The sequence below is a fragment of the Streptomyces sp. T39 genome (assembly GCF_008042045.1).
Taxonomy (GTDB): domain Bacteria; phylum Actinomycetota; class Actinomycetes; order Streptomycetales; family Streptomycetaceae; genus Streptomyces.
Genome location: NZ_RDBP01000054.1, coordinates 71,395 through 118,861, shown reverse-complemented (window position 1 = coordinate 118,861; position 47,467 = coordinate 71,395). Strand labels below are relative to the sequence as shown.

General features: G+C 73.7%; 44 protein-coding genes, 1 tRNA gene and 1 pseudogene. 28 read left to right on the top strand and 18 right to left on the bottom strand.

Going from position 1 to position 47,467, the window contains the following annotated elements:
• Positions 1-217: 217 nt before the first annotated feature.
• Positions 218-976 (bottom strand): DeoR/GlpR family DNA-binding transcription regulator, encoded by a 759-nt coding sequence (locus tag EAO77_RS32800; protein WP_147991962.1) that lies wholly within the window; start codon positions 974-976, stop codon positions 218-220.
• 48 nt (positions 977-1,024) lie between these two features.
• On the opposite strand from EAO77_RS32800, the gene EAO77_RS32795 reads away from it, so the two are divergent.
• The 7 genes from EAO77_RS32795 (at position 1,025) to EAO77_RS32765 (ending at position 6,095) form a co-directional block, all read left to right on the top strand.
• Complete coding sequence (locus tag EAO77_RS32795) at positions 1,025-1,171, top strand: hypothetical protein (RefSeq protein ID WP_187283518.1); 147 nt, start codon at positions 1,025-1,027, stop codon at positions 1,169-1,171.
• Entirely contained in the window at positions 1,168-1,875 is a 708-nt protein-coding gene (locus tag EAO77_RS32790) for an NUDIX domain-containing protein (protein WP_147991961.1), read from the top strand. The genes EAO77_RS32795 and EAO77_RS32790 overlap by 4 nt, the downstream gene beginning before the upstream one ends.
• A 442-nt stretch (positions 1,876-2,317) precedes the next feature.
• Positions 2,318-3,991: a sensor histidine kinase gene (locus tag EAO77_RS41555; protein ID WP_410088743.1), complete on the top strand. Its 1,674-nt coding sequence runs from the start codon at positions 2,318-2,320 to the stop codon at positions 3,989-3,991.
• A 119-nt stretch (positions 3,992-4,110) separates the two neighbouring features.
• Complete coding sequence (locus EAO77_RS32780) at positions 4,111-4,545, top strand: roadblock/LC7 domain-containing protein (protein ID WP_147991960.1); 435 nt, start codon at positions 4,111-4,113, stop codon at positions 4,543-4,545.
• Between the two features lie 2 nt (positions 4,546-4,547).
• Entirely contained in the window at positions 4,548-4,919 is a 372-nt protein-coding gene (locus EAO77_RS32775; RefSeq protein WP_147992069.1) for a DUF742 domain-containing protein, read from the top strand.
• Positions 4,897-5,532 carry a GTP-binding protein gene (locus EAO77_RS32770; protein ID WP_147991959.1) on the top strand — a complete coding sequence of 212 codons (636 nt, stop codon included), beginning with the start codon at positions 4,897-4,899 and terminating at the stop codon, positions 5,530-5,532. The genes EAO77_RS32775 and EAO77_RS32770 overlap by 23 nt, the downstream gene beginning before the upstream one ends.
• On the top strand, positions 5,529-6,095 hold the full coding sequence (locus tag EAO77_RS32765) for a GAF domain-containing protein (RefSeq protein WP_147991958.1): 567 nt from the start codon (positions 5,529-5,531) through the stop codon (positions 6,093-6,095). Before EAO77_RS32770 ends, EAO77_RS32765 begins: the two co-directional genes overlap by 4 nt.
• Positions 6,096-6,135: 40 nt before the next feature.
• On the opposite strand, the gene EAO77_RS32760 is transcribed toward EAO77_RS32765, so the two are convergent.
• Complete coding sequence (locus EAO77_RS32760) at positions 6,136-7,332, bottom strand: acyl-CoA dehydrogenase family protein (protein WP_147991957.1); 1,197 nt, start codon at positions 7,330-7,332, stop codon at positions 6,136-6,138.
• Positions 7,333-7,936: 604 nt separating this feature from the next.
• On the opposite strand from EAO77_RS32760, the gene EAO77_RS32755 reads away from it, so the two are divergent.
• The 8 genes from EAO77_RS32755 (at position 7,937) to EAO77_RS32720 (ending at position 15,168) form a co-directional block, all read left to right on the top strand.
• Positions 7,937-8,305 carry an MmcQ/YjbR family DNA-binding protein gene (locus EAO77_RS32755; RefSeq protein ID WP_147991956.1) on the top strand — a complete coding sequence of 123 codons (369 nt, stop codon included), beginning with the start codon at positions 7,937-7,939 and terminating at the stop codon, positions 8,303-8,305.
• A gap of 457 nt (positions 8,306-8,762) precedes the next feature.
• Positions 8,763-8,836, top strand: a tRNA-Pro gene (locus EAO77_RS32750).
• Positions 8,837-9,203: 367 nt separating this feature from the next.
• On the top strand, positions 9,204-10,301 hold the full coding sequence (locus EAO77_RS32745) for a Re/Si-specific NAD(P)(+) transhydrogenase subunit alpha (RefSeq protein WP_315986124.1): 1,098 nt from the start codon (positions 9,204-9,206) through the stop codon (positions 10,299-10,301).
• The gene (locus tag EAO77_RS32740) at positions 10,291-10,944 is read left to right on the top strand and encodes a GTP-binding protein (protein WP_261994249.1); all 654 of its coding nucleotides are present in this window, start codon (positions 10,291-10,293) and stop codon (positions 10,942-10,944) included. Before EAO77_RS32745 ends, EAO77_RS32740 begins: the two co-directional genes overlap by 11 nt.
• A gap of 238 nt (positions 10,945-11,182) precedes the next feature.
• The gene (locus EAO77_RS32735; RefSeq protein ID WP_147991955.1) at positions 11,183-11,587 is read left to right on the top strand and encodes a roadblock/LC7 domain-containing protein; all 405 of its coding nucleotides are present in this window, start codon (positions 11,183-11,185) and stop codon (positions 11,585-11,587) included.
• A 248-nt stretch (positions 11,588-11,835) separates the two neighbouring features.
• Complete coding sequence (gene tdh, locus EAO77_RS32730) at positions 11,836-12,864, top strand: L-threonine 3-dehydrogenase (protein WP_147991954.1); 1,029 nt, start codon at positions 11,836-11,838, stop codon at positions 12,862-12,864.
• A 66-nt stretch (positions 12,865-12,930) separates the two neighbouring features.
• Entirely contained in the window at positions 12,931-14,136 is a 1,206-nt protein-coding gene (locus EAO77_RS32725; protein ID WP_147991953.1) for a glycine C-acetyltransferase, read from the top strand.
• A 102-nt stretch (positions 14,137-14,238) separates the two neighbouring features.
• Complete coding sequence (locus EAO77_RS32720; RefSeq protein WP_147991952.1) at positions 14,239-15,168, top strand: LysR family transcriptional regulator; 930 nt, start codon at positions 14,239-14,241, stop codon at positions 15,166-15,168.
• A gap of 115 nt (positions 15,169-15,283) precedes the next feature.
• Here EAO77_RS32720 and EAO77_RS32715 read toward each other — a convergent pair whose 3' ends face one another.
• Both EAO77_RS32715 and EAO77_RS32710 read right to left on the bottom strand, forming a co-directional pair.
• Positions 15,284-15,793 (bottom strand): SRPBCC family protein, encoded by a 510-nt coding sequence (locus EAO77_RS32715; RefSeq protein ID WP_147991951.1) that lies wholly within the window; start codon positions 15,791-15,793, stop codon positions 15,284-15,286.
• Positions 15,794-15,887: 94 nt separating this feature from the next.
• Positions 15,888-16,712, bottom strand: a pseudogene (locus EAO77_RS32710) (DMT family transporter); the annotation flags it as partial.
• 127 nt (positions 16,713-16,839) lie between these two features.
• Between EAO77_RS32710 and EAO77_RS32705 the strand changes: the two are divergent.
• The gene (locus EAO77_RS32705) at positions 16,840-17,736 is read left to right on the top strand and encodes a LysR family transcriptional regulator (RefSeq protein ID WP_147991950.1); all 897 of its coding nucleotides are present in this window, start codon (positions 16,840-16,842) and stop codon (positions 17,734-17,736) included.
• 34 nt (positions 17,737-17,770) lie between these two features.
• Here EAO77_RS32705 and EAO77_RS32700 read toward each other — a convergent pair whose 3' ends face one another.
• A complete protein-coding gene (locus EAO77_RS32700; RefSeq protein WP_147991949.1) occupies positions 17,771-18,082 on the bottom strand; it encodes a hypothetical protein in 312 nt (103 codons plus the stop codon).
• A gap of 463 nt (positions 18,083-18,545) precedes the next feature.
• Here EAO77_RS32700 and EAO77_RS32695 point away from each other — a divergent pair, with 463 nt between their 5' ends.
• Positions 18,546-19,739 carry a hypothetical protein gene (locus tag EAO77_RS32695; protein ID WP_261994248.1) on the top strand — a complete coding sequence of 398 codons (1,194 nt, stop codon included), beginning with the start codon at positions 18,546-18,548 and terminating at the stop codon, positions 19,737-19,739.
• Between the two features lie 321 nt (positions 19,740-20,060).
• Positions 20,061-20,243: a hypothetical protein gene (locus EAO77_RS32690; protein WP_147991948.1), complete on the top strand. Its 183-nt coding sequence runs from the start codon at positions 20,061-20,063 to the stop codon at positions 20,241-20,243.
• A gap of 40 nt (positions 20,244-20,283) precedes the next feature.
• Here the strand turns inward: EAO77_RS32690 and EAO77_RS32685 are convergent, their stop codons facing one another.
• The 3 genes from EAO77_RS32685 to EAO77_RS32675 all read right to left on the bottom strand — a co-directional run bounded on the left by EAO77_RS32685 (position 20,284) and on the right by EAO77_RS32675 (position 22,878).
• Complete coding sequence (locus EAO77_RS32685) at positions 20,284-20,949, bottom strand: maleylpyruvate isomerase N-terminal domain-containing protein (RefSeq protein WP_147991947.1); 666 nt, start codon at positions 20,947-20,949, stop codon at positions 20,284-20,286.
• A gap of 92 nt (positions 20,950-21,041) precedes the next feature.
• Positions 21,042-22,169 carry a GH12 family glycosyl hydrolase domain-containing protein gene (locus tag EAO77_RS32680; protein WP_147991946.1) on the bottom strand — a complete coding sequence of 376 codons (1,128 nt, stop codon included), beginning with the start codon at positions 22,167-22,169 and terminating at the stop codon, positions 21,042-21,044.
• Positions 22,170-22,404: 235 nt separating this feature from the next.
• On the bottom strand, positions 22,405-22,878 hold the full coding sequence (locus EAO77_RS32675; RefSeq protein ID WP_147991945.1) for a VOC family protein: 474 nt from the start codon (positions 22,876-22,878) through the stop codon (positions 22,405-22,407).
• A gap of 200 nt (positions 22,879-23,078) precedes the next feature.
• On the opposite strand from EAO77_RS32675, the gene EAO77_RS32670 reads away from it, so the two are divergent.
• The gene (locus EAO77_RS32670) at positions 23,079-25,526 is read left to right on the top strand and encodes a SpoIIE family protein phosphatase (protein WP_147991944.1); all 2,448 of its coding nucleotides are present in this window, start codon (positions 23,079-23,081) and stop codon (positions 25,524-25,526) included.
• A gap of 77 nt (positions 25,527-25,603) precedes the next feature.
• On the opposite strand, the gene EAO77_RS32665 is transcribed toward EAO77_RS32670, so the two are convergent.
• Complete coding sequence (locus EAO77_RS32665) at positions 25,604-26,458, bottom strand: glutathione S-transferase (RefSeq protein ID WP_147991943.1); 855 nt, start codon at positions 26,456-26,458, stop codon at positions 25,604-25,606.
• A 449-nt stretch (positions 26,459-26,907) separates the two neighbouring features.
• On the opposite strand from EAO77_RS32665, the gene EAO77_RS32660 reads away from it, so the two are divergent.
• The gene (locus EAO77_RS32660) at positions 26,908-27,366 is read left to right on the top strand and encodes an RrF2 family transcriptional regulator (RefSeq protein WP_147991942.1); all 459 of its coding nucleotides are present in this window, start codon (positions 26,908-26,910) and stop codon (positions 27,364-27,366) included.
• Positions 27,367-27,550: 184 nt separating this feature from the next.
• Positions 27,551-28,792, top strand: coding sequence for an acyl-CoA dehydrogenase family protein (locus tag EAO77_RS32655; RefSeq protein WP_261994247.1), 1,242 nt, complete (start codon positions 27,551-27,553; stop codon positions 28,790-28,792).
• Between the two features lie 141 nt (positions 28,793-28,933).
• On the opposite strand, the gene EAO77_RS32650 is transcribed toward EAO77_RS32655, so the two are convergent.
• The gene (locus EAO77_RS32650) at positions 28,934-29,284 is read right to left on the bottom strand and encodes an STAS domain-containing protein (RefSeq protein ID WP_147991940.1); all 351 of its coding nucleotides are present in this window, start codon (positions 29,282-29,284) and stop codon (positions 28,934-28,936) included.
• A gap of 344 nt (positions 29,285-29,628) precedes the next feature.
• Between EAO77_RS32650 and EAO77_RS32645 the strand changes: the two genes are divergently transcribed.
• Positions 29,629-30,552, top strand: coding sequence for a glutamate ABC transporter substrate-binding protein (locus tag EAO77_RS32645; protein ID WP_147991939.1), 924 nt, complete (start codon positions 29,629-29,631; stop codon positions 30,550-30,552).
• A 163-nt stretch (positions 30,553-30,715) separates the two neighbouring features.
• On the opposite strand, the gene EAO77_RS32640 is transcribed toward EAO77_RS32645, so the two are convergent.
• The 6 genes from EAO77_RS32640 to EAO77_RS32615 all read right to left on the bottom strand — a co-directional run bounded on the left by EAO77_RS32640 (position 30,716) and on the right by EAO77_RS32615 (position 39,893).
• Complete coding sequence (locus EAO77_RS32640; protein ID WP_147991938.1) at positions 30,716-32,935, bottom strand: NADP-dependent isocitrate dehydrogenase; 2,220 nt, start codon at positions 32,933-32,935, stop codon at positions 30,716-30,718.
• Between the two features lie 115 nt (positions 32,936-33,050).
• Positions 33,051-33,977: a carbohydrate ABC transporter permease gene (locus tag EAO77_RS32635; protein ID WP_261994246.1), complete on the bottom strand. Its 927-nt coding sequence runs from the start codon at positions 33,975-33,977 to the stop codon at positions 33,051-33,053.
• Positions 33,974-35,329: a carbohydrate ABC transporter permease gene (locus EAO77_RS32630; protein WP_147991937.1), complete on the bottom strand. Its 1,356-nt coding sequence runs from the start codon at positions 35,327-35,329 to the stop codon at positions 33,974-33,976. Before EAO77_RS32630 ends, EAO77_RS32635 begins: the two co-directional genes overlap by 4 nt.
• An 11-nt stretch (positions 35,330-35,340) precedes the next feature.
• On the bottom strand, positions 35,341-36,672 hold the full coding sequence (locus EAO77_RS32625; protein WP_147991936.1) for an ABC transporter substrate-binding protein: 1,332 nt from the start codon (positions 36,670-36,672) through the stop codon (positions 35,341-35,343).
• 30 nt (positions 36,673-36,702) lie between these two features.
• A complete protein-coding gene (locus EAO77_RS32620) occupies positions 36,703-38,403 on the bottom strand; it encodes a glycoside hydrolase family 13 protein (RefSeq protein ID WP_147991935.1) in 1,701 nt (566 codons plus the stop codon).
• Between the two features lie 221 nt (positions 38,404-38,624).
• Positions 38,625-39,893: an ABC transporter substrate-binding protein gene (locus EAO77_RS32615; RefSeq protein ID WP_147991934.1), complete on the bottom strand. Its 1,269-nt coding sequence runs from the start codon at positions 39,891-39,893 to the stop codon at positions 38,625-38,627.
• 165 nt (positions 39,894-40,058) lie between these two features.
• Between EAO77_RS32615 and EAO77_RS32610 the strand changes: the two genes are divergently transcribed.
• Genes EAO77_RS32610 through EAO77_RS32600 form a run of 3 tightly spaced genes read left to right on the top strand, consistent with a single transcriptional unit; the run spans position 40,059 to position 43,716 of the window.
• Positions 40,059-40,565, top strand: coding sequence for a PadR family transcriptional regulator (locus tag EAO77_RS32610; protein ID WP_147991933.1), 507 nt, complete (start codon positions 40,059-40,061; stop codon positions 40,563-40,565).
• Positions 40,562-41,407 (top strand): ABC transporter ATP-binding protein, encoded by an 846-nt coding sequence (locus EAO77_RS32605; protein WP_261994245.1) that lies wholly within the window; start codon positions 40,562-40,564, stop codon positions 41,405-41,407. Before EAO77_RS32610 ends, EAO77_RS32605 begins: the two co-directional genes overlap by 4 nt.
• Positions 41,404-43,716 carry an ABC transporter permease gene (locus tag EAO77_RS32600; protein WP_147991932.1) on the top strand — a complete coding sequence of 771 codons (2,313 nt, stop codon included), beginning with the start codon at positions 41,404-41,406 and terminating at the stop codon, positions 43,714-43,716. The genes EAO77_RS32605 and EAO77_RS32600 overlap by 4 nt, the downstream gene beginning before the upstream one ends.
• Positions 43,717-43,835: 119 nt before the next feature.
• On the opposite strand, the gene EAO77_RS32595 is transcribed toward EAO77_RS32600, so the two are convergent.
• Positions 43,836-44,495 carry a response regulator gene (locus tag EAO77_RS32595; protein WP_147991931.1) on the bottom strand — a complete coding sequence of 220 codons (660 nt, stop codon included), beginning with the start codon at positions 44,493-44,495 and terminating at the stop codon, positions 43,836-43,838.
• A complete protein-coding gene (locus EAO77_RS32590; protein WP_147992064.1) occupies positions 44,492-45,490 on the bottom strand; it encodes a HAMP domain-containing sensor histidine kinase in 999 nt (332 codons plus the stop codon). The genes EAO77_RS32595 and EAO77_RS32590 overlap by 4 nt, the downstream gene beginning before the upstream one ends.
• A 259-nt stretch (positions 45,491-45,749) precedes the next feature.
• Here EAO77_RS32590 and EAO77_RS32585 point away from each other — a divergent pair, with 259 nt between their 5' ends.
• From EAO77_RS32585 to EAO77_RS32575, 3 genes are all read left to right on the top strand, one after another.
• The gene (locus EAO77_RS32585) at positions 45,750-46,076 is read left to right on the top strand and encodes a TraR/DksA family transcriptional regulator (RefSeq protein WP_147991930.1); all 327 of its coding nucleotides are present in this window, start codon (positions 45,750-45,752) and stop codon (positions 46,074-46,076) included.
• 74 nt (positions 46,077-46,150) lie between these two features.
• A complete protein-coding gene (locus EAO77_RS32580) occupies positions 46,151-46,573 on the top strand; it encodes a TraR/DksA family transcriptional regulator (RefSeq protein WP_147992063.1) in 423 nt (140 codons plus the stop codon).
• Positions 46,570-47,391: a rod shape-determining protein gene (locus EAO77_RS32575; protein ID WP_147991929.1), complete on the top strand. Its 822-nt coding sequence runs from the start codon at positions 46,570-46,572 to the stop codon at positions 47,389-47,391. The genes EAO77_RS32580 and EAO77_RS32575 overlap by 4 nt, the downstream gene beginning before the upstream one ends.
• Positions 47,392-47,467 lie beyond the last annotated feature (76 nt).

Genomic DNA, 47,467 nt, shown 5'->3' with positions numbered 1-47,467 from the left:
CCCCACTGGCGCACCCCGGTCGCCCCCACTGGCGCACCCCGGTCGCCGCCCTGGACGCGACCCCGCAGGACCGCCCCGCCACCGACGCGGTGGTCGAGACCTGAGACCTCCGCGCCCCCGCGGCCGGCCCCCGCTCCGGCGGGGCCCTGCCGCGGGCGGGGGCGGCTGCTGGAGATGCCGGCCGCGCAGCCCCGGTGCGCGACCGCGGCCCGGCGGGTCAAGGGGCGGTGAGCACCTGCACACCGAGGGTGCCGAGGCCCGCGACGACCGTGTCGTCCGGGGCGGCGTCGGTGATCAGGCCGGTGATCTTCCCGAAGGGGAGGACGCGGAACCGCGAGGCCGTGCCGATCTTCTCGGACGAGGCGAGGATCCAGGTGTCCGCGGCCCGTGCGGACAGGGCGCGCTTCATCGCCGCCTCCTCGGCGTCCCCGGTGGTCAGGCCCGCGTCGGGGTGGACGCCGGTGACGCCGAGCAGGCAGAGGTCGGCCGACACGTTCTGGGCCGCCTCGACCGCGGCGGCGCCGCAGGTCACCGCCGAGTGCTTGAAGACGCGGCCGCCGAGCAGGAAGAGCTCGGCACGGGGGTGGTCGAGCAGGGCCGCGGCGATCGTCGGGCTGTGCGTGATCACGGTGCAGTCCAGGTCCCGCGGGAGCGCGTGGGCGACGGCGAGGGCGGTGGTCCCGCCGTCGAGGATCACGGTGCCGCCCGGCCCCACCAGGCCGGCCGCCACCCTGGCGACGCGCTGCTTGCCGTCCGGTGCGACGGACTGGCGGGCGGCGTAGCCGACCACGGCGGGGGAGACGGGCAGCGCGCCCCCGTAGACGCGCTGGCACAGTCCCTCGGCGGCGAGATCGCGCAGGTCGCGCCGCACGCTGTCCTCGGAGATCCCCAGTTCGGCGGCGACGTCCTTGGCGACGATCTTGCCCTCGCGGGCGAGCAGACCGAGCAGATGGTCGCGTCGTTCAGCAGCCAGCATGCACACTCTCTCCTGTTCTTGCACGTTTCTGCGTGTACGGTACCAGCCATGAACGACAAACCCCTGCTCATGCTCATTGCCGGCCCCTGCCGCTCCGGCGCCGACGAGGACGCCGCCACCGCACGCCGGCGCGGCCTGCCCGTCCATCACGACGTGGCCGACGTCCCCCACCACACCCCGCAGGACGCCCGGTGACCGGCCGCCCCGGCGTCGACGTCCCCGACCACCGCGGCCGGACCGGCCTCGACCGGCAGGGCCGCGGCCTGGACCGCAACCCCGGCGTCGTGGTCCGCGACGTCGAGCTCACCTCCCAGGGCTGGCACGTCCTGCGCCGCACCACCTTCGACTACCGCCGCCGCGACGGGCGCTGGGAGACCCAGCAGCGCGAGACCTACGACCGCGGCGACGGGGCCGTCGTCCTGCCCTACGACACCGCACGCCGCCGGGTGCTGCTCACCCGGCAGTTCCGTTACCCGGCCTACGTCAACGGCCACCCCGACGGCATGCTCGTCGAGGCGGCCGCCGGGCTGCTCGACGCGGACGACCCGGAGGCCGCCGTCCGGCGCGAGAGCGCCGAGGAACTCGGCGTCACCCTCGGCCCGCTCACCCGCGTCCTCGCCGCCTACATGAGCCCGGGCTCCGTGACCGAGCGCCTCCACTTCTTCGCCGCCCCCTACACCCCGGCCGACCGGACGGGGACCGGGGGCGGCGTCGAGGCCGAGGGCGAGGACATCGAGGTCCTCGAACTCCCTTTCTCCGAGGCCCTCGCCATGATCCGGGACGGCCGGATCGCCGACGGCAAGACCGTCCTGCTCCTCCAATGGGCCGCCCTCCACGGGCCCTTCGCCCCCGGGGCGCCGGACGAGGCCCCGTCTCCCGCCGGGACACGGCCGTCCTGAAGGCGCCGGGCGGACGCCGGGGCGGGGGAGGCCCCGCCCCGGCGCGCGCACCGGACGTCCGTCATGGGCGGTGACCCGGGGTCACTCTTTCGGGTGTGGTGACACGGAATCGTGCGCCCGGCCCCCGGTCCCGGAGCCGCCGCCCGACGGGTGCCCCCCGCCGCGGGCGGACCGGGCGGGCGGGCCCGTCACCAGGCGCGGGTCACACGCGGGGCCGGCCGCGCGGACGGCGATTCGCAAGGCCGTGCGGCGCCTCATACCAGAGCGGGACCTTCGGCGGGCAAGTTTGCCGACTGCCTCCCGGGCGCGCTCCGGGCGCGACTACCGTGTGTTGCCGGCGATCAACGGCGGGCTCCGTTCCCCCTGTTTCCCCGGCCCGCCCGCGTGCCGTCGCCCATCCGCACCACACCGATTCCTGGGGCCCCACGTACCAAGGACGCTGATGTCTCAACTTCGCGCACCCGCCCCGCGGTCCGACCGCCGCGAGGGCGGGCGACACGGCCGGCCAGGCCCCCGCACCCTGTCGTCGCCGGGCCGGTCGTCGCACGCCTCCCCGCTCCCGCCGGAAGCCCGCATACGACCCCAACTCCTGCGCACCGCCGTCCTCCCGACGGTGGTCGCCGCCCTCTGCGGCGCGGCGGCCGTGATCTTCGTCCTGCGGGCGGCCTCCCCCGAACCGACCTTCACCCTCTGGGTCGTCCTCCTCGGCATGGCCGCGATCGCCATAACGGCCGTCGCCGCCGCCGCCCTGGGCGCGGAGCGGACCGCCAGGACCGTTCTCGGGCGCGCGTCCGCCCTCCGGCGCACCGCCGCCCGGGGCCAGGCCGAGCTGCGCACCGTCGTCGACCGCCTCCGCCGCGGCGAGGGGCCCCCGCCCCGGCGCGCCCCGGTGGCCGGACCCCGGGGCGGGGACGAGTTCGACCTGCTGACCCACGAACTGACCCGGTCGCACGACGCCGCCGTCACGGCGGTCGTGCAGGCGTCCAGGCTCTCCAGCAGCGTCGGCAACGAACAGAAGGTCGAGGTCTTCGTCAACCTCGCCCGCCGCCTCCAGTCCCTCGTGCACCGGGAGATCCAGCTCCTCGACGAACTGGAGAACGAGGTCGAGGACCCGGAGCTGCTCAAGGGCCTCTTCCACGTGGACCACCTCGCCACCCGCATCAGGCGGCACGCCGAGAACCTCGCCGTGCTCGGCGGAGCCGTCTCCCGCCGGCAGTGGTCCCGTCCGGTCACCATGACGGAGGTGCTCAGGTCGGCCATCGCCGAGGTCGAGCAGTACCCGCGCGTCAAGCTGGTCCCGCCCATCGACGGGACGCTGCGCGGACACGCCGTCGCCGACGTGATCCACCTGCTGGCCGAACTCGTCGAGAACGCCACCCTCTTCTCCGCGCCGCACACCCAGGTCCTGCTGCGCGCGCAGCACGTCACGGCGGGACTCGCGGTGGAGGTCGAGGACCGCGGCCTCGGCATGCCCGCCGGGGAGCAGGAGAAGATGAACGCCCTGCTCACCGACCCGGACCAGGTCAACGTCGCCCATCTGCTCCAGGACGGCCGCATCGGCCTCTTCGTGGTCTCCGCCCTCGCCCGCCGGCACGGCATCGCGGTACGACTCCAGTCCAACATCTACGGGGGAGTCCAGGCCGTCCTGGAGCAGATGGGCGACGTTGACCTGGTCCGGGTCGGTGAGCAGGGCGTTCATCTTCTCCTGCTCCCCGGCGGGCATGCCGAGGCCGCGGTCCTCGACCTCCACCGCGAGTCCCGCCGTGACGTGCTGCGCGCGCAGCAGGACACGTCGTCTTTCCCACCCCGAAGCCGCCGGCCACCAGGATCTTCAGCGCGGTCGGGAAGTGGTCTCCGCTCCCGGCGTCACCGCGGTCACAGACGTCGTCGCAGTCCATCGAGCACCGCCTCCAGCAGTGAACGGTCCGTGGGTGTGTCATGGGTGCGCGGCCCTCGCACGACCCCGGCGAGCCCCCGCTCCCCACACCGGCGGACGGCACGACGGGCCGCCCCCGGCTGCCGCGGCGCCGCAGCCAGGAGCACCTGGTCCCGCAGCTGCGCGAGACACCCGCGCCGCGGCCGGACGAGGACCCCGCCCTGCACGACCCCGGCCTGATGGCCGCATTCCAGCGCGGCATCGGACTCGCCGAGTCGGCCCACCCGAGCGCTTCCGCGCCCGCGGCCGCCGAGCCGGGTCCGTACCGCCACGACCCCACCACCAAGGAGTAGATGACCATGGCGAGCGAGATGCCGGCCGGTCATGTCTCGGACCTCGACTGGCTGCTCAGCGGTCTCGTCCAGCGCGTGCCCCACACCCGCAACGCGGTGCTGCTCTCCTCCGACGGGCTGGTGAAATCCGTGCACGGCCTGGACGGCGACAGTGCCGACCACATGGCGGCCCTCGCGTCCGGGCTCTACTCCCTCGGCCGGAGCGCCGGGGCCCGCTTCGGAGACGGCGGGGAGGTACGGCAGGTGGTGGTGGAACTGGATTCCACCCTGCTGTTCGTCTCCACCGCAGGATCCGGCACCTGTCTCGCCGTGCTCGCCGGTCGCGAGGCCGACGCCGCCGTGCTCGGCTACGAGATGGCCATGCTGGTCAAGAGCGTGCGCCCCTATCTGGCCACACCGGCGCGCACCGCCGCCGGGGCCACGAGCGTTCCGGGGCAGTGACGGTGCCCTCGCCCAAGGACGGACCGTGGCTCGACGACGCGGCCGGGCGGCTGATCCGGCCGTACACGGTCAGCGGAGGCCGTACGCGTCCGACGGCGGCGCTCGACCTGCTCTCCCTGGTGATGGCGACCGGGACCACGCCCCAGGCGCCCCTCGGCCCCGAGCACGCCCTGGCCCTCGGCCTGTGCCACGGGCCGACGTCCGTCGCCGAGATCTCCGCCCACCTGAGACTGCCCGCCGTCGTCACCAAGGTGCTCCTCTCCGACCTCGTCGACTGCGGCGCGGTCACCGCACGGGCGCCGCGCACCCATGACACACCCACGGACCGTTCACTGCTGGAGGCGGTGCTCGATGGACTGCGACGACGTCTGTGACCGCGGTGACGCCGGGAGCGGAGACCACTTCCCGACCGCGCTGAAGATCCTGGTGGCCGGCGGCTTCGGGGTGGGAAAGACGACGTTCGTCGGCGCGGTGAGCGAGATCGACCCGCTCAGCACCGAGGAACTGCTCACCCAGGTCGGCGTGGGCACCGACCGCCTCGACGGCATCGAGTCGAAGCGGACCACCACGGTCGCCATGGACTTCGGCCGCATCACGCTCGACGCCCGCCATGTGCTCTACCTCTTCGGCACCCCCGGCCAGGAGCGGTTCTGGTTCCTGTGGGACGAGCTGTCCGAGGGCGCGCTCGGCGCGGTCGTCCTCGCCGACACCCGGCGCCTGGAGGAGTCGTTCTCGGCCGTGGACTTCTTCGAGCGGCGCGGCATCGGATTCGTCGTCGCCGTCAACGAGTTCGACGGCGCCTACCGCTACGACGCCGAGGAGGTCCGGGCGGCGATCGACCTCAGACCGCAGGTGCCGGTCGTGCTGTGCGACGCACGCATCGCCAGCTCCGGCATCCGGACCCTGGTCACCCTCGTCCAGCATCTGCTCACCACCACACCCGCCGTCGTGCCGGGCACGGCACCGAGCCATGGAGCACCGCGATGACGTACGACCCCGCCGGCCATCTGCTGCTCACCCCGGTGGACCGGGAGGCGCCCGCCCGGGTGGCGAGGCTGCGCCAGCTGGGTTTCGGGGACCGCCCCGACGCCGCCTTCGACGCGTTCGCGCAGCGGCTGGCGGAGGTGACCGGCGCCCCGTACTCGATGGTCAACTTCATCGACGAGCACCAGCAGTTCTTCGCGGGGCTGCACACGCCCGGCGGCACCCGCACGGGCAGCGACCTGAACGCCGCCGCCTCGTCCGACGTCGGCCGCTACATGGCACGCGACCACGGCTTCTGCCCGCACGTGGTGGTGCGGCGCAAGGCACTGGTGCTGGAGGACGTCTGCGACTACCCGCGGTTCGCGGGCAACCCCGTCGTCGACGAGATCGGCATCCGCTCCTACCTCGGCGCGCCGCTGATCGACCGCACGGGCATCGCGCTCGGCACGATCTGCGTCGTCGACACCGAACCGCGGCCCTGGGGCCGGGCGGGGCTGGAGACCATCAAATCGCTCGCCGCGGAACTGATCGAGCAGATCCACCGCCGGGAGGACGGCCGGATCTGACGCCTCCCGTGCGGCCCGGGGTCCCGGGCCGCACGGGACGCTAGCCCGCGTGCGCCATCCGCACGACGTCACGGAGCTGCTGCGACCACTGCCCCTTCGCCGTCCCGAGCGCCACCTCCGCGAGCCGCAGCAGCTGGATGTCCGAGGTGCCCGCGGGGGCGAACATGTGCAGCGCGTCGCGCAGATACCGCTCCACGGGGCGGTCGGTGAAGAGCCCCGCGGCGGCGTGCACCTCCATGGCGCACCGGGCCGAGTCGATCGCCGACTCCACGTTGACCAGCTTGGCGTTCATCAGCTCCGCGTCGCAGGGCAGGCCCTCGTCGAGCAGGTGCACCGCGTGGTAGGCGGCCAGCCGCGAGGTCATCAGCCGGGACTGCATGGCGCCCAGCTTCAGTTTCACCGACGGCAGTTCGTGCAGCGGCTTGCCGTACCGTGTGCGCTCCTCGCAGAAGCGCGTCGTCTCCTCCAGGATGGCGCGATGGATGCCGAGGGACACCGCGGTGAGGTTGGCCCGGCCGTACAGCACGCTGGACGAGTACGCGACGGCCAGCCCGTCGCCCTCCTCGCCCAGCCGGCTCGACGCGGGGACGCGGCAGTCGTCGAAGAACAGCTCGCCGAAGCTGAAGCCGTGCAGGCCCATCGTCGGTCTCTGGTCGCCGACCCGGAAGCCGGGCCGGTCCGATTCGACGAGGAAGGCCGTCAGGCCGCCCGAACCCGGACCCGTTCTGGCCACCACGCCGTGCAGATCGCCGACGTGGCTGTTGCCGACGAACACCTTCCGGCCGTTGAGCACATAGTCGTCCCCGTCACGGACGGCGGTGGCCCCCATGCCCAGCACATGGCCGCCCGACTCCGGTTCGGTGACGGCTATCGTCGGCAGGCACTCACCGGCGGCTATCGCCGGCAGCCAGGTCTTCTTCTGCTCGTCGCTGCCGAAGTGGACGATCTTGGCGACGCCGAGCTGGGAGGCCTGGACCATGGCCCCCATGGCACCGCTCACCCGGGACAGTTCCTCGATGACGATGGTCTTGGCGAGGTGGCCGAGGCCCGTGCCGCCGTAGTCCTCGGCGATGGTCACACCGAGCCAGCCCTGGCGCGCGACGTGACGGGACAGTTCCCGGTCCACCGTCCGGGCCGACTCCATGGCCGGAACGCGGGGCCGCACCTCCCGCTCGGCGAACTCCCTCACCTGGTCGCGCAGCCGGTGGTGCCACCGGCTGGCGAAGTATCCGTCCATCGCGAGCTCCCCTCCGCGAAACGGCTGCTCGCGCACGTGTGCGAGCAGGTGGTGCACCGGCAGTGACCCCGTCCCGAACAGGCCGACCACCTCAGCCTGTTGACCCTTCCCGACCGGAACAAGACGGATTCCAACATTGGCTGAAATGAGGGGCATTGACGTGTGGCGGGAGTGATGTACGGCGTGGTGCCGAAGCGCCCCTCCTGCCCCGGCCACGGCCAACCCCGACCATTCCCCGTGAACGTCCCGCTGCCACATGCCGGTGGCCCGGAGTTCCCCGCCGTCGGCGCGAAACGGCGCTTCCGGGGGCGTTCCCGTGCTCCGTGGTGAACGTGCGCGCCCGGGCGCGGAATCGATTCATCGCCGGTTGGGACCGAAAGTCACCGTTCAGGGGCGGGAACGGACCGCAGAGACCAGCGCACGGGGGTGACCTACGGCGCGCGAACGGGACGACCCCGCTGGGGAGCGCGCGCCCCAGCGCGCAAGCGCGTGTCACGAGCCCCTCCGCGCCGCGACCCGGCCACCCGCGCGCCTGCGGGCCGGGACCGGCGGCGGGGGGCCGTTCCCCCGCGCGGTTGTCGGTGGAGCGCATTACCGTCGGCGCATGGCCACCGCCGATGACGTCCGCAGGATCGCCCTCTCGCTGCCCGCCGCCCAGGAGAGGCTCGCCTGGGGCATGCCCACCTTCCGGCTGGAGGCGCGGGGCCGGATCTTCGCCTCGCTCGACGACGAGGACCGGGTGATGGGGGTCAAGTGCCCCAAGGAGGACCGGGCCGGGCTGATCGCCGCCGAGCCCGGCAAGTTCTTCCTCCGGGAGGGGCACGACGACGGTTACGCCTGGTTGCGCGTGCGCCTCGCCGCCCTGGACGACGAAGCCGAGCTGCGCGCCATCCTGGAGGACTCGTGGCGCCAGGCCGCTCCGGCCCGTCTCCGCGACGCGCACCCGGAGCTGGGAGCGCGCCGGGCGGAGTGAGGCGGCGCGCCGAGCGCGTCCGACCGGGGGCCGTTCCGGCACGCTCCGTGGCGCGCCCGGCCCCGGGGGCGCTCCCGGAGGCCGATGGTGATCGCGCGGCGGGGGTGGCGTTCCGGTGCGGGGGGTGACGGCTTCGCGGCTGATCTCGGCGATGACCGGGGCGAGCCTCGGCTCCGCGTCCGGCAGCCGGGTGGTGGAGACACATCGGTCACGCATCGTGTCCGTCGTGCCACGCTCCCGTCGGTGGCCGTCGGTGGCCGTCGGGCGCCCGGGGCGCGGTGGTCGGGGGAGGGGAGTCCTGTCGTGTCCATGGACCCCACGGTGCAAGCTCACGCGTGCTTGAGATCGGGCTCCGGTCGTGTGCGTGGGCGCCGCCAATGGGTTCGTGACCACGGGTGAGAGTGCGGTATTGTTCTCATGCGCGTTCGGCCAGGGGGAAACCCCAGGTCACGGGCATCGGGACGTGGCGCAGCTTGGTAGCGCACTTGACTGGGGGTCAAGGGGTCGCAGGTTCAAATCCTGTCGTCCCGACTCGAAGGAGTCGCAGGTCGAGGGGCCGCTTCGGAGAAATCCGGAGCGGCCCCTCGGTCGTTTTCCGGGCCTGTCCGGGTCCCGTCCCGGGTCTCCTCGCCCGCCCTCGGGGGACGGATCGCCCCGCCCGCGCCGCGCGCGATCCGTGTGATGCACGGGATGCGGGCCCCGTCGAGTGTTGCGTGTACCTCACTGGCAGGTGCTGTTCAAGGGGAGCTTCCGACGGCCAAGCTGATCGACGTGCCCCGGTCCACGGCCGGGCGCACTGCTGATCGAGTTGAAAAATGCCGTTTATGGCCAAAGCAGCGAACGGAGAACGCTCGTGATTGTCGGAGTCCTCAAGGAGGCGCGGGCAGGTGAGAGTCGTGTGTCGGCAACGCCGGCCACGATCGAACAGATCCGCAAACTGGGGTACGAAGTCGTCGTCGACCCGGGCGCGGGCGTCGCGGCCGGCTTCACCGACAGCGCCTACGAGGCGGGCGGTGCGACGATCGGCGACGCGGCGGGCGCGGACGTGGTGCTGGGCGTCAACGCCCCGGCCCCGTCCCAGCTGGACCGGGTGCGGCCGGAGGCGACGGTGATCGCCCTGTTCGCGCCGGCCTTCGACCCGGAGATGGTCGAGGAGCTGGGCCGCCGTCCGTTCACGGCGCTGTCGATGGACGCCGTGCCGCGCATCAGCCGGGCGCAGTCGATGGACGTGCTGTCGTCCATGGCGAACATCGCCGGCTACCGGGCCGTCATCGAAGCCGCCCACGAGTTCGGGCGCTTCTTCACCGGCCAGGTGACGGCGGCGGGCAAGGTGCCCCCGGCGAAGGTGCTCGTCGCGGGCGCCGGTGTCGCCGGTCTCGCGGCGATCGGCGCGGCGGGTTCGCTCGGCGCGGTCGTACGGGCGACCGACCCGCGGCCGGAGGTGGCCGACCAGGTCCGCTCGCTGGGCGGCGAGTACCTCTCCATCTCCTCGCCCGAGGTGGAGGTCTCCAAGACCGGTTACGCCAAGGAGATGGGCGACGACTACAAGGCGCGCGAGGCGGAGCTCTACGCCGCGCAGTGCCGCGAGGCCGACATCGTCATCACCACCGCCCTGATCCCCGGGCGCCCCGCGCCGACGCTGATCACCGCGGAGATGGTGGCGACCATGAAGCCGGGCTCGGTGGTCGTCGACATGGCGGCCGCCAACGGCGGCAACGTCGTGGGCACCGTGAAGGGCGAGAAGACCGTCACGGAGAACGGCGTGACGATCATCGGGTACACCGATCTGGCGGGCCGGCWGCCGGCCCAGGCCTCCCAGCTGTACGGCACGAACCTGGTGAACCTGCTGAAGCTGATGACGCCGGGCAAGGACGCGCGGCTGGTCCTCGACTGGGACGACCCGGTGCAGCGCTCGATCACCGTCGTGCGCCGGGCCCCTTCACCCGCCCGCCACCCCGCCCGACACCTCCTGGGAGAGACGACGCATGGCCCCTGACAGCACCCGGACCACGCCGCCCGAGCAGAGCGCCCCGGCCGCGCAGAGCCCACAGCGCACCGGCGAGGACACCGGCGCTCTCGCCCTCAAGATCCTCGTCGCCGGCGGCTTCGGCGTCGGCAAGACCACCCTCGTCGGAGCCGTCAGCGAGATCCGCCCGCTGCGGACCGAGGAACCGCTCAGCGAGGCCGGCAGCGGTGTGGACGACACCGAGGGCGTCGCCCGCAAGACCACCACGACGGTCGCCATGGACTTCGGCCGCATCACCATCCGTTCGGGACTCTCCCTCTACCTCTTCGGGACGCCCGGACAGGACCGCTTCTGGTTCCTGTGGGACGAGCTCTCCCAGGGCGCGCTGGGCGCCGTCGTCCTCGCGGACACCCGCCGCCTCGGTGACTGCTTCCCGGCCGTCGACTACTTCGAGCACCGCAGGATCCCGTTCGTCGTCGCCGTCAACTGCTTCCCCGGGGCGCGGGCGTTCGGCGCCCACGACGTCGCGCGCGCCCTCGACCTCGACCGCGGCACACCGGTCGTCCTGTGCGACGCGCGCGACAAGGACTCCGGGAAGGAGGTGCTCGTCCGCCTCGTGGAGTACGCGGGCCGGGTGCACACCGCCCGCATGCTCGACTCCGTGGGTTCCTGATGTGCGCCGCCGGTCGAACGCGTCGCATTCGGCGCGCGGGGCGGCTCGGCGGTGCGCGCCTCGGCGCGCACCGCGCGCCCGCCGGCTCCGCGCGCACCCGCCAAAACCGGCGGACCTGCGCGGATCATGGCCGGGCGGTGCCGTTTCGCGGGGAGAGGACCTTGCCGAGGAACGCCGCGTACGAAAGGCTTACCGGCAGACGTACGGCCACGGGGAACGTACGAGGGGGAGGACCGCGATGGCGTTGGACAAGGGACTCGACTGGCTGCTGGACGACCTGACGAAGCGGGTCGACCACATCACGCACGCGCTGGTGCTCTCCAACGACGGGCTGGTGACCGGAGCGAGCACCGGGCTCGCGAGGGAGGACGCCGAGCACCTCGCGGCCGTCTCCTCCGGACTGCACAGCCTCGCCCGCGGCTCGGGCCGCCACTTCCGCGCGGGCCGGGCCCGCCAGACCATGGTCGAGTTCGACGAGGCCATGCTCTTCGTGACCGCCGCGGGCGACGGCAGCTGCCTGTGCGTGCTGACCTCCGCCGAGGCCGACGTCGGCCAGGTGGCCTACGAGATGACGCTGATGGTCAACCGGGTCGGCGAGCATTTGGGGGTCGCGGCCCGTCAGCCGGGCGACCACACCATCTGAGCTGCTGCGACGAGGTGCTTCGGCGGCGACGGCAGCTGCCGGGGCGTGCCCTGCGGGGGCCGGGCGCCGGGCCGCGTGACCGGCCGGGCACCGGGGTGCCGGGACCCCGTGAAGCTGCGCTGTGGGCCCGCTTAAGAAAACCTCGATGGACGCGACGCTCCGAGCTGGGCAGATTGGAGCCCGTCCACTGAGCGGAGCCGTATTTTCGGTATCCGGTCAGTCCCCGTCGCATGCCTGGAGCCGTATCGATGAAGGCACTTGTCAAGCAGCACGCCGAGCCCGGGCTGTGGCTCATGGATGTGCCGGAGCCCGAGACCGGCCCCGGCGATGTGCTGATCAAGGTGCTGCGCACCGGCATCTGCGGCACGGACCTGCACATCAGGTCGTGGGACCACTGGGCGCAGCAGGCCGTCACCACCCCCCGTGTCCTCGGCCACGAGTTCGTCGGTGAGGTCGCGTCCGTCGGGGCCGACGTCGCGGACATCTCGGTGGGCGACATCGTCAGCGGCGAGGGCCACCTGGTGTGCGGCAAGTGCCGCAACTGTCTCGCCGGCCGCAGGCACCTGTGCCGCAGCACGGTCGGCCTCGGCGTCGGCCGCGACGGAGCCTTCGCCGAGTACGTGGCGCTGCCCGCGTCCAACGTCTGGGTGCACCGCACCCCGGTGGACCTGGACGTCGCCGCGATCTTCGACCCGTTCGGCAACGCCGTGCACACCGCGCTGTCCTTCCCGCTCGTCGGCGAGGACGTGCTGATCACCGGCGCCGGCCCCATCGGCATCATGGCCGCGGCCGTCGCCCGCCACGCCGGCGCGCGCAACGTGGTCATCACCGACGTGAGCGAGCCCCGGCTCGAGATCGCCCGCAAGGCCGGCGCCACCCTCGCCGTCAACGTCGCCGAGACCGGTATCGCCGACGCCCAGCGGCAGCTCGGTCTCAAGGAGGGCTTCGACATCGGCCTGGAGATGTCCGGCCGCCCCGAGGCCATGCGCGACATGGTCGACAACATGACCCATGGCGGGCGCATCGCCATGCTCGGCCTGCCCGCCGACGAGTTCGCCGTCGACTGGTCGAAGATCGTCACCTCGATGATCACCATCAAGGGCATCTACGGCCGCGAGATGTTCGAGACGTGGTACGCGATGACGGTGCTGCTGGAGGGCGGCCTCGACCTCGGCCCGGTGATCACCGGCAGCTACGGCTACCAGGACTTCGACGCCGCGTTCGACGAGGCCGCGCACGGCCGCAGCGGCAAGATCATCCTCGACTGGACCGTCTGAGCCCGTCCGGACCGCCCCGCGTCCCGCCCCTCGCCCCGCCGGGCGACCGCCTCAAGGAGACCCCTCATGTACGCGTCCGTCCGCGACGACCTCCGCACCACCCTCGACGAGATCCGCGACGCCGGGCTCTACAAGCCCGAGCGGGTGATCGGCACCCCGCAGAGCGCCTCCGTCGCCGTCACCGCCGGCGGTGCCGCCGGTGACGTGCTCAACTTCTGCGCCAACAACTACCTCGGCCTCGCCGACCACCCCGAGGTCGTCGCCGCCGCCAAGGACGCCCTCGACCGCTGGGGCTACGGCATGGCGTCCGTCCGCTTCATCTGCGGCACCCAGGAGATCCACAAGGAGCTGGAGCAGCGCCTGTCGTCCTTCCTGGGCCAGGAGGACACCATCCTCTACTCCTCCTGCTTCGACGCCAACGGCGGTGTCTTCGAGACCCTGCTCGGCCCCGAGGACGCGGTCATCTCCGACGCGCTCAACCACGCCTCCATCATCGACGGCATCCGCCTGTCCAAGGCCCGGCGCCACCGGTACGCCAACCGCGACCTGGCCGACCTGGAGCAGCAGCTCAAGGAGACCCAGGACGCCCGGCGCCGGCTGGTCGTCACCGACGGCGTCTTCTCCATGGACGGCTACGTCGCCCCCCTCGCCGAGATCTGCGACCTCGCCGACCGCTACGACGCGATGGTCATGGTCGACGACTCGCACGCCGTCGGCTTCGTCGGCCCCGGCGGCCGGGGCACCCCCGAACTGCACGGTGTGATGGACCGCGTGGACATCATCACCGGCACCCTGGGCAAGGCGCTCGGCGGCGCCTCCGGCGGCTACGTCGCCGCCCGCGCCGAGATCGTCGAGCTGCTGCGCCAGCGCTCGCGCCCCTACCTCTTCTCCAACTCCCTGGCGCCCGTGATCGCCGCCGCCTCCCTGAAGGTGCTGGACCTCCTGGAGTCCGCGGGGGACCTGCGCGAGAAGCTCGCGGCCAACACGGCGCAGTTCCGCTCGGCGATGACGGACGCCGGCTTCGAGATCCTCCCCGGCGACCACGCCATCGCGCCCGTGATGATCGGCGACGCCGCCGAGGCGGGCCGGATGGCCGAGCTGCTGCTGGAACGCGGGGTGTACGTGATCGGCTTCTCCTACCCGGTCGTCCCCATGGGCCAGGCACGCATCCGCGTCCAGCTGTCCGCCGCCCACTCGACCGAGGACGTCGAGCGCGTGGTCGCCGCGTTCACCGACGCACGCGCCGCAATGGAGGCCGAGGCGGGGGCGTGAACCCGGCCCCGTCCCGGGGGCGGCCGGCGCACGGACCGGGGCGTGAACCCGGCCGTCGGGTGGGCGGCCGGCGGGTGCCGCGGCCGGTGACACAATGACGGCGTGATCGACCCCCGCCGGCTGCGCATCCTGCGGGCCGTGGCGGACCACCGTACGGTGACCGCCGCGGCCTCCGCGCTGTACCTCACCCCGTCCGCCGTGTCCCAGCAGCTCAACGCGCTGGAACAGGAGACCGGCCACACCCTGCTGATCCGCGGCGGCAGGGGCGCGACCCTGACCGCGGCGGGGGAGATCCTGCTCGGGCACACCCACGCCGTCCTCGCCCAGCTGGAGCGGGCCGAGGCCGAGCTGGCCGCGTACGCGCAGGGCGCGGCCGGCGAGGTGACCGTCGCGGCGTTCGCCACGGGCATCGCCGAGGTCGTGGCGCCCGCGATCGTGCGGCTGGCCGGCGAGCGGCCGGGCATCGGCGTGCGGGTGCGTGACGCGGAGGGCGACGAGAGCCTCCCCCTGGTCCTCGACGGGGAGGCGGATCTGGCGGTCGCGGTCGAGTACCGGGGCGCGCCGGGCGCGGGCGACCGGCGGCTCTTCAGGGTGCCGCTGTACGCGGAACCCTTCGACGCCGTCCTGCGGGCCGATCACCCGCTGGCCTCCGCGGAGCGCGTGGAGCTCGCCCGGTTCGCCGGCAGCGACTGGATCGGCCCCTACCCGGGCAACCCCTGCCACGACATGGTGCTGCTCGCCTGCGAACTCGCCGGCTTCCAGCCGAGGCTGGTGCACCAGTCGGACGACTTCCGCGCCGTGGTCGCCCTGGCCGGCGCCGGGGCCGGGGTGGCCCTGGTGCCCCGGTCCGCGCTGCGCGGCATGGAGCTGAACGACGCGGTGGTGCGCTCGGTCTCCGGCCCGGCGGCGACCCGCCGGGTGTTCGCCGCGGTCCGCAGGGGCGCCGAGGAGCACCCGCTCATCCGGCCCGTCCTGGACGCCCTCGCGACCACGGCCGCCGGCCTCTCCGGCGAGGACGACCCCGCGGCCTGAGCCCGGACGGCCGAGGTGCGGCGCGCGCGGGCTCCCGGGCCGGGACGCCCCCGCCCGGACGGCCGGGGCGGGGCCCACCCGGCCCGCACAGTCCGCCCCGTCCGTACGGAACGCCTCAGGCCGCGGGCGTCTCCAGCGCCTTCTTCAGGTTGGCCAGCGTCGTGCGGATGTTGCGGCGCTGGAAGTCGGCGAAGGTGTGCCCGCGCGTCGCGATCCGGTCGAACACACCGGCCAGCGCGTCCGGCCAGGCCCGGCGGTCGTCCGTCCATGTCTCCGTGACCCGCGTCCCCCCGCCCTCGGCCGGCTCGAAGCGGTACTCCCAGGTCGCGATGGGGCCCCGCAGCACCGGCCGCCGCAGTCCGATGGCCCGCACCCGGAACGCGAAACGCTCACCCGGGTCGGCCGCCGTCACGGTGCAGCGCGTCGTCCACGACAGCGGCCCCCGGGTGTTGCGGCCGTCGAAGACCGTCCCCACCCGTGTCCCGCCCGAGGCGTCGCGCACGACGGCGCCACGGTTCTCGGGGCTCCAGCGACCCATCAGCGTCGGGTCGCTCACCTGGGCGTAGACGTCCGAGGGGGACGCGTCGATCACGACGCTGTCCGAGACGGTGAAGATCCGTGGCATCGTTACGACTCCGATCATCGAGGCCGCCCGACGTTACCGCGCCCTGCGCCGCACCCGTACCCCGGGGTGTCCCGCCGCGGCTCATCGCCACGCCGACGAGCACCACGCCCATCCCCGCCACCACCCGCGGCCCCACCTCCTCGCCCAGCACGACGGCGCCGAGTGCCACCGACACGACGGGCAGCAGGTAGCCGACCGCGGCGGTCGTCGTCGGTCCCTCGTCGGCGATCAGCCGGTTGGTCAGCGCGAACGTGAACCCCGTGGCCAGGACCCCCAGCGCGACGACGGCGAGCACGCCCGACGGCTCCACCGCGCCCCACGCCCCCGTGCCGCTCCCGGTGAGCGGGACGGCGAACACCCCGTAGCCCGTCGCGGTCACCAGTTGCGCGGCCGACAGCGCGAGCGGGTCACCGCCCCGGCCGGAGAGTCTGCGCGCCATGTACGCGAAGGCCACGGCGTACCCGAGGGCCGCGCCCAGGATCGCGAGCGCGCCCGGTCCGAGGAGTCCACCGCCGTCCCAGGGCGCGAAGATCAGCAGCACACCGGTGAAACCGAGCAGCAGACCGGCCACCCGTACCGGCCGGACACCGCGCTCGGCACCGGTGGCCAGGCCGATCAGCAGCGACCACAGCGGTGTGGTCGCGTTGAGCACACCCGCCACCCCCGAGTCGACCGACTGCTGGCCGATGCCGAACAGGACGAACGGCAGCGCGTTGCAGAAGAACGCAGCCACCAGCAGCCGCCGCCAGGTCACCGCGTCCGACGGCAGCCGCCGACCGGTCACGAAGCAGACCGCCACCAGCACCAGCGCGCCGAGCGCGCAGCGGGCGAAGGCGATGAGGCCCGGCGACAGGCCGCCCTCCAGGGCGAGTTCGGTCCACAGGAACGCCGACCCCCACAACAGGGCCAGCAGCCCCATCCGCACCACCGTGCCATGCCCGCGCGCCACGTCCGTCTCCCTCCACCGCGTCGTGGAGTCCACCGTGCACCCGCACCCTGCTGAAGCACCAGTGAAAGCTTCTGGATCTGTTGTTAACCTCCACTACATGCTGGATGTGCGCAGGATGCGGATGCTCGAAGCCGTGGTGACCCTCGGATCGGTGACGGCGGCCGCCGCCGAGCTGGGCTACACGCCCTCGGCGGTCAGCCAGCAGATCGGTGCCCTGGAGAGGGAGACCGGCACGGATCTGCTGGAGAGGGTCGGACGCCATGTGCGCCCCACCGCCGCGGGGCGGCTGCTCACCGAGCACTCCGCCGCCATCGGCCGGCGGATCGCCGAGGCCGAGACCGCGCTCGCCGATCTGAAGGCGGGCCGCACGGGTCGTCTGTCGGTCCGTTACTTCGCCACGGCGGGGGCCGGCATGGTGGCTCCCGCGGTCGCGGCGTTCCGCCGCCGCCACCCGGGTGTGCGCGTCGACCTGGCCCTGTCCGATCCCGAGGACCCCCTGGGCGCGGTCCGCCGGGGGGAGGCCGACATCGCCCTCGTCGTCCCGCTCCGCGAGGAGCGCCCGGCGGACGACCTGCTGGTGGAGCAGCTGGCCGACGACCCGTACCGCGTGGTGCTCCCGAAGGACCACCCGCTCGCGGCGAAGCGGGTCGTCGACCTCGCCCTCCTCGCCGGCGAGCCCTGGGTCGGCAACGAATGGCCGGCCGGCCCCTGCCTGGGCCGGGTGATCGACGCCTGCGCGGAGGCGGGCTTCGCCCCGGACTTCGTGGTGCAGAGCGAGGACCACGCCACCGCGCTGGGTTTCGTCGCCGCCGGGCTCGGGGTCGCGCTGATGCCGGTGCTCGGCATCGGGGGCGGACATCCCGGCGTCGTCGTGCGCAGGGTCCGCGGTCCGCAGCCGGTCCGCAGCATCCGGGCCGTCAGGCGGCGGACGCAGAAGGAGAGCCCGGTGCTGCGCGAGATGCTGGCCGCCCTGCGCGAGGCGGCCCGCGGCTGAGGCGCCGGTGGGAGGCGCCGGAGGCGGTGCCGTGTCACGGTTCCGCCGGGGCGAGGGGCGAGGGGGGCAGCAGGGCGCACAGCACGGTCTCCGGCCGGCCCTTGAGCACCGCGCTCCGGGAGACGGGGCACGGACCCGCGTCCGGGTCGAGCAGCCGCGACCAGAGGTCGGGGTCCTCGAACAGGTCCTCGACCCGGCGGCCGGTGAGCGCCCCGGCCGGTTCCCCGAGCAGCGTGACCGCGTCGGCGGTGCAGGCGAGGACGGTGCCGTCGCCGGCCACCACCAGGAGCGCGCAGCCCTCCGGGTGCCGCGTGTCCGCCGCGAGGGCGTCGCCGCCAGTAGTCACTTGGGCCCTCTCGTTCGGGTCCTGCCGGGTTCGCGTGCCCTGATCCGAACGAGAGGCCTGACGATCATCCCCGTGGGGCACTCCCTGACCTGGCGGTCCGCGATCGGCGGGTTCACTGCGCTCGGCCCCCGAGCCTTCATTCAACTCCAGCCGGTCCGGCGCCGCCCGTCGGGGCCGCGGTCACTGACCGTACGGCGGATGCGGGATCTGATACGGCCTCCGGACTCTTCGCCCCGGACCCCGGTCCTGGGCGAAGAGGGAATCGGACGGCGGGCGGCGGAGGCCTTCGCGCCCGTGACCGGGGCCCCGGCACGGGCCCCGTCGCCCTGTCGGCCCAGCGGCGGGGTTCCCGGATGGCGCAACGCGCCGAACTGGGCGGTAGTGGGAGACAGCGCGCTCAACAGCGCAGCACGAGTCGAACGCTGCGGGCCTGGACAGCAGGCCCGCGAACGGAGTCCGCGCCATGACATCCGACCCCTTCCACACGAACACGGCAGACCACGACGACGACGGAAGGCCCTCGGGCACCGCACCGGCGCCGGAGCACCCCTTCGCGGTCGGCACCTTCCCCGCCCTGCCACCCGCGGGATCCGTCGCGGTCGCGGTCACCGGGGACCCCGGCGACCGGTACCGGCCGTCGTCCCGTGCGACACACGCCCGGGACGAGGAGGCCGCCGTCGCCGAGGCAGCGGCGGAGCCCGCGGAGCAGGCTGCGGACACCGGCGGCCCGCCCGCCGGGGACCGGGACGCCGGCGACGCGGCCGAGGACGAACACGCACCGGTGCACACCCTTCTGCGGACCGCCGCGACCGAGCGTCCGCTGGAGGAGGTCGCGGCCCTGGTCACCCGGCTCAAGGAGTCGGGCGAGGTGTCCCGGCCCGCCGACGTCGCCCTGCGCGCAGCGGCGGTCGCACGTCCGCTGGACGAGGTGCGGCAGTTGATGGCCCTGCTCAAGGCGTCCGGCCACGACCTCGACCAGGTCGACACCACCCTGCGTGCGGCGGCCGTCGGCCGCCCGGTGGACGACGTGGTCGAACTCGTCTCCATCCTGGGCACGGACAGCAGCGACTGGCGGCCCGAGGACGACGGCCTGGACGCACCGCGGGATCCCCGTCGGGAGATGTCCGCGGATGCCGGTGCCGGGGGCGGCGCCCCGAAGGCCCGGCGGAGCAGGCCGAAGCGCTCCGGGAAGTCGCCCGGCTGGCAGGCGTCGGCGCTCAACAGCGCCCTCGCCTCGGGCCCGGCCGGCCACAGCGTGTCGCCCGCCCTCCGCTCCGTGCTGCGCTGGCCCGCCGCGCTCGCCCTGTTCGCCTGCGGTGTCATCCATGTGCCCACCGACCTGGCGGGCCTGCGTTCCGGCGGCTACGCGGAGACCCTGTCGGTCGCCGTCACCCTGCTGTGCCTGGTGGGCGGCGTCTGGCTCGCGGTACGGGACACGCTGGTGACGTGGGCGGCGGCCGCGGGACTCGCGGTCGGCATCATCGCCCTCCACGCGCTCGCCGGAGCCGGCACCGCGGATCTGCTGAACAGCAGCCTCGGTGACTCGTTCACCTGGGCCAAGGCGCTGGCCGTGCTCAGCGCGGCGGCGGCCGCCCTGCTCGCGGGGACGGTACTGGTGCGCCGGACCGGACGGGCGGGGGCGGCCAGGGGCGCCTGATCCCGCGCCCGGTTCCCGCACGCACCGGTGCCCGGACGGCCGTCGGCCGTCCGGGCACCGGTGCGTCCGCCGACGCCGGCGGCAGGCCCGGGGGCCGGCGGCCGACGACGGCGGGCCGTTGCTCCGGAGGGTCGCGGGTGCGGCCGTCACCGGGAGGGACGGCCGGGACGAAATGTGCGGGAGCGACCGTCACCGGGAGGGATGGCCGGAACAAAAGCGCAGGTCACGGCCACCATCCGCATCCGTTCGAGTGATCTGTGTCGTTCTGCGACGATGGGGTACGTGTCGGGGACAGCACGAACGTACCGAGGAGGTCCCTCCATGGAGCAAGGCAGCAACCGGGTGAGCCCCCGCAAGGACGACGAGATGAAGCACGAGGTCGCGGGATACCTGCGGGCCCGGCAGCAGCACACCCGTATGGAGCTGGCGAACGACCCGGAGCCCGGCGCCGACGACGCGGTGCCCGAGGGACCGGGCGCGCCTCGTTCACGACGGAGCAGGTGACAGGAAGGTCCGTCCCGGCCCCGCGCCGCTCCCGCAGGGCTCAGGCCCTCGGTTCGCCGTACCAGCGCCACGCGGTGCGGCGCGGGAGGCCGGGCAGTTCGCCCCGCCCGGTGGCCCACAGCAGTACGTGCCACGGGTCGCCGCCGTCCGGCACGCCGGGCACGTCCGGGAAGAGCCTGCCGAGCACCCGGGCGCACAGCTCGCCCGGCGGTTCCCACGCCAGCCCGAGGCCCTGGGCCACGTCATGGGTGTGGACGAGGGTCTCGACGATGCCCATGGCGGCGAAGCCCTCGGCGTCCGAGGCTCCGAAGACATGGTGGCCGCGGACGTCCGGCGGTGTGGTGCGCACCATCGCGACGAGCAGCGCGCCGCAGCTCTCCACCACCTGGGCCAGTCCCTCCGCGCCCGCCTCCGGGTCGGCGAACACCGTGTTCGCGGGCCCGCCCGGGCGCGCGCTGGCGTAGCGGAAGGGCACTTCGCGGTCGGACGGGCCCCGGCGCAGGCCGAGTTGGGCGGCGTAGGCGAAGAGATCGTCGGCGAGATGCTCCACGGTCTCCCGGCAGTCCCAGCTCAGGCCTCCGGCGGGGCTCTGCCAGGGGGCGTCGGCGGGGGCGGACCGCAGCAGGTCCGCGCACAGGTGCACGGCGCGCTCCACGTCCGCGGCGGTGACGGGGTTCTGGGCGGGTGCGGTGGTCTCGTGCGGCATCCCGGGACCTTACCGCGCACCCGCTTCCGGCACGTCGGGGGGCGGCGGCCGGCGCACGTTCCGGCCACCGCCCCGTGCCGTCCGCCGCTCCGTCAGATCACGGAGCAGGAACGGCCGTTGAGCGTGAAGGCGGCCGGTTCGGCGTAGGACCCCGTGTAGGTTCCCTGGAAGCCGAAGGACTGGGTGCCGCCGGCCTGGATTCGTTGGTTGAAGCCGATGTCACGTGCCGTGACCGCTCCGCCGGACGGTGAGACGGCGGCGTTCCAGGCGCTGGTGACGCTCTGGCCGGCGGGCAGGGTGAAGCCGAGGTCCCAGCCGTCGACGGGTGCCGTGCCGCTGTTCTTCACGGTGACCTCCGCCGTGAAGCCGCCCGGCCAGACGTTGGGGACGTACGTCACGGCGCAGGCGCCCTGTTCGGCGGGCGGCTCGGTGGGCGGCTCCTCCCCGCCGCCTCCGTCGCCGTCCTCGACGGACGTGGAGAACGAGTGGACGGCGAGGCCGGCGCCGCCCTGCCAGGGCTCGAAGCCCGCCTGGACGCTGGTCAGATACCAGTTGGGGGCGGCCATGCCGCGGCTGACGGTGTGGTCGACGAAGTCCATCACGTCGAACGACCAGCTCGGCAGGGCGGAGGGGGCGACGAAGGAGATGACGTCGTTGCCGCCGTTGTTGCCGGTCCACACCTCCCAGGTGCGGCCGCCGACGGTCGCGGTGCCCGCGGGGGAGCCGATGGGCTGGATCGGGCCGACCCGGTTGAACCAGATCATGATCTCGGTGCGGTTGACCCCGTCCTTCTTGGGCTGCGGGTCCAGCCAGATGTCGAAGGACGCGTTGTAGACGGCGTTCTGGACGAATCCGTAGGAGATGCTGGTGGGCACGGACCCGATGGTCGACACCTGCTTGGGCAGCCGGGTGCCGGGCGAGCAGTTGGTGTAGTGGCAGCCGTCGAAGAGCGACGGGTAGGACTTGGGCGCCCCGTTGGTGGGGACCGAGCCGTCGGCGCGGGTCACCGTGAATCCGGTGCCGGTGGCGTTGACGCACTGGGTCTCGCCGGTACCCCAGCGGTTGTTCTGGACCACATAGCGGCCCTGGATGACGGTGCTGCCGTACTGTTCGCAGATCTGCACGTCGGCCTGTGCGGGCAGGGCGGTGGTGAGCAGGGCGGCGAGGGTGCCCAGCGTCACCAGGACGGCCGTCCCGGCGGCTCGCAGTCGGTGCTTCATGGTGTCCCTTCAGCAATGGGGGTGTGCTTTGGGAGCGCTCCCATTCCGCTGACGGACTGTAGGAGTGATTCGACCCTCTGACAAGACACGGCGCATCGATTGATGCGTGCGTTCAACCCTTGTCGGCAACCGGTGCCGACGGCCCCCGCCCGTCCCGGCGGCACCGGCGTGACGCCGCGGGTCCCGCCCGGGGTGTCCGCGAAGCCGCGGACACCCCCTGCGCCCGTGCCGGCCGTCAGGCGCCGTCCGCCGCGGCGCGCAGGGCGGCGGCGTCGAGCTTGTGCATGCCGAGCATGGCCGTCATCGCCCGCTGGGCGCGCGCGGGATCCGGGTCCTCCAGGAGTTCGCCCAGCACTGCGGGCACCACCTGCCACGAGAGGCCGTACCGGTCCTTGAGCCAGCCGCACGGCCCCTCCTGGCCGCCCTCGCCGAGCCGCGACCAGTAGTGGTCGACCTCGGCCTGGTCGGCGCAGTCGACGAGGAAGGAGACGGCCTCGCCGAACGTGAAGTCCGGGCCGCCGTTGATCGCGGTGAACGGCTGGCCGTCGAGCACGAAGTCCACGGTCAGCACGGTGCCGGCGGGACGCGGACCGGCCTCGCCGTAGTACGACACATGGGTGATCCGCGAGTCGGGGAAGACCGAGACGTAGAACTCTGCGGCTTCCTTCCCCTGGGTGTCGAACCAGAGATTGGGCGTGATGCGCGGCATGGTGGCTCCAGGGCTCTCGGGCTTTCCGCCGGCCGGCCGGGCGCCGGTGGCGTTCCTTCTTCTGCCGGAGGGGTGACCCGGCCGGCCTCCGGAACTCATCGGCGGGCCCGCGGACGGGTGAGGCCGGCCCCGCGAAGGCGGGGCGGGCGCGCACCCGGGCCCGGGTGCGTCACCCTGGAGCACGACGGAGGATGGAGGCGATGACCGGTTCCGTGACCTTGATCAGTGAGAGCCCGGAGGACCCGTTCTCGCAGGGTCGCGCCGTCTCCGTGGTGCTCGACACGCACGGCCTGATCACCGGCTGGAGCGAACGCGCCGAGGAGCTGCTGGGGCATCCGGCGGCCGAGGTGCTCGGACGCCCCGCGATCGACGTGCTGGTCCCTCCCGCCGACCGCGTGACCGTGCTGGAGGCCGTCGCCGCGTGCACGCGCGACCGCGGCTGGTTCGGCGTCGTCCCGGTGCGCGCCGGCGACGGCGGCACCGTCGGCTTCGGCGTCCGGGCGCGGCTCGTCACCCGGGGAGACGGCGGGACGGAGTGGTACCTCGTCGGGGCTCCGGCCGCCGAGGTGGTGCAGTGGGAGATCGACCGGTCGGTGATGGACGGACTGTTCCGCGCCTCGCCGATCGGGCTGTCGGTCCACGACACCGACCTGCGGATCCTGCGGGTGAACCGGGCCGTCGCGCACATCGGGGGCGTCCGGCCCCATCAGGCACGCGGCTTCCGGATCGGCGACTTCCTGGTGCGCGAGGACGCCGACCTCATCGAGGAGCGCATGCGCAAGGTGCTGGAGACCGGCACCCCGCTGATCTTCACCGAGCAGTCCTGCCGGCTGCTCTCCGCCCCGGCCGTGGAGCGGTACGTCGCCGTCTCGGCCTTCCGGATGCAGGACGCGACGGGCAGGGTGCAGGGCGTCACCCTGATGATCGAGGACGTCACCGCCCGCTACCGGGCGCAGCGCCGGCTGGCGCTGCTCAGTGCGGCCGGCACCGCGATCGGCACGACGCTGGACGTCGCGACGACCGCGGACGAACTGGCCGCGGCGGCCGTGCCGGGGCTGGCCGACTGCGCGTCGGTGGATCTGCTGGAGCAGGTCAGCCGCGGCGAGGAGCCCGTCGCCGACGGGTCGGGCGGCGCGGTGCGCCGAACGGCCCTGCACAGTGTGATCCCCAAGGCGGATCTGCCCATGTTCCCCGTCGGCTCGCTCAACGTCTTCCCGGCCGATTCCGTGCAGGCCCGCTGCCTGGAGACCCGGCGGCCGGTGCTGGAGCCGTACATCGACGGGTCGCACGTGCCCCGGGGGTACGAGCACATGGACCTGGTCGGCCACAACGGCATGCACTCGCTGATGGTGGTGCCCCTGACCGCCCGGGGGCTGGTGCTCGGCTTCATGAGCCTGTGGCGGTCCCGGCTGCCGGAGCCGTTCGAGGAGGACGATCTGACGCTCGCGGGCGAGCTGGCCTCCCGCGCCGCCGTGTCCATCGACAACGCGCGCCGCTTCACCCAGCAGCGGCGCACCGCCGTGGCCCTCCAGCGCAGGCTGCTGCCGCGCGAGCTGCCGGTGCACCCCGCGGTCGTGGTGGCGCACCGGTACATGCCGGCCGGGGGCGCGGCCGGGGTGGGCGGTGACTGGTTCGACGTGATCCCGCTCTCCGGGGCCCGTGTGGCCCTGGTCGTCGGCGACGTCGTCGGTCACGGCATCAACGCGGCGGCGACCATGGGGCGGTTGCGCACGGCCGTGCACACACTGGCGGATCTGGACCTCGAACCGGACGAGGTCCTGTCCCATCTCGACGACCTGGTGACACGGCTGGCGGGCGAGCAGGAGACGGACCAGGAGGGCACCCCCGGCGAGCAGGTGGTGGGCGCGACCTGTCTGTACGCGGTGTACGACCCGGTGTCCCGGCAGTGCTGCATCGCGCGCGCCGGGCACCCCCCGCCGGTGATCGTGACGCCGCAGGGCGACGTGAGCGTGCCGGAGCTGCCCGCGGGACCGCCGCTGGGCCTGGGCGGCCTGCCGTTCGAGACCGCCGAGCTGGCGCTGGCGGAGGGCAGTGTCGTGGCGCTGTACACCGACGGCCTGATCGACGGGTCCCGGCACGACATGGACGCCGGACTCGCCCGGCTGTGCCGCAGCCTCGGCCGGACCGGCCGCCCGCTCGACGGCCTGGCCCAGGACATCGTGGACGCGCTGCTGCCCGCCCGCCCGGCGGACGACGTGGCGCTGCTGCTGGCCCGTACGAAGACGCTGGCGCCCGGGCTCGTCGCCACCTGGGAGCTGTCGGCGGAGGCGACCGCGCCGTCACGGGCGAGGCGGCTGACGGCCGATCAGCTGGCCGCGTGGGGCCTGGAGGACCTGGTCTTCACCACGGAGCTGATCGTGAGCGAGCTGGTGACCAACGCGTACCGCTACGCGGGCGGGCCGGTGACGCTGCGGCTGATCCACCATCACCGGCTGATCTGCGAGGTCACCGACCCGAGCAGCACCTCCCCCCATCTGCGGCGGGCCCGCACCACCGACGAGGGCGGGCGGGGGCTGCTGCTGGTCGCACAGCTGACGGAACGCTGGGGCACCCGGCACGCCCGCGAGGGCAAGACGGTCTGGACGGAACAGCTGCTGCCCGCCCCGCCCGGCGGCGCGACGAGGTGACGGGGTGACGGCCGGCCGCCCCGGCAGGCCCCCGCGCCGCGAGGCGTGCGCGCAGGCCGGACGGGCGGACGGGGCGGTCAGCGGGAGGTGCGGCCCGCCGAGGCGTACCAGTCGACGATCTGCATCGCCGCCCCCGCGGCCTCCTGCCCCCGACATCGGGCGTGGTGGCGGCGGGTGATGGCGTCGAGGTCGAGCAGGGGGCCGAAGGCCGGGTGGGCGGCGAGCCTGCGCGCGTAGGCCCAGAGGGCGGGGTGGGCGGCGATCCGGTCGACGGCGTCCGCGTCGAGGTGCCAGCGGTGGACGGTGTCCAGCTGGACGAGCGTGGTCCACACGTGCACGTCGGCCGCGGTGAGCAGCTCGCCGAGGACGAACTCCTGCTCTCCCAGGCAGCGTTCGAGGGAGCCGAGCGCGTCGAGGAGGGTGCCGAGCGGTTCCGCGTGTCCCCCGTGCTCGATGCCCAGTTCCCCCGCGCTCTGCGCCGCCTCGTCGATGCCCTCGGTGCACAGGCGGCCGACGGCCTCGATCCGCCGCGCGGCGCCGCGGGGATACAGCTCGGGCCCCGCGGAGCCGAAGCGCAGCGCGAGATCGCGCTCGATGTCGGGCGCATGGGTGCTGACGACGCGTCCGGTCCAGGCGTCGCTGAGCACGGGGGCGGCGGCGGGGCCGCGGTGGTGGTGGGAACTGGCCTCGTACAGCGGGCGGAGCGAGGTGAAGCCGCCGTCCGGGGTGTCGGGGACGGCGGGCAGCAGGTCGACGGGCAGGAGGTCGCCGAGGCCGAGCAGGCGGTGGGTGACGGCGATGCGCAGGGAGCCGGGGCAGGGCAGGGACAGGTGGAGCCGGTAGCGGTGCGGTACGGCGTAGTGGCCGCTGCTCATGTCGCAGCCGATGCGGCCGCGGAAGGCGGGGGCGGCGGCGGAGGGTGTGGCGGACATGCGTCTCCCTGGGGCTGATCGATGGGGCACAGGGGAAAGCGGCGGCCTCGTGGCGCGGGACGGCCGCACGGAGCGAGGGCCGGGCCCGGTGACCGGCAATACGTGCGGGCATCCCTCGGGAGCCGGTCACGGAGGCGGGAGCGGGCGAGGCCGGAAAGGGACGCGGCGGCGACGGTGCCACCGCGGCGCCGTCAGGAACTGGCGGCGCTGCAGACGCGGAGAAGGTCGATGTGCCGGCGGCAGGTGAGCAGCAGCGGCCGGCGCGGTGCCCGGCCCGGTTCTGCCCCTGAATGCCTCATGACGTCCTGTCCGTCCGCCCGTCCCCCGGCGGTTCGCCGGGCTCTGCGACGAGTGTCGAGTCGCGCGGCGGCACCGTCAAGGGTGCGGACGCAAGCCCGCACGACCCGGTGGCGGTTCCCGGCATCGGGGGCGTACGGGATACTGCGCCCATGCGCATTTCAGCCAGGGCCGACTACGCGGTGTGTGCCGCCGTGCTGCTCGCCGCCGCTCCCGGCGGCGGGCCGCTGAAGGCGGAGGCGATGGCCGAGGCCCAGGACATTCCGCACAAGTTCCTGGAGGGGATCCTGGGCGACATGCGCCGGGGCGGTCTGGTGCGCAGCCAGCGGGGCGGCAACGGCGGGTACTGGCTGGCGAGGCCGGCGGAGTCGATCAGCGTGGCGGACGTGATCCGCGCGGTCGACGGTCCGCTGGTGTCGGTCCGGGGGGTGCGCCCTCCCGAGTTGTCGTACACCGGCCCCGCGGAGCCGCTGCAGCCGCTGTGGGTGGCGCTGCGGGCGGGGGTGCGGCAGATCCTGGAGGGGGTGACGATCGCGGCGATCGCCGCCGACCGGCTGCCGGAGGGGGTCTCGGCGCTGACCGAGGACCCGGCCGCCTGGACCAATCCCTGAGCGGACGGCCGCGCCCCTTTCCCTGACACTCCCTCACATTCCGTACGCCCGCGGCGTCGACGGTCCGGAATGCGGATGCCGGGTGTCCACCCCTCGAACGCCCCCTTGGGGGCGCGGCGGACGTCTGTCACCATCGATCCCTACTATTCCAGTAGGAAACATGGGATTCCCTGTGAGGTGGGCCGTGCGTACGTCGACTCGGACAGGCCGTACGGCCGACGACGAGCTGTGGCAGCGGGTGGTCAGGGAGCTCGCCGACGACCTCGCGGTCGACGCCCTGACCCGCGACCGTGCGGGCAAACCGCCCTACGACGAGGTCGCCCGCCTCAAGGAGGCCGGCCTGCCCGGCCTGCTGGTGCCCCCGGGGAGCGGGGAGCGGGGGGCGGATCTGCGCAGCGCCTGCTCGGTGCTGGGCGAACTCGCCGCCGCCGACAGCTCGGTGGCCGAACTCCTCGCCCGGCACTACGCGCTGACCTGGAGCGGGCGGCTGTTCGGCACCCCCGCGGACGCCGAGCGGTTCGAGCGGCGCACGGCGGCCGGCGGGCATCTGCTCGCCGGGGGCGTGGACCTGCCGGAAACGGCACCCGGCCCGCCGCTCACCCTCCGCACGACGGGCGGCGGCCGCGTGCTGAGCGGCTGTCGCACGCTGGAGGCGGGCGCGACGGTCGCCGACTGCCTGGTCGTCGACGCCTCCCCCGCCCCCGGCGGCGATCCGCTCGTCGTGCTGGTCGACCCGGCGCATCCCGGCGTCTGCGTCAGCCCCGCCCCGGAGCGGCTCGGGCAGCGGCTCACGGGCGCGGGCAGCATCGTCTTCGACGCCGTCCCGGTGACGGACGAGGACGTGGTGGGAGCGGTACCGCGCGACGAGCGGGCCCTCGCCCCGCTCACGGCCCTCACCCCGCTGATCCTGCGGCTGCTGCTGAGCCATGTGGCCCTCGGCACGGCGGAGGGGGCGCTCGCCGAGGCGCGGGACATCAGCCGCGCCGCCCGCGCGGCGGACCCGCGCGAGGGCGGCCGTCTCTTCGACGGCACGGACGGCCGCCCCGCCACGGACCCGTATCTCCTGCTCGCCTACGGGGAGTCGGCGACCGAGGCCCACGCCGCGGCCTCCGTGGTGGAGCGGGCGACCGCGGCCCTGACGGACGGGCTGGCGGCCGGCCGGGAGCTGACCGCCGACGAGAGCGCGGACATCGCCGCGCTGGTGGGCGCCGCGGAGGCGGTCACCGCCCGGTCGGCCGTGCACATCACCACCCGGGTGCTCGGCCTCTTCCCCGGCACCGGCCCCTCGGTGGCCGACCCCGGTCTGGACCGCTTCTGGCGCAACGCCCGTGTGCTGACGGCCCACCACTCCGCCGCCCACAGCCTGCGCGACATCGGGGACCACTATCTGAACGGGAGCCTTCCGCGGCTCGCGGGACACCGCTGACGGGCGGGCGGCCGCCGCGTCGGCCGGGTACCGGGCGGGCCACGGCCTCGGGGCCGCAGGAGGCGCCGCGGCCGAGCGGGGCGGGCGGGCGCCGTCCGGTCCGCCCGGCTGCGGCGCGGGCTGCCGGACGGGACGGGCCGGTCAGGCGGGCGCCGTCACGGCGTCCGTGCCGCGGCCGTGCACGCGCAGTCCGGTGCCCGCGGTTCCCGCCTCCAGCAGGGCCCGGGTGACCGGGCCGTCGGCCACCACCGCGAGCGGCACCCCCGCCTGCTCGCACAGGCGTCGGGCCCGCAGCACCGTGCTGAGCGCGGCGGCGCTCACCACGGACGCCCCGATCTCGATGACGACGGCCCGGGGCGCGTACATCCGCACCAGATCCGTGAACTGCTGGGACAGCGCGGCCCGTTCGCTGATCCGGACGTCGCCGTGGAGCGAGACGAGCAGGACGCCTCGGTCGAGAGTGTGGGTGAGCACGAGGAACCATCCGATCACGCGGGGATCTCGGGGATCCGTCCCATTCGCTGGCCCCATTTAGGGGCGCGGCGGTGCCTACCGCAACACGCCACACCAGAGCGGGACGAAACGCTTCCTCCGGGCCCGACCGCCGGACGGGACCACGTGCACGTCACGTCCACGACCTCCCCCCGCCGTGTCCGGATTGTGATGCTCAAGTTCCGCTCAGATGTACTGCCGGGGGGACATCCCAGTCCATAGGGTGCCGGAATCGGGGGGCGGTGCAGCAGGGGGAAGAACCGTGCGCCCGGTGCGGGAGGGCCCGGCGCGACGAGGCGCGGGGCGGTCCTCCCCCGGTTCGTTCGGAAGAAGGAAGTCGCACCATGAAGCCCTGCAAGTCGGCCGCGTTCGCGGCGGTCACCGTGCTTGCGATCACCCTCACCGCCACCTCCTGCAGCGCGGACCCCGGCTCCCCGGACTCCGCGCCGTCGGACGGCACCACCGCCGCGGACCGGCCGCGCCTTCCCACCTACGAGGTGGCGACCGGTGTCTCGATCGACTCGCCGACCCTGGAGCGGGCCCAGAAGGCCGGCAAGATCGTGATCGGCGTCAAGAACGACCAGCCGTTCCTCGGCTTCCAGGACGAGAGCGGGCAGCGGTCCGGCTTCGACATCGAGGTCGCCAAGATGGTCGCCGCCGACCTCGGCTTCGCCCCCCGCCACATCGAGTTCAAGACCATCGACACCGGCAAGCGCGAGGCGGCCATCGCCGCCGGGCAGGTGGATCTGTACGTGGGCACGTACACGATCAACGAGGAGCGCAAGAAGAAGGTCGGCTTCGCCGGCCCGTACTACCTGGCCGGCGCCGACCTCCTGGTCCGCGCGGACGACCGGACCATCGGCGGTCCCTACTCCCTCCAGGGCAAGACCGTCTGCTCGGTGACGGGCGCCACGGCGCTGAAGGAGATCCAGAAGGAGGAGTACAACACCACCACGGTGGGCACCGAGAAGTACTCCCAGTGCGTCGACAAGCTCCTGAAGGGCGAGGTCGACGCCGTCACCACGGACGACGCCATCCTCATGGGGTACGCGGCGCAGGTCCCCGGCAAGCTCAAGGTCGTCGGGAACCCGTTCACCGAGGAGCCGTACGGGATCGGCATGAACAAGGACGACACGGCGCTGCGCGAGGCGGTGTCCGACGCCATCGAGGAGCACGACGCCAACGGCGACCAGGAGAAGGCGTACGACGCCACCCTCGGTCTGTCCGGTTCCAAGTACGGCGGCACACCGACCGTCGACCGCTACTGAGCGCGGACGTCCCGAGGGGGCGGCGCCACGGGGCTCACCCCGTGGCGCCGCCCCCTCCGTCGTGTCCGGGGCGGGCAGCCCGCGGCCGCCGGGGCCGTGCGCGGGAACGCCGCCGCCCCGGCCGGGCGGACCCGGGCCGGGGCGGAACGTGGAACGTACGGTGTCAGGCCAGCGTGGCGAGGGCCTGGTTCAGCGTCTCGGACGGACGCATCACGGCCGACGCCTTGGCCGGGTCGGGCTGGTAGTAGCCGCCGATCTCCGCCGGGGAGCCCTGGACGGCGATCAGCTCGCCGACGATGGTCTCCTCCTGCTCCGCGAGCGTCTTCGCGAGCGGGGCGAAGGCCCCGGCGAGCTGCGCGTCGTCGGACTGGCCGGCCAGCTCCTGCGCCCAGTACAGGGCGAGGTAGAAGTGGCTGCCGCGGTTGTCGATGCCGCCGAGGCGGCGGCTCGGCGACTTGTCCTCGTTGAGGAACGTGCCGGTGGCACGGTCCAGGGTGTCGGCGAGGACCTTGGCCCGCGCGTTGCCGGTGGTGGTGGCGAGGTGCTCGAAGCTGACCGCGAGCGCCAGGAACTCACCGAGGCTGTCCCAGCGGAGGTAGTTCTCCTTGACGAGCTGCTGGACGTGCTTGGGGGCGGAGCCGCCCGCGCCCGTCTCGAACAGACCGCCGCCGTTCATCAGCGGGACGACCGAGAGCATCTTGGCGCTGGTGCCCAGCTCCAGGATGGGGAAGAGGTCGGTCAGGTAGTCGCGGAGCACGTTGCCGGTGACGGAGATGGTGTTCTCGCCGCGGCGGATGCGCTCGACGGACAGCTTGGTCGCCTCGACCGGCGCCAGGATCCGGATGTCCAGGCCCTCGGTGTCGTGCTCGGGCAGGTAGGCGTTGACCTTGGCGATGAGCTGCGCGTCGTGGGCGCGGGTCTCGTCCAGCCAGAAGACGGCCGGGTCGCCGGTGGCGCGGGCGCGGGTGACGGCGAGCTTCACCCAGTCCTTGATCGGCGCGTCCTTGGTCTGGCACATGCGGAAGATGTCGCCGGCGCCGACGGTCTGCTCCAGCACGGCGTTGCCCTCGGCGTCGACGACGCGGACGGTGCCGGTGGCCGGGATCTCGAACGTCTTGTCGTGGCTGCCGTACTCCTCGGCCTTCTGCGCCATCAGGCCGACGTTCGGGACGGTGCCCATGGTGGCCGGGTCGTAGGCGCCGTTGGCGCGGCAGTCCTCGATCACGGCCTGGTAGACGCCCGCGTAGCTGCTGTCCGGGAGGACGGCGAGGGTGTCGGCCTCCTGGCCGTCGGGGCCCCACATGTGGCCCGAGGTGCGGATCATGGCCGGCATCGAGGCGTCGACGATGACGTCGGACGGCACGTGCAGGTTGGTGATGCCCTTGTCGGAGTCGACCATCGCGAGGGCGGGGCCCTCGGCGAGCTCGGCGTCGAAGGACGCCTTGACCTCGGCGCCCTCCGGCAGCGACTCCAGGCCCTTGTAGATGCCGCCGAGGCCGTCGTTCGGCGTGAGGCCGGCCTTCGCGAGGACGTCGCCGTACTGCGCGAAGGTCTTCGGGAAGAAGGCGCGTACGACGTGGCCGAAGACGATCGGGTCCGACACCTTCATCATCGTGGCCTTGAGGTGCACGGAGAACAGCACGTCCTCGGCCTTGGCCCGGGCGACCTGGGCGGTGAGGAACTCGCGCAGGGCGGCGACGCGCATCACGGAGGCGTCGACGACCTCGCCCGCGAGGACGGGGACCGACTCGCGCAGCACGGTGGTGGAGCCGTCGTCACCCTTGAGCTCGATGCGCAGGGTGCCGTCCTCCGCGACGACCGCGGACTTCTCGGTGGAACGGAAGTCGTCGACGCCCATGGTGGCGACGTTCGTCTTCGAGTCGCCGCTCCAGGCGCCCATGCGGTGCGGGTGGGCCTTGGCGTAGTTCTTGACCGAGGCGGGGGCGCGGCGGTCGGAGTTGCCCTCGCGCAGGACCGGGTTGACGGCGCTGCCCTTGACCTTGTCGTAGCGGGCGCGGATGTCGCGCTCCTCGTCGGTCTTCGGGTCGTCCGGGTAGGCCGGGAGCGCGTAGCCCTGGGCCTGGAGCTCGGCCACGGCAGCCTTCAGCTGCGGGATCGAGGCCGAGATGTTCGGAAGCTTGATGATGTTCGCACCGGGGGTCTTCGCCAGCTCGCCGAGCTCGGCGAGGGCGTCGTCGATGCGCTGGCCCTCTTCGAGGTACTCGGGGAACTGGGAGATGATCCGCCCCGCGAGCGAGATGTCACGGGTCTCCACGGTGACACCGGCCGTCGATGCGTACGCCTGGATCACAGGCAGGAACGAGTACGTCGCCAGGGCGGGCGCCTCGTCGGTGTGCGTATAGATGATGGTCGAGTCAGTCACCTGGTGCTCCGCTCTCCACGTCTGCAACATTGCTCGACATCAAGATATCTCGTGAGCGGCTCCCGTTCGAACGCGGCCCGCCCCCCGTGGGCGGGCCGCGTTCACGGGGCCGCGGCTACTTCACGGATCCCGCCATCACTCCCTGGACGAAGTGCCTCTGGAAGGCGAAGAACACGACCAGCGGGACGACCAGCGACAGGAAGGCGCCCGGCGCCAGGACGCCGATGTTGCTGCCGAACTGGCGCATCTGGGACTGGAGCGCGACGGTCAGCGGCTGGGAGCCGCTGTCGGCGAAGAGCAGCGCCACGAGCATGTCGTTCCACACCCACAGGAACTGGAAGATCGCGAGGCTGGCGATGGCGGGGCGGCCGAGCGGCAGCACCAGCCGGGAGAAGATCCGCCACTCGCTGCCGCCGTCCATGCGGGCGGCCTCCAGCATCTCGCGGGGGATCTCCGCGAAGTAGTTCCGCAGCAGGAACACCGCGAAGGGCAGCCCGTAGGCGACGTGGAAGAGGACGACGCCGGCGACGGTGCCGAACAGCCCCACCGCCCCGAAGAGCTTGGCGACCGGCAGCAGACCGATCTGGACGGGCACCACCAGCAGGCCGACGACCACCAGGAAGATCCCGTCCCGGCCGGGGAACTCCAGCCAGGCGAAGGCGTAGCCGGCGAGGGCGGCGATGCCGACGACCAGCACGGTGGTGGGGACGGCGATCAGCACCGTGTTCCAGAAGGCGGTGGTGATGCCGGAGTCCTGGAACAGCGCGGTGTAGTTGTCCAGCGACAGCTGGGAGGGATCGGTGAAGGCCGTCCACCAGCCGTCGGAGGCGTTGTCGCTCTCGTCGCGCAGCGAGGAGAGGAACAGCCCGGCGAGCGGGGTGATCCACACCAGGGCGACGACGATCAGCAGCGCCTGGACGGCGGAACTGCTCAGCAGGCGTCCGAGCCGGCCGGTGCGGCGGGGCGCACGGCGCGTCCCGGGGGCGCCGGCCGGGGGCACGGTGGTGACGGGCCGCCGTTCGGCCGTGAGGTGGCCGCTCATGCGCCGCTCCTTCGGAAACGCCGGATGTTGAAGATCATCGCGGGGACGACCAGGAGGAGGAGCAGGACGGCGAGCGCGCTGCCGAGCCCCTGGTCGTTGCCGCCGCCGAAGGACACCAGCCACATGCGGGTCGCCAGCACGTCGGCCTCCTCCTGGACGGGGCCGGGCGCGATGATCCACACCAGGTCGAAGACCTTCATCACGTTGATGACGAGGGTGACGAAGACGACGGTCAGCACGGGAGCGAGCAGCGGCACGGTGATCCTGCGGAAGATCTGGCCCTCGCTCGCCCCGTCCATCCGGGCCGCCTCCAGCGCGTCGCGCGGGATGGAGGCGAGGCCGGCTCCGATCAGCACCATGGCGAAGCCCGTCCACACCCACAGGTAGGCGCCGATGATCGCCGGGGTGACCAGCGCGGGGCCCAGCCAGTTCACGCCCTCGTAGGGTGCGGCGAAGTTCGCGGCCGGGAGCCGGTAGGTGTATCCGTCGCCGTCGAGGCCCGCGAAGCGGAAGGACCCGTCGGCGGCCGTGGTGGCGGTCGCGGCGGTCTTCCCGTCCCGCACCGCCTCGACGGTCATCCCGGGCAGGCCCTTCTCGCCGGGGTCGACCTCGCCCGGGGTGCCCTTGCCGCCGGGGGCGAAGTCGAGCCAGACCACTCCCCCGAGCTCGCCGGCGGCCGGCGGGGCGCCGGCCGCGTCGGCGGCGCCGCCGGGCATGTCCTCCGGGGCGATGCCGACGAAGCCGAAGGACGCGGCCTCGCCCGGGCCGTAGGCGGTGCCGGTGGTGTACGGGCCGCCCGCGCGGCCGGTGAGGCCCTGGTCCTCGCGCGCCCGTGCCGTCGGGTAGGCGGCGGGGTCCTCGAAGACGTCGTGGACCTCGGTGACGACGGCGTTGAGCACGCCGCGGTCCGGGTCCTGCTCGTAGGCGAGCCGGAAGATGATGCCGGCGGCCAGGAAGGACACGGCCATGGGCAGGAACAGCACCAGCTTGAACGCGGTCGCCCAGCGCACCTTCTCGGTGAGCACGGCGAGCACCAGGCCGAGCCCGGTCAGCAGCAGGGGCGCCACGACGACCCAGATGGTGCTGTTGCGGATGGCCTTGAGCGTGGCGGGGTCCCGGAAGATCTCCGCGTAGTTCCCGGCGCCGACGAAGCGGTCACCGCTCGCGTCGAACAGGCTGCGCCCGACGGAGAAGACGACGGGGTAGACCACCAGGGCGCCGAGGAGCAGCAGGGCGGGGAGGACGAAGGCGACGGCGAGCAGGCGCCTTCTGCGCCGGGCGCCGCGGCGCGGGTCCGCCGGGGCCCCGCGCCGCGGGCCTGCCGCGGCGCGGGTCGTGTGGGTGTCGGCCATGGTGTGCGGCCTCAGTTCCCGTACGCCTTGGCCGCCGCGGCCTCCAGCTTCGCGGCGGTTGCCTTCGGGTCGGACGGGTCGCGCAGGAAGTCCTGGAGGAGCTTCCACTCGCCCGCTCCCTTGGTGCCGCCGAAGGCCGCGGGCGCCTGGTCGGACATGTCGAAGCGGACCGCGTCGCCGGCCGCGACCAGGGACTCGGCGGTCTTCCTGGTGGTGTCGTCCGCGTACGCGTCGAGGCTCACGTTCTTGTTCGGCGACAGGAAGCCGCCGGCGCCGGCCCAGATCTCGGCGGCCTCGGGGGTGGCCAGGAACTCCAGCAGCTTCATGCCGGCCTCGGCGTTCTTGCCCTCCTTGAGGACGACCGCGGCGTCACCGCCGCTGACGACGGGCGCCTTGCCGCCGGCGACCGGGGGGAAGGGGAAGAACTTGGCGTCCTCGCCGGGCTTGCGGCCGAACTCGTCCTTGGCGACGCCGCCGACGAAGTCGCCCTCGTAGACCATGCCGGCCTTCGGCTCGGGGCCGAAGACCTGCTCGACGGAGGCGGGGAAGTCGGTGCGCAGCGCGCCCTGGGCGCCGCCGGCCACGAGCTGCTTGTCCTTGAACACCTCGCCGAGCGTGGTGAGGGCCGTGACGACGCTCTCGTCGGTCCACTTCAGTTCGTGCCGGGCGAGCTGGTCGTACTTCTCGGGCCCGGCCTGGGAGAGGTAGATGTTCTCGAACCAGTCGGTCAGGGTCCAGCCGTCCTCGCCGGCTATCGCGAACGCGGGGCGGCCGGAGTCGGCGAGGGTGCGGCCCGTCTCCAGCAGTTCCTCGTAGGTGGCGGGCTCGCTCACGCCGGCCTGGGCGAACGCGTCGGGGCTGTACCAGACCGTCGACTTGTGCGCGGCCTTGAAGTAGAGGCCGTAGTAGTCGCCGTCGACGGTGCCGTACTCCTTCCAGACCGGGGCCACGCCGTCCGTCGCCGACTTCGCGGCGGTGTCGGAGAGCGGCGTGAGCCAGCCCTCCTTGGCGAACTGCTGGAGCACACCGACCTGCGGGACCATCACGACGTCGGGGGCGTTGCCGCCCTCGATCTTGCTGCCGACGAAGGTGGAGACGTTGTCGCCGGAGGGGACGAAGACCGTCTTGGCGCCGGTCTTCTCGGTGAAGGCGTCGAGCACCTTCTTGAAGTTCTTCTGTTCGCTGCCGGTCCACACGCCGGCCACGGTGACCGTCTTGCCGCTGAGTTCACCTCCGCTCGCGGGGGTGGTGCTGCCGCCGCAGGCGGTGGCCGTCAGGGCGACGGCGAGTGCGGCCGATGCGGTGGCCGCGATACGCCGGGGGGTGCGAGCGGTGTGTCGCATGGTGGGTCCTTCCGGGAAAGAGGGGCGGGTTCAGAGAGTGGAGGCCGGCTGCTCGCCGGTGTGGTCCGCGGTCCACCAGGCGGCCGTGGCGCCCGGGAGCACGCCGGCGGGGCAGGGGCCGCTGGAGAGCAGCGGGGTGCCGGTGACCGGGGCGGGCACGGGGTCGGTGCCGAAGTTGACCGCGCAGACCAGTCCGTCGCCGCGGACCATGGCCAGCACCTGCGGAGGGGCGTCCAGCCACCGCAGGGTGCCGTCGCCCAGCTGGGGCAGCGAACGCCGCAGCTGGAGGCCGTCGCGGTAGAGGTGCCAGAAGGAGCGGGTGTCGGACAGGGCCCGGTCCGTGGCGTGCTCGGCGAACCACTCGGGCTGCGGCAGCCACGGCCGGGCCCCTGCCGCGCCCTGGCTGAAGCCGAACGGGGAAGCATGGCCGGACCAGGGCAGCGGGACCCGGCAGCCGTCGCGGATGTGCTTGCGGCTGCCGGTGCGGCGGAAGATCGGGTCGGTCAGCACCTCGTCGGGGAGGTCGAGGACCTCGGGAAGCCCGAGCTCCTCGCCCTGGTAGACGTAGGCGGCGCCGGGGAGGGCGAGCATCAGCAGGGCGGCGGCGCGGGCACGGGCGGCTCCCAGTCCGCTGCCCTCCACGCCGGGCTCCCCCGCGTAGCGGGTGACGGTGCGGACCTGGTCGTGGTTGTTGAGCACCCAGGTGACGGTGGATCCGGTGCCGGCGATGTCGGTGACGGCCTCGTCGATCACGGACCGGAAGGCGGCGGCGTCCCAGGGCGCGCTGAGCAGGTCGAAGAAGAACGCCTGGTGCAGTTCGTCCGGGCGGACGTACTCGGCGTGCTCGCGCGCCGTGGGCACGGACACCTCGCCGACGAGCAGCCGCTCGCGTCCGTCCAGCACCGCGTACTCGTCGCAGACGCGGCGCCACCGCCGCCACACGTCGTGCACCTCGGGCTGGTTCCAGGCGAGCGGGTTGACGGAGTCCCGGTGGCGTTCGTCGGCCTCGGGGTCGTCGGAGTCGGGGAGTTCGGGGTGCTTGAAGAGGCCCGCGGCGACGTCGATGCGGAATCCGTCCACACCGCGGTCGAGCCAGAAGCGCAGCACCGACTCGAAGGAGTCCCCGACGGCCGGGTCGCGCCAGTTGAGGTCGGGCTGCTCGGGGGTGAACAGGTGCAGGTACCACTCCCCCGGGGTGCCGTCGGGCTCGGTGGTGCGGCTCCAGGCGGGCCCGCCGAACATGGCGCGCCAGTTGTTGGGGGGTTCGTCGCCGCCGGGGCCGCGGCCCGGTGCGAAGTGGAAGCGCCCCCGGGCGGGGCTGCCCGCGGGGGCGGCCAGGGCCTCGCGGAACCACGGGTGCTCGCTGGAGCAGTGGTTCGGGACGATGTCGAGCAGCAGCTTCAGTCCGAGGCGCCGGGCGTCGGCCGTGAGCCGGTCGAACTCCTCCAGGTCGCCGTAGACGGGATCGACGTCGCAGTAGTCGGCGACGTCGTACCCGTGGTCGTGCTGGGGCGACGGGTAGAAGGGGCTGAGCCAGATGCCGTCGACCCCGAGCTTGCGGAGGTAGGGCAGCCCGGCGCGGACGCCGGCCAGGTCGCCGATGCCGTCCCCGGTGCTGTCGAGGAAGCTGCGGACGTAGACCTGGTAGATCACCGCGTCGCGCCACCAGGCGTCGGGGGCCGCGGCGGCGCGGGAGAGGCGGCCGGTGCCGGCCACAAGGGTGCTGAGCATCTCGCGTCAACCGTTTCTGCTGGATGCGAGGGCGCCCCGGATCGGGTGCGTCGTTATGCATGCATGTTAAGTAGCCGTGTCTGAGAGGTGTCAACGGCGAGAGCAGAAACCGGCGAAAGCTGGGGGAGTTTGCCCGGCAATGCCCAGCTCCCAGGAGTCGAGCATGAAGAAACCCCTACTTAACATGTAAGTAGGGGTTGATCAGGGTGGACGGAGCGGGCTCAGCCCCTTTGGGAGATCGCCGAGAGCTCGCGGGCCAGTCGCCCCACGGCCCGGTCCGGGCTCTGGCGCAGCGCCATGACGTCCTGCGCGACCGCCTGCACGGCGAGGCTCACCTGGTCGTAGCGCGGGCTCTTGGGCCGCGGCACGGCCGTCAGCACGCTCTCGCGCAGGGTCGGCAGGTACGGGTGGTCCCGTATCAGCGCGGGGTCCTCGTAGAGCGCGGCCCGCACCGGCGGGAGCGCCCCCTCGGTGAGCACCCGGCGCTGGACCCGCTCACCGGTCAGGTACGCGATGAGGTCGGCGGCCGACGCGGGATGGCGCGAATGGCTGCTGACCGCGAGGTTCGACCCGCCGAGCACACTGGTGCCGGGGCCGTCCGGCCCCGGCAGGGGCACCGTGCCGATCCGGCCGGCGACCGGGGAGTCCTCCGCGGCCGCCTCGGCGTACACATAGGGCCAGTTGCGCAGGAACAGCAGCCTGCCGTCCTGGAACGCCTTCCGGGACTCCTCCTCCTTCCAGCCGAGGGCCTCGCGCGGGATCCAGCCCTCGCGCACACCGCCGGCGAGGAAGGACAGCCCGTCGCGGGCCGCCCGGGAGTCCACGCTCACCCGTGCTCCGTCGTCGCGCAGCACCGAGCCGCCCGCCGAGTGCACCGCCTCCGTGACGTTCACCGTCAGGCCCTCGTACGGCAGGAACTGACCCGCGTACCCGCCCAGTCCGTGGCGCGGCGCGAGGGTGCGGGCCTGCCGGGCGAGCTCGGCCCAGGTGCGCGGCGGCTTCTCGCCCGCCTGCTCCAGGACGTCCTTGCGGTAGTAGAGCAGTCCGGCGTTGGTCACGTACGGGACGGCGTAGAGGCGGCTCTCGAAGGTCGCGGTGTCCACGACCGGACGCAGGAAGGCGTCCAGCGGGAAACGGTCGCGTTCCAGCGGCGCTATCCAGCCCGCGGCCGCGAACTCCGAGGTCCAGGCCACGTCGATGTTGAGCACGTCGAACCGGTCGCTGCCGGAGCGCAGTTCACTGATCATCTGGGCGCGGGTCTCGTCCGCGGAGTCGGGCAGCTCGACCAGGGTCACCCGCTCACCGGGATGCCGCTCGTTCCATTCGCGGAGCAACGGCGGCAGATAGCCGGTGAGATCGCCGGCCGTGACCAGGGTCATCGGCCCGCGCCCCGGCGGAGCCTGCCCGCCCTGCACGCCGAAACCGGCATGACCGGCCAGCACCACCGCCGCGACCAGGAGTCCTCTACCCGCGGCACGCATCCACCGCATAGGTTCCTCCCAGCACGATCCGGCTGCGCCGCCGACCATCGTGGCCTATATATACCCGTTAGGCATGAGCGATACTAGACGTGCAGGCGGACCGGCCGGACTGCCGGGCCCTCCGGCGGTCGCCGGGCCGGCGGGAATCCACGGAGCGGGAGAGAGGGGACGGGCGTGCGGCTGCCGCTCCTGGCACTTCTCACCCGTGGTCCGGCGCACGGTTACGAGCTGAAGCTGGACCTTGAGAAGCTCCTGGGCGCCGCGTACCCTCAGCCGAACGTCGGCCAGATCTACGTGACCCTCGGCCGGCTGGAGAAGAGCGGCCTGATCGACGGCGAGGACGTCGAGCAGTCGGGCCGGCCCAACAAGCGCACGTACCGGCTGACGGCCGCGGGGCGCGAGGCGGTGCTGGCCTGGTTCGAGGAGACCCACGACGAACCGCGCGTCAGGGACGAGTTCTTCATGAAGCTCGCCCTCGCGCCCGAGTCCGGGCTCGCCGACCCCGTGGCGCTGATCAACCGGCAGCGGAGGCAGTACCTCAACACCATGCGGGAGCTGTCGCGGCTGGCCGCGGCCGAGGACCGGGACAACCGGATCTCCCAGCTGCTGATCGAAGGGGCCATGCTGCACCTCCAGGCCGATCTGGACTGGCTGGAACGCTGTCAGGAGGAGCTGGAATGAGCGACGCCGCGTCCGCCGGCGACCGCCGGGAGCCGCCCGCCACGGGCGGGGACGCCCCGCGGTCCGCGACGGCGGCCGGGCCGGGGACGGCGGGTGCGCCGGGCACGCCCATCGTGCGGGCCGAGCAGCTCACCAAGACCCACCACGGCGAGGGCGCACCGGTGCACGCCGTCCGCGGGGTCGACCTGACCGTCCAGCCGGGCGAGTTCGTCGCCGTCACCGGGCCGTCCGGTGCGGGCAAGTCCACCCTGCTGCACCTCATGGGCGGGCTCCAGCGCCCGGACAGCGGACGGCTGTGGCTCGACGGCGAACGGGTCGACCAGTACCGCGAGGCCCGCTGGGCCGTGCTGCGGCGGCGCCGGGTCGGCATCGTCTTCCAGTTCTTCAACCTGGTCTCCAACCTCACCGTCGCCGACAACGTCGAACTCCCGGCGCTGCTCGCCGGGGCGTCGCCGGCGGCCGCCCGGGCCTCCCGCGCCGAACTCCTCGCCGAACTCGGTCTCGAAGGCCGCGAGAAGTCCGTGCCGGGCGAACTGTCCGGCGGCGAACAGCAGCGGGTCGCCCTCGCCCGCGCGCTCGTCAACCACCCCGCCCTCCTCCTCGCCGACGAACCGGCCGGCAGCCTGGACAGCAAGGGCACCCGGGAGGTGCTCCGGCTGCTGACCCGCTTCCACCAGCGGGGGCAGACCATCCTGATGGTCACCCACGACGCCCGGATGGCCAGTGCCGCCGACCGGGTCATCAGCTTCTTCGACGGCCGGATAGCCGACGACGCGATGCTCGGCAGCGCCGCACGCGGCGCACGGCACGGGGTGTCGGGCGTGCTCGAACTCAAGGAGTGAGCGRGCGGGCGACTCTGCGCTGGGCCAACGCCGACCTGCGCGCACACCGCGGCGAGGCGCTGTTCGTGGTGCTGGCCAGCGCGGGCGTGATCGCCTCGCTGCTGCTCGCCGGAGCGCTGCTCGGATACGCCGCCAACCCCTGGCAGCGGGTCTTCAACCAGTCCCAGGGCGCCCACATATGGCTCCACACCCGCGGCGGCGCCGACACGGCGGCGCTCTCCCGGCTCGACGGCATCACCTCCCTGGCCGGCCCCTACCGCACCGCGGACGCCACCGCCGCCTCCCGGGGCGCACGGGCGGGCATCGAACTGCGGGCCACCGGGGCACAGCTCCCGGAGACCGGCAGGCCCCTGCTCGCGCGGGGCCAGTGGCTCGCGTCCCGGACGGACGAGATCGTCCTGGAGAGCTCCGTCGCCCAGGCCCTGTGGGCCGAGCCCGGCGACACCGTACGCGTCACGGGCCCGCGCGGCACCGCCCACGCGCTGCGTGTCGCCGGGATCGCCGAGGCCGCGGAACCGCGCTACCGGCCGGGCGGCGGGCCGGGCACCGGCTGGGTGCTGCCCGGCGCCCTGGACACCGTCGCCCCCGGCTCGCACGACCAGACGGTGGGCCTGCGCCTGGCCGATCCGGACGACACCGACTTCATGGTGCAGCGGGCCGTCACCCTGCTCGGCGCCGACCGGGTCGCGCAGGTCACCAAGTGGCAGCAGGCACGGGCGGAGGCCGGTGACGACGACCGGCTGCTGGGCCGGCTGTTCGCCGTGTTCGGCCTCGGCGCGCTGCTGGCCGCCGCGCTCGCCGCCTCCGGAGCGGTCGCCGCACGGGTGCGCGGCCAGCTCAGGGACATCGCGGTGCTCAAGGCCGTCGGGTTCACGCCCGGACAGGTGGTGCGGGCCTTCCTCCTCCAGCATCTGGCGTTCGCCCTGCTCGGTGTGGCCCTCGGGTCCGCCGCGATCGCGGTGGTCGGCTCCCGGATACCGGGCAGGATCGGCGACGCGGTCTCCGTCTGGCAGGACCTGCCGGGCCGGGCCGCCGTCATGACCGGGGTGCCGGCCGGTGCGGTGCTGCTGATCGCCGCCGCCACCTCGCTCGCCGCGTGGCGGGCGGGCCGGGTGCCGCCGGTGCCCGTCGCGCGGGCGGCACAGCCGCTGCCCTCGCCGATGACCGCGCTGGGACGCCGTGCCCTCGGGCTGCAGGTGCCGCCCGCGCTGGTCCTGGGATGGCGGGCCGCGTTCCCCCGGAGGGGACGCACCGTGCTCCAGGTGGCCCGGCTCGCCCTGCCGCTCGTCCTGATCACGGTCGCGCTCGTCGCCTGGTCGACCCTGGACCAGTTCCGCGACCGCCCCGCGCGCATGGGGCTGCCGACGGCCCTGACCGTGCGCGCCGCGCAGCCCGGCGGGCCCGCGGACGCCGAGCTGCGGGAGACGCTCGCACGCGTCGCCGGGGTGGCCGCCGCCCACCCCGGCGCGGAGATGGCCGCCCTGGTGCCCGGCCAGACCGGCACGATCACCCTGCGCGGCCTCGGCACCGACCGGGAGCCGTACCCCTCGGCGGTGGCGGAGGGCCGTTCCCCCGCCGGACCGGACGAGGCCGTCGCCGGGCAGGGACTGCTCGACCTCCTGGACGCCCGGGTCGGCGACTGGGTCCGGATGACGGTCGGCGGCAGGCCGCAGATCCTGCACATCGTCGGCCGCAGCATCGAACCCGAGTCGGGCGGCCGGGTGGTCACCACCACCCTGGACACGCTGCGCGAACGCGATCCGCAGCTGCGCCCCGGCTTCCAGGCCCTGGTGCTGAGCGAGGGAGCCGACCCGCGCACGGTCGCCGCCCGGGTGGCCGCGGCGCACGGATCCCTGGAGGTCCGGGAGACACCGAACCCCGCCGACCGTCTCGAACCGGCCCGGGCCGTGATCGCCGCCCTGATCGGCATCCTCGCGCTGATCGGCCTGATCGAGCTGCTCACCCTCATCGGCACGGAGGTACGCGACCGGGCACGCGATCTGCTCGCCCTGAAGGCGATCGGGCTGACCCCGCGGCAGATCGGCGCGGTGATCGTGACGGCGGCCGGGCTGACCGCACTGGTCTCCGCCGCGCTCGGGACCTCGGCCGGGGCGCTGGCCGGGCACTGGCTGGTGGACGCGCAGGCCCGGACCAGCGGCATGGGCGCCGGCGTGGCGCAGGTGCCCCCGTTCACCGTGCTGCTGGCCGTCGCGGCCGCCGCGGTCGCCGGCGCCGTCGCCGCGGCCACCCTCCCGGCGACCCGCACGGCACGGCGCCGGCTGGCGGACTCGCTGAGCGAGACGCTGTAGGCGGGTGCGGCGCGGCGGCGGGCAGGCGCGGCGGCACGGGAGCGGCACGGAAGGCACGGCGCGGCGGACGCGGCACGGCAGGCGCGGGCGCGGCGGGAAGGCGCGGCGGACGCGCGGAATCAGGGCTCGATCAGGCCGGACCGGATCGCGTACCGGGTGAGCGCCAGGCGGTCGCGGAGCCCGAGCTTGCTCAGCAGGTTCGCCCGGTGGCGCTGGACGGTCTTCACACTGATGAAGAGCGTCTCGGCGATGTCCTTCGACGACAGGCCCTCCGCCACGAGCTTGAGGACCTCCTCCTCCCGCGCCGTCAGGATCTCGTCCCCGGCGTCCTCCCCGAGGCGCGCGCGGTCCAGGTAGTTGCGGATCAGCGCCGTCACGGCCCCGGGGTAGAGGAAGGACTCCCCGCGCATCGCGGCCCGGCACGCCGCCACCAGGTCGCGGTCGGCGACGGACTTGAGGACGTAGCCGCAGGCCCCCGCCTTCAGGGCCTGGAAGAAGTACTGCTCGTTGTCGTACATCGTCAGCATCAGGATGCGCAGCCCCGGTCGGAGCGCCGCCAGTTCACGCGCGGCCTGGATGCCGGTCATCCTCGGCATGCCGATGTCGAGGACCGCGAGGTCGACCTCGTGGGTGCGGACCATCTCGACGGCCTCCGCGCCGTCACCGGCCTCGGCCACCACCCGCAGGCCGGGTTCCCCGTCCAGGATGAGCCGCACGCCCCGCCGCACCAGCGCGTGGTCGTCGGCGAGGAGGATGCGGATCTCCGTACCACCCGTCATGGCAGCCCCTCCTCGGGAGCGGCGGGGGCGAGCGGGACGGCGGCCGGCTCGGCCGGGGCCACCGGCACCGTCAGCCGGACCAGCGTGCCGCCCCGCTCCGAGCGGCGGATGTCGAACGCGGCGCCGAGCAGCAGGGCGCGTTCGCGCATCCCGCGGATGCCGGCGCCGTCGCGCGCCAGTCCCGGCCCCCGGCCGTCGTCGGTGACGGTGAGTGTCACCGCGTCGGGTGTGCCGGTCAGTTCGAGGGTCACGTTCCCCGCCTCCGCGTGCCGGGCGACATTGGTCAGGCTCTCCTGCGCGACGCGGTAGACGACGAGTTCGCTCACCCGGTCGAGGCCGGGCAGGCCGGTGCCGAAGCGGCGCTCCACGCGCAGCCCGGTGTGGGTGGCGAATTCGACGGCGAGCGAGGTCAGCGCGCTGACCAGCCCCAGGTCCTCCAGCACGCCGGGCCGCAGCCGCCGGGCGAGCCGGCGGACCTCGTCGAGGCTCGCCCGGGTGGTCTCCTGCGCGAGCCGTACGTCCTCCCGCAGCGGCCCGCCGGACTGGTCGGCCGCCCGCTTCAGCGTCAGCAGGACCGCGGTCATGCTCTGGCCCACCTCGTCGTGGAGCTCCTGCGCGATCCGGCGCCGCTCGGCCTCCTGGGCGTTGAGGGCGCGGGCGCTGCTGGAGGCACGCTCGGCCTCCAGCCGCTCGATCATCTCGTTGAAGGTGCTGATGAGTTCACCGACCCCGCCGTGGCCGGGTACGGGAAGCCGCCCGCCGGGACGGAGCAGGTCGACGGTGGTCATCTGCCGCGTCAGCCGGTCCAGCGGCGCCAGGCCGATGCGCAGCAGGGCCGCGTTGGCGACGAGCATGACGCCGAGCCCGCCGAGAAGGATCACCGCCTCGGTGAGCAGCACGGGCACGGAGACCGTCACCGGCGCCCACAGCAGCAGCGCGGTGGCGACTCCGAGCACCAGCGCGTTGAGCGCGAAAATCCGCCAGAACAGGGACACGGCGTACCTGACCTCCTCCTTCGTCGCAGGCACTACCACTATGGGCCACCCGGGGAGGGGGCCGGTACCGGGTTCCGGAGCCCGGCCGGTCTACATCATCGGTGCCCCCGCAAATGGGGTCCGGGCCCGATGGTCCGGCGCGCGGCGAAGGGCGAGGGTGGCAGCCAGGAACCCCTTGGCCTCCTCACCGCCGCCCGGCGGTGAGGTGTGCGTCCACGGCGCCCCCGCGGACGCCGGCCGCCGCCCCGAAAGGAACGCCATGTCGCCCGACGCGGCCCGCTCCGCCTCCCGTCCCCGCGGTGTCCCGGATCCCGAGATCCGGCAGCGCCTGGAGCACGAGCGTGCCTCCCGCCTCACCCAGCTGGAGGCGATCGAGGAGGAGCGGCACGAGGCACCGCACGACCTGATGATCGCGCAGCAGTCGGCGATCCGGCGGGTCCTCACCGAGATCGAGGCGGCCTTCGCCCGTCTGGAGCGCGGCGACTACGGCCGCTGCGAGGGCTGTGCCCGGCCGGTCCCGCACGAGCGTCTGGAGATCCTCCCGTACGCCCGGTGCTGCGTCGCCTGCCAGGGCCGCGCCGTGTGACGGCCCGCCCCACCGGACAGACCCGCCCCGATCCACCGCGCACAGCGGACCGCGCACCAGGAGTGGTGACCGAAGTGAAGAACCAGACGGCCGGCGTCCGCACCGCGGGCCCGGCTCCCGAGGATCTCGACGCGCTGCGCCGCAGCCTGCGGGAGCAGCGCGCCTTCCGCAGGGAGCAGTTGCGGCGCCTGTCCGGACCGCGACCCGCCGCCCCCGCCCCGGAGCACGAGGGCCGGGCCCGGACCCCGGACCGCGAGGCCCACGCCTCCGCGTACGGGACGCGGGCGCGCGCGGCCGAGGCCGTGCCCCGTGACCGGCTCGCCGCGTCCGCGCGGATGGTGCTCGCCGACGTGGAGGCCGCCCTCGCGCGCATGGACGAGGGCCGCTACGGGAGCTGCCACCTCTGCACCCGCCCCATCGCGCTCGCCCGTCTGACGGTGGTGCCGCAGGCCCGCTACTGCGGGCGCTGCCAGCATGTGCGGGAGGCGGGGCGGTGAACCGCGGGGCCGCGGAGGCGGACGCCGGACGACGCCACCCGCGGTGGCCCGCCTGCGGGCTCTGCCCCCGGTTCGCCCTCGACATCGGCAGCGCCCGCACCCGTGCCTGGACACCCGGCAGGGGTGTCGTCCTCGACGTGCCGACGGTGACGTTTCCGGGGGCCGGCGGGATCCACCCCGTCCAGCGCGGAGCGATCGTGGACACCCCCGGCGTCGCACGGATGCTGGACCGGCTGCTGGGCCGCCGCACGGCGGGCCCCGGCCGCCCGCTGATCGTCCTCGGCACGCCGGTGCTCGGCGGGCCCGGCTTCCGGGGGGCCGCGCTGGAGGCGCTGGAGGTACTGCGTCCGCGCACGGTGCTGACGGTCCCGACCGCGCGGGCGATCGCCCTCGGGGCGGGAGCGGACATGACCCGCCCGCTGGTGGTCGTGGACATCGGGGCCCAGGTGACGGAGGTCGCCCTGCTCGCCGGCGGAGCGGTGGCCGACGCGTACCGGACGGCGCTCGGGACCACCGATCCGGACGACGCGCTGCCGGCCGGCGACCTCGCCGGGGCGGTGGTCGCCATGGTCGCCGACATGCTGCGCGCCGACCGCACGCCGCAGGCCCTGGGCGCGCTGCGCCGCGGCGTGCTGCTGGCCGGCGGCGGTGCCCTGCGGCCGGAGATCGCCTGTGCGCTGGCGGACCGGCTGCGGGTGCCGGTGCGGCCCGCGCCGGCCCCGCACACCGCAGCGCTGCGGGGCGCCGGACAGGTGCTCGCCTCCGTGCACCGTCATCCGGCCTCCGCCGTCCGTCCCGGCCGCACCTGCGACGAGTGACGTCGCCGTCCCCCGAGAAGGAGCAGAGATGCACGATCCGGTCCCCCGCGCCCAGCCGCCCCCCGCCGGCGCCGCA

Excerpts from the sequence above, each read along its gene's own strand:
- EAO77_RS32800 (WP_147991962.1), bottom strand. The coding sequence starts at position 976 with ATGCTGGCTGCTGAACGACGCGACCATCTGCTCGGTCTGCTCGCCCGC.
- EAO77_RS32795 (WP_187283518.1), top strand. The coding sequence starts at position 1,025 with ATGAACGACAAACCCCTGCTCATGCTCATTGCCGGCCCCTGCCGCTCC.
- EAO77_RS41555 (WP_410088743.1), top strand. The coding sequence starts at position 2,318 with ATGTCTCAACTTCGCGCACCCGCCCCGCGGTCCGACCGCCGCGAGGGC.
- EAO77_RS32780 (WP_147991960.1), top strand. The coding sequence starts at position 4,111 with ATGGCGAGCGAGATGCCGGCCGGTCATGTCTCGGACCTCGACTGGCTG.
- EAO77_RS32770 (WP_147991959.1), top strand. The coding sequence starts at position 4,897 with ATGGACTGCGACGACGTCTGTGACCGCGGTGACGCCGGGAGCGGAGAC.
- EAO77_RS32765 (WP_147991958.1), top strand. The coding sequence starts at position 5,529 with ATGACGTACGACCCCGCCGGCCATCTGCTGCTCACCCCGGTGGACCGG.
- EAO77_RS32760 (WP_147991957.1), bottom strand. The coding sequence starts at position 7,332 with ATGGACGGATACTTCGCCAGCCGGTGGCACCACCGGCTGCGCGACCAG.
- EAO77_RS32755 (WP_147991956.1), top strand. The coding sequence starts at position 7,937 with ATGGCCACCGCCGATGACGTCCGCAGGATCGCCCTCTCGCTGCCCGCC.
- EAO77_RS32740 (WP_261994249.1), top strand. The coding sequence starts at position 10,291 with ATGGCCCCTGACAGCACCCGGACCACGCCGCCCGAGCAGAGCGCCCCG.
- EAO77_RS32735 (WP_147991955.1), top strand. The coding sequence starts at position 11,183 with ATGGCGTTGGACAAGGGACTCGACTGGCTGCTGGACGACCTGACGAAG.
- tdh (WP_147991954.1), top strand. The coding sequence starts at position 11,836 with ATGAAGGCACTTGTCAAGCAGCACGCCGAGCCCGGGCTGTGGCTCATG.
- EAO77_RS32725 (WP_147991953.1), top strand. The coding sequence starts at position 12,931 with ATGTACGCGTCCGTCCGCGACGACCTCCGCACCACCCTCGACGAGATC.
- EAO77_RS32715 (WP_147991951.1), bottom strand. The coding sequence starts at position 15,793 with ATGCCACGGATCTTCACCGTCTCGGACAGCGTCGTGATCGACGCGTCC.
- EAO77_RS32705 (WP_147991950.1), top strand. The coding sequence starts at position 16,840 with ATGCTGGATGTGCGCAGGATGCGGATGCTCGAAGCCGTGGTGACCCTC.
- EAO77_RS32695 (WP_261994248.1), top strand. The coding sequence starts at position 18,546 with ATGACATCCGACCCCTTCCACACGAACACGGCAGACCACGACGACGAC.
- EAO77_RS32690 (WP_147991948.1), top strand. The coding sequence starts at position 20,061 with ATGGAGCAAGGCAGCAACCGGGTGAGCCCCCGCAAGGACGACGAGATG.
- EAO77_RS32685 (WP_147991947.1), bottom strand. The coding sequence starts at position 20,949 with ATGCCGCACGAGACCACCGCACCCGCCCAGAACCCCGTCACCGCCGCG.
- EAO77_RS32680 (WP_147991946.1), bottom strand. The coding sequence starts at position 22,169 with ATGAAGCACCGACTGCGAGCCGCCGGGACGGCCGTCCTGGTGACGCTG.
- EAO77_RS32675 (WP_147991945.1), bottom strand. The coding sequence starts at position 22,878 with ATGCCGCGCATCACGCCCAATCTCTGGTTCGACACCCAGGGGAAGGAA.
- EAO77_RS32670 (WP_147991944.1), top strand. The coding sequence starts at position 23,079 with ATGACCGGTTCCGTGACCTTGATCAGTGAGAGCCCGGAGGACCCGTTC.
- EAO77_RS32665 (WP_147991943.1), bottom strand. The coding sequence starts at position 26,458 with ATGTCCGCCACACCCTCCGCCGCCGCCCCCGCCTTCCGCGGCCGCATC.
- EAO77_RS32660 (WP_147991942.1), top strand. The coding sequence starts at position 26,908 with ATGCGCATTTCAGCCAGGGCCGACTACGCGGTGTGTGCCGCCGTGCTG.
- EAO77_RS32645 (WP_147991939.1), top strand. The coding sequence starts at position 29,629 with ATGAAGCCCTGCAAGTCGGCCGCGTTCGCGGCGGTCACCGTGCTTGCG.
- EAO77_RS32635 (WP_261994246.1), bottom strand. The coding sequence starts at position 33,977 with ATGAGCGGCCACCTCACGGCCGAACGGCGGCCCGTCACCACCGTGCCC.
- EAO77_RS32630 (WP_147991937.1), bottom strand. The coding sequence starts at position 35,329 with ATGGCCGACACCCACACGACCCGCGCCGCGGCAGGCCCGCGGCGCGGG.
- EAO77_RS32625 (WP_147991936.1), bottom strand. The coding sequence starts at position 36,672 with ATGCGACACACCGCTCGCACCCCCCGGCGTATCGCGGCCACCGCATCG.
- EAO77_RS32620 (WP_147991935.1), bottom strand. The coding sequence starts at position 38,403 with ATGCTCAGCACCCTTGTGGCCGGCACCGGCCGCCTCTCCCGCGCCGCC.
- EAO77_RS32615 (WP_147991934.1), bottom strand. The coding sequence starts at position 39,893 with ATGCGGTGGATGCGTGCCGCGGGTAGAGGACTCCTGGTCGCGGCGGTG.
- EAO77_RS32605 (WP_261994245.1), top strand. The coding sequence starts at position 40,562 with ATGAGCGACGCCGCGTCCGCCGGCGACCGCCGGGAGCCGCCCGCCACG.
- EAO77_RS32595 (WP_147991931.1), bottom strand. The coding sequence starts at position 44,495 with ATGACGGGTGGTACGGAGATCCGCATCCTCCTCGCCGACGACCACGCG.
- EAO77_RS32585 (WP_147991930.1), top strand. The coding sequence starts at position 45,750 with ATGTCGCCCGACGCGGCCCGCTCCGCCTCCCGTCCCCGCGGTGTCCCG.